Below are 53,826 nucleotides of genomic sequence, written 5' to 3'. Positions count from 1 at the left end.
AGGCGGTTTTTCTTGACGGTGCTCACCCGGCGCACCAGCCCACTGAGCACATCCTTGACCACCGGATTTTCCGGCAGGGCGCACACCGTGACCAGGCAGTGGTCGGTGTGCAGAATGCCCAGCGGCACCGTGTCGTAGGGGATATCGCTGTCTTCGGGCAGGCGGTAACTCGTCTGCATGATGATCAGCAGTTGCCCGTCTTCGCGCTCAAAGCGGGAGCGTTCGTCCGGGTCCAGGGGGTAACTCAGGTAATCCAGCTCCAGCCCCGTTTCGCGGCTGACGCGCGCCAGTTCCTCGGGCGTGGGGTCGGCGGCGTTGATCCAGCAGCCGTCCACGTACTGGTCCAGCGTGGTGAGCTTCCCGCCGATGCTGCGGTAGTACGTCAGCATGCGGGCCTCCGGGGGCCTTCACAGCGGCCCTGAAGGGTGAGAGGGCGCCGGGAACTCCGGAGCCAATGGAAACGCTTTAAGGTGCAGCACAACGGGGAACGGCGCATGACGCGACCTCCGGGAACAGAAGAAAGACTCGCAGGGGCCGGGCCAAACTGGGCGGTTCGCCGTCCAGGGTAAAGGGGTCTGGGGTCACGTCATCACCTCCCTTGTGCTTCACAGGCTTCAGCGCGTCGACTTCCGGCGCAGCGCTGCCATGCTAGCCCCGCCGGGCGCAGGGCGGCAAGGGCCAAGGCGAAGGCCCTCCCCAGCGGGTGGAGAGGGCCAGCAGGTGGCAGGGGGGGGCCGGCACGAACCGGCAGCGGGGCTTAGAGCCCGAAGTGGGCGCGGTTCTTGACGATGAACTCTTCCTCGCCGCCGGGCACGTCCTCTTCGGGGAAGATGGCGCTCACCGGGCAGGCGGGCACGCACGCGCCGCAGTCAATGCATTCGTCGGGGTGAATGACAAACTGGTCACCACCGTCGTAAATGCATTCCACCGGGCAGACCTCGGTGCAAGCCTGGTCCTTGACACCGATGCAGGGGCTGACGATCACGTGAGGCATGGGGGACAGTATGCACACGGCAAGGGGCCGCTGCAAGGGCGAAACCCCAGAGGATGCCTGGACGTTTTTCACGTTCAGGCGCGCAAAACCGACTCCCTGGGTCAGGATTGGCGCGCGGTTCAGGCCGGCGGCTGGGCGGGGTCGCTGGCCGCCCCGGTGAGGTGCCGGGCCACCAGTTCAAGGTCGCTGTCCTTGTCCACATCGGTGCCCACTGCCGCGTGCGGCGTGACCAGGGCGCGCGCCGTGACCCCCAGCAGCGCCGAGACTTTCGCTTCCAGCGCCGCCACGCTCAGGCGCCCGGTGATCAGCCGCAGCAGAATGCCGGGGCCGATCAGGGCGGCCAGCCGCAGCGGGGCCTTGCGGGCGGCCAGTACCTCGCGCAACCGGGGCAGGAACTGCCCGATCAGGGCCGGGTCCAGCAGAAAGAGGTTGCCCCCCGTGAACACGCCGTCTTTCAGGCGGGCGTAGGTGCGTTTCACGCCGGGAAACGCCGCCTCACAGGCCTCGCGGCGCACCACCGGGTACACCAGCGCGGCGTCCGGGGCCGCGCGCAGCACGTCGCGCACCTGTTCGGCGCTCAGCAGCGGAATGTCGGCGGTGACCACCAGCACCCGCTCGCCGGGCTGCAGTCCAGCGGCGCGCAGGGCCTCCACACCGGCTTCGAGGTTGCTCAGCAGGGTGCCGTGGTCGGTGACCCGCTCGTCAATCCAGGGGTCCAGGGCGGGGGTGGTGGGGCCCACATAGGCCACGCGCGCCACCTGCCCGCTGCCGCGCAGGGCCCGCAGCACCCGCTCGGCCATGGTCAGGCCCGCCACCGGAATCAGGGGCTTGACCTTCACGCCGTGCGCCGCCGCGAAGGGGTCGCCGGGATCGCCGCCGCCCAGCACCACCGCGCTCCAGTGCGCTTCGCCTTGGATATTCATTGCGGCTCAGGGTACCAGACGCGCCGGCCCGGCCGCCGGCAGGTGCAGCTGCGCGCAAAAGCCCTGCCCCGGCGCGCTGCGCAGGCTCAGCGTACCGCCGTGCAGCGCCGCCACCTGCCGCGCCAGCGCCAGCCCCAGGCCGTGCCCGCCGGTATCCAGGCTGCGGCTGGCGTCGGGCCGGAAGAACGCCTCGCCCAGCCGGGCCAGGGTGGCCGCGTCCACGCCGGGGCCGTCGTCGGTGACGGTCACCATGGCGCCCCCTTCCCTGGCTTCTACCGCCACCGTGACTGCGGCGCCCGGGGCGTGGCGCACCGCGTTCGTGGTGAGGTTCCAGATGGCCTGCCCCAGCAGCACCCGGTCGCCGGGCACGGTCACGGCCTGCGGGGCATGCAGGTCCACATCGGCCAGGGGGTCCAGTTCGCGGGCGCGGTCCACGGCGTCGGCGGCCAGCTCGCGCAGCGGGACAGGCGCGCGCTGCACGGCTGCCGGGTCGCGCGCCAGCAGCAGCAGGTGGTTGGCCAGGGTGGAGAGCCGCGCGATGTCCGTGCCAATTTCCTGCAGCTCGCTGCGGTAGCGCTCGGCGTCGCGCTCGCGGGCGAGGCTGCCTTCCACCCGGGCGGTCAGGGCGGCCAGCGGACTTCTGAGGTCGTGGGCGGCGGCGCGCAGGAAGCCCTGTTCGCGCTCGCGGGCGTCGGCCAGCCGGGCGAAGGCGCCCTGCAGGGTCAGGGCCAGCCGCGCCAGTTCGTCGCCCTCGCCCGCCCCGGGCAGGGGGCGGCGCAGGTCGCCGCCCGCCCCCACCGCTCGGGCCGCTGTTTCCAGGGCGCGCACCGGGCGCAGCAGCCGCCCTGCGACCAGCCACCCCACCAGCAGCGACAGGGCCACGGCCAGGGGCAGCAGCAGGGTCAGTGCGCGCCCAAACGCCCGCCGCGCCTCGTTCAGGGCGCGGGTGTCCAGGGCAATCTGCAGCAGGGCGTTGCCCCGCAGCGGCCTCACCAGCAGCAGCGCCGCGCCGTCCGGGGTGCCGTGCAGGCCCGGCGCCAGGGTCTGCAGGAAGAGCGCCGGAAAGCCCGCTGTGCCCACCGCCTGCAGTTCGCCCCCCTGCAGCGCCACCACCCGCAGGGCCAGACCTTCGCCGTCCACCGCACGGGCAATGCGTTCCAGGTCCGCCTGCGAAACCGTGGCCACCCCCAGCAGCGAGGGCAGCAGGTCGTCCGGCCCGCCCTCGCCGGGGCGGCGGGGGCGCAGCAGGTCCTCCACCCGGCCCTGCACCACTTCCACGGCGCTGTTCAGACGCTGCGCCTGCGCCTGCCGCAGAAAGCCGCTGACCGCCACGTACAGCCCGCCCGCCACCAGGGCCACGGCGAGGCCGGTGGCCAGCGCCGCCCACAGGGCCAGCTGGGCGCGCAGGGTCAGCCGTAAGTGGAGGCGGCGCATGGTGGCTTCAGCGCTCCACCCGGTAACCCCGCCCCCGCTCGGAGCTGATGGCCTCGGGGGCGAGCTTGCGCCGCACGTAGCGCACGTACACGTCCACAATCCGGGCCTCGCCCTCAAAGGCAGGGCCCCACACGCGGTCAATCAGGTCCTCGCGGGTGAACCAGCGTTCGGGGGCCAGCGCCAGGGTTTCCAGCAGGGCGTACTCGCGCCCGGTCACGGCCACCTCCTGCCCGTCCCAGACCACCGTGCGGGCCACCGTGTCCAGCAGGCCGCGCCCCCCGGCAAAGGCCACGCGCGGCGCCCCCTGCCCCCGCTCCCGGCGCGACAGCGCGCGCAGGGTGGCCAGCAGTTCGGGCATGGCAAACGGCTTGACCAGATAAGCGTCGCCTCCCAGGTCCAGGCCCTCCACCCGGTCGGTCAGCTCGCCGCGCGCGGTCAGGAACAGAATGGCGGCGGCGCTGCCCTGGGCACGCAGTTCGCGGGCCACCGCAAAGCCGTCCATCCCGGGCAGCATCACGTCCAGCACCACCAGTGGAAAGTCGCCCAGGGCCGCCTGCTCCAGGCCCTCCGGCCCCGTCTGCGCCCAGGTGACGGCGTACCCGGCCTCACGCAGCGCGCTGGCGGTGGGCTGCGCAATGCGGGCGTCGTCCTCCACGAGCAGCAGTCTCATCTGAGCCCCGAGTGTAGTCGCTTCGGTTAATGGGGGGTTACAGCGGGCCGGCCCCGCTTAGCCCGCCAGGGCCTGCCACAGCGCCCAGCCCAGCAGCCCCGCCGTCCCCAGGGCCCCCAGGACCACGGCAGGCACCAGCCACGGCAGGCGGCGCTGCAGGGCCAGACTGCGCCCCTGGGCGGCGTGGTATACGGGGGCCGGCAGGGTGCGCGCCGCCAGCGCCAGCAACCCCGGCACCACCAGGGCGTCGTCGGCCAGGCCCAGCACCGGGGTGAGGTCGGGCAACAGGTCCAGGGGCAGCAGGGCGTAGGCCAGCGCCCCCAGGGCCAGCAGCCGGGCACTGGTGGGGGTCTGCCGGTCCCCCAGGGCGAACAGCAGGGCCAGGGCGTCGCGCCACACCGCACGAATCCGCTTGATCACGCCCTTCAGTACGCGCTGCACCGGCCGGGCGTTCCCGCTGGGGCCCCCAGGCGTGGTATGCTGCCCGGGACCGCTGCGCCGCTCTTCAAAGGCAGCCAGCGCCGGAGGTCAGACGCACACCGACTCGCGCCCCCGCGAGCCTACGTGTACCGCGAGGACACGTTCCAGACACGGGAACCTGCACGCAATCTACGCCCCCCTGGCCGCGCCCCTTCGCGCCAGACGCCGCGTTTGCCTGCTGCCCCCGTGCCCTGGTGCCTGACCGCCCCGGCCACGGGTGGCGTTCCCGTTGCGCTTCCCGCTGTGGTACACTCCGCTCTTGGTGACCCGCCAAGGCGCGGGGGCAACGAACGCAGCCAGAGCCGCCCGACAAGCAGCGTCTTGTCCGGGCGCGCGGCAGGAGGAACAAAGATGTTTGCAATCATTCAGACCGGCGGGAAGCAGTACCGCGTGCAGGAAGGCGACGTGATCCGCGTCGAGAGCCTGAAGGGCGAGGCCGGCGACAAGCTGGACCTGACCCCCATCTTTGTGGGCGGCGAGCAGGCGACCTTCGGTGAAGCGGCCGGCAAGTTCACGGTCAGCGCCGAAGTGGTCGAGCACGGCCGTGGCCCCAAGATCTACGTGCGCAAGTATAAGAGCGGCATCCAGTACCGCCGCCGCACCGGCCACCGTCAGGACTACACCGCCATCAAGATTCTGGGCATCAAAGGCTGAGGTGAACTGAAATGGCACACAAGAAAGGCGTCGGCTCGTCCAAGAACGGCCGTGACAGCAATCCCAAGTACCTGGGCGTGAAGAAGTTCGGCGGCGAGCAGGTGCTGGCCGGCAACATCCTGGTGCGTCAGCGCGGCACCAAGTTCAAGGCTGGCCCCAACGTGGGCATGGGCCGCGACCACACCCTGTTCGCTCTGGAAAGCGGCAAGGTCGTGTTTACCAACCGTGGCACCAAGGGCCGCTTCATCAGCATTGAAGTGCCCACCGAAACCGCCGCTGACTGAGTCTGCTCAGCGCATCTGGGCCGGTGACCCCCTGTGGTCGCCGGCTCTTTTCATGGCCCAGGCGCGGTACAACAAAAGGCGTGTCCTCCCGCCTCCTGAGCGTGGCCCTGCTGCTTGGCACCGGGGCCGCCCTCGCCGCGTCCCCCGTCCCCGCCCCCGACGCAGCCCGGCGTGAGGCGCTGGAGGTGGGCGCCCAGAACACCCTGCGCCGCTGCGTGGTTGCCCTGGCCCAGAGGCAGCTGGACTCGCCGACCCCTCAACTGCCCGCCGCCTGGGAAGGGCGGTCCTGCGCCCAGGCCGTGCCAGAACTGGCCCGTTTGCCCTTTGCCAGCGACAGTGTCATCCGCCTGCGCCCGGCCACCGAGGAGGGGTTTGAAGTCACCCTCACCTCTGCATCGGGGCGGCTGTACCGCTGGCCACTGTCCCCGACGCCGTTGCCTCCACCGCCACGGGCGAGGTCGCCGCTGCTGACGAGGGTTATGTGGGTGGCGGGGCTGGGCCTCTTTGCCGCCGCACTGGCCCTCCTGGCGGCGGCGCCCGGGTCCCGCATGCTGGCGGGCCTGGGGTTGGTCCTGGGGGGCCTGAACGCCGTGGTGTTGCGCACCCTTGACCTGGGCCCACTGGAGTCGGCCGGCGCCGTGGTGGCCCTGAGCCTGGTGGGTTGGCTGACGCTGGAGGTGCTGGGGACGCTGCCCAGGGCCGTGCTGCGCGCCGGCCAGGAGGCGTGGTGGGTGTCGCTGGGCAGCAGCCTGTTCTGGGCGATGCTGCTGGCCCCCTTTCTGGCCATGCTGGCGCTGAGTGTTGGGGACGCCCTATGGGCCGCCCCTGGCTGGACCCTGGGCGCCGCCGCGCTGACCGTGCTGGGCCTCAGTCTGGCGGCGCGGCGCCGGCGGCACAGGGCTGAGCGCCGGAGCGCGGGGGCACTTCCCTGATAGACTGGCAGGCGTTGCGGCCTGACCGCCGCGCCCGCCCGCCTGGGTGTGGCCCTGCGTGTGGTCAGGCTGCGTTCGCGTTGCCGGCGCGTGCCGGACGCGCGTAAAGGAGTGATTGTGGCGTTCCGAGATGTTCTGAAAATTGAGGTGGCCGCCGGCAACGGCGGGGACGGCAGCATGTCCTTCCACCGCGCCAAGTACATGGAAAAGGGTGGCCCCGACGGCGGCCACGGCGGCCGGGGGGGCAGCGTCATCCTGCGCGCCATTGAAGGCGTCGAGAGCCTGGAGCGGCTGGTGGGCAAGCGCAAGTTCAAGGCGCCCAACGGCGCCTACGGCGAAGGCCGCCTGCGCCAGGGGGCCGACGGCGAGGACATTTACATTGACGTGCCGGTGGGCACCACCGCCTTTGACGAGGACACCGGGCGCGTGATTGCCGACCTCGTGCGGGTGGGGCAGGAAAAGGTGATTGCGCGCGGCGGCTCTGGCGGGCGCGGCAACAGCACCTTCGCCAGCAGCACCCGGCAGGCCCCTCGCTTTGCCGAACTGGGCACCCCGGGCCAGAAACGCCGCGTGCGCCTGGAACTGCGCCTGATTGCCGATGTGGGGCTGGTGGGCTACCCCAACGCGGGCAAGAGCAGCCTGCTGGCGGCCCTCTCGCGGGCGAACCCGGCGATTGCCGATTATCCCTTTACCACCCTCTCCCCCATCCTGGGCGTGGTGGACCGCCTGGACGGGCACGGCCAGCCGCTGGACGAGCGCTTCACCCTGGCCGATATCCCCGGCATCATCGAGGGTGCCAGCGAGGGCAAGGGGCTGGGCCTGGAATTCCTGCGCCATATCAGCCGCACGCGCGTGCTGGTGTATGTGCTGGACGTGACCCGCGATCCGGTGGGCGAACTGCGCCAGTTGCAGGCCGAGCTGCAGGCCTACGACCCCACGCTGCTGGAACAGGTGGCCCTGGTGGCCCTGAACAAGGTGGAACTGACCGACGAGGACCTCGCCGTGATGGTGGAAGACGAACTGGCCCAGTTTGGGCTGCCCGTGATCCGGGTGAGCGCCAAGGGCGGCCAGGGCCTGCCGGAGCTGCGCGAGGCCCTGTTCCAGATGCTGCCTGACCGCGAGCTCTGGGCCCAGACGCACGCCCTGGACATTGAGCCGGACACGGTGGCCGAGGAGCCGCTGCGGGTGGTCTTCCGCGAGGATCCGCCTGCGCGTGGGGCGGGCATCGTGACCACCGGGCAGCCTGAACGGGTTTGGGAGATTCATGGGGGCGGCTTCGAGGAACGCATCGTGCGTTTCTCGCGCTACATGGAAGAGGCCGCCGAGTACCTGGGCGCTGTCTTCAAGCGCCAGGGCCTGTACAACGCCCTCAAGCGCGCTGGCGCCCGCGAAGGGGACACGGTGGAAATCGGCACCTTCCGCTTTGAGTATTTTGATGATGAGGAAGGGCGGCAGGGCTAAGGTGCAGCACAAGGCGGAGGCATAGAGCCTCCGCCTTTTTGATGCGCCGCCTACTGCTCGAAATCGCGGGTAAAGTTTTCCTGCTTGATGTACACGAAGCGGGGCGTGAGGGGGGGCAACTTGGCAACTTGACGGAAGTTTTCCTCAAAGCTCCATTGACGCAGCGGCGGGTTGTATGTGGGCTGGCCCACCTGGAAAGACCCGACGGCGTGCAGCGGCTTATCCAGGCTGACGAGGGAGCCACGGTAGTTGTAGGGCTGAATGCCATTGGGGTGCCCACCGTTGGCGCCCCACTCTTCATGGAAACGCATCATGTTGTGGACGCCACCGCTCTGCAGGTTGGACGCAAGGTTGTCGTAGATCTGCCGTTCAGCCACTGTTGTCGCGGTTCCGGCCAGGATGGCGGCGTTGATGGTGGTGTCGTCGGCCAGGCGCGCATTCAGGTCCAGTCTTGATTTCTCATCCCCCACGAAGTTGCTGGTGGGAGGGGCCGAAAGCTGAGCAGACGTTACCTTGGGATTGCCTGTATACACTGCGTTTGGTCTGTCTGTAGTAGCGAATCGAGCATTCATATCAGCGTCGCGGTACAGGCAGTATGTACGCGTTCCAATCTGCTCTGTGCCGTAATACAACGGGGTTGCTCCAGAGGGTAATGAATTAGCGCAACCATTCGCAGCGCTTTGCCAGCCCGCACTGGTTTTCCAGTAAGCATCTGGACTAACGTACGCCGAAACCGATGGGTTCTTCGCGAGCTCAGTGGCAGACAGAAACCGTCCATTGGCAGGGGTTGTTAGCCAGTTCTTCGACAGCACATTGAAACTGTCCGCCAGAATAGCCGTGGGGACCCAGTTGCTGCTGGTTGGCGACGAACTGTTAAAGTCGCCCATCACGTAGACCGCCTGATCCGTCACGAAGGTGACGCCTTTGGGCTTGTTTCCAGAGGTGGCCTGGATAAGGTCGCCGTTGCGCAGGCGCACGCCGTAGTTGTTGGCCACGGGCTGGTTGGCCTGGGCAATCGCCCCGTTGCTGCCGTTCGTCAGCGGCACGCTCAGCAGACTGGTGGCGACCGTGCTTCCCCCACGGTCATCGAAGGTCATATAGATGACCAGACCGCCTTCGGTGCTGTTCTGTAGCCCGCCCGAGATGTTGAGGATGGAAGCGTTCGTCGGCGACTCGATACAGTCCATCAACCGCTTCACGTCAATTTCCAGCAGCGTCTTGGTTGAGCGGGTCGGTCCAGGAGCGGGTTGAGCATCCCAATAGCGGGCCTCACGGGTGTCACGGAAGCTCTGGGTGTAGCTGACAGCGCTTCCCAAAGCTGGGTTGGTAGGCAGCGTGATTGGGGCCGTGCCCAGTTGCGTACACCCAACCGGATTAAGCCTCTGACCAGTGCTGTTGACAAACTGAGGCTCCCAACTGGTGCCATTGTTGGTGTTGACGCCGTCCAGGCGCTTAAGCACAATGCGCACGTCAGCCTTCTGCCAGTACTCCGCCGAGGCGGTGGGCTGCAGGGCAGAGATGGACGGCACGTCCAGCTCACCAATATTCGGCTCCACTGTCCCGCCATAGCGGGTGCGGTAGTACGCCTTGTCATACGGCGTATTCACATCGGCGTTGCAGGGCAGATCAACCAAGTTGGTGTTCTGCGCAGCAATACGGACCACACCCTGACAGACATTGTCACGCTTCTGGCGGCGGTAGATCTCGTAAGCCGAGGTGACCTGGCCCCTCAGCGTCAGCGACGTGTCGCTTCCGGCGCCCGAGTCCAGAAAAATGTTGCCGTTCGAGTGAATTGGCCCGGTGAATTCCAGCTTGGCGGTGTTGTCGAACTCCATGTCCTTGTCAAAGAACACCGCGAACTGGAACAGGGGAATCACGCGGCTGCGGAAGGTCATGTTGGCAATGGCTTCAGGGTTACCCGCCGCATTCAGGGCCTGGCTGCGCACCGTGTAGGGGGTTTCCTCCCCGGCCAACCCGGCAAAGCGCTCACCTGCGGCCACCACAATGGGATAAGGGTCCTTGCTGCGCCACAGGTAGCTGACCACTTTCCGCCCGGCAATGGTGGACTCTTCGCAGGCCATGTCATCACTGCCCATGTTGCCCGGTTTGCAGGCGTTGGTCGGATTGGGCGGGGTGCCCTGGGGGGTCCGGAAACTCTTGAATAGGGTGCGGACCCGGTCAGCACGGGCGTTCAGGGCGGCCTCAGCGGCGTAGAAGCCTGCGCTGCCACGTGAAGTGGCGCTGGACGTGCGCGCGTTGTTCACGGTCAGCATGGAGTACGTGATGAGCATGACGCTCAACAGGGCCACCAGGCTTAGGGCCAGCACCAGGGAGAAACCCTGCTGCCCCTGCGCGCGTGGCAGGTGTGACGAAGGGGTGGGCTTCACAAATGCAGTCTCCTTTGTGGGCGGCAAGCTCATGGCGCGGCCTCACTGGCAACATTTCGGGGATAGACGGTGGCCTGGAAAGTGCGGGCGGCATTTCGGCCCTGGCCACTGCGCGCTTTGAGCGTGGCCACCACCGTCTGCAGGCGGTTCCAGGGGCCATTAATGGCCAAGCTGGTCACCGTGGCTGTGGGGTTGGTCAGGGTCGCGCTCAGGACCAAGCTGTCTACATCAAAGGCAACGGTCTGGGCCTGGGCATTGGTCTGGCCAGCCACCGCCAGCTTCAGTTCGCTGTCTTGTACCCAGTACCGCCGCTGATCAATCAGAATCAACTGACTTCCGTTGGAACTGGAAAATCCAGCGGGGACACTGTCACGCAGGTCCAACCACAATTCACGTTTGGTGGCGTCCGCGTTGCTCGATATGGTGCCAATGGTCGTGACGACCACGGGGGCGAAGGCGGCAGGTGTGGTGCCGCTGGCTGGTCGGTACAGAAGCGCCGCTTGCGGTGCATTGCTCTGAGAAGCGAAGAATACCCGCCATGGGCGCACCCGGTTGTCGTCACCGGAGGGATGGGCCTGATAAAGACACTGGCTTGGCGTCGTGTTATCCGGCAAGGGCCCCACAACCTCAATACGGTTGGCCGTCACCTTACACACCACAAGGGGGGCGGGTCGCTGACTGATCATGTCGGTTGCTGCGCCCACCTGTGCCGCAGTAAGAGGCGGAATACCGCGGCGCACGGTCAAGCTCTGGGCCGCGTTGTCAAACTCGATCCCTGACACCGGCAAGCGCAAGCTGGCCAGGTTCTCGCCGGCCTGACGCATGTCGTTGCTCATGATGTCCAGGGCTGTCTGGGCATTCTGGGTGGCCATGATCCGGCCTGTGTCGGATTCGACGAGATCGTTACTGCTGTCAAACAGCGAGAACGCCACCATCATGACCACTGCCAGCAGGCTCATGCCCACCAGTAATTCTGTGAGGGTAAAACCAGCCTGCGCGCGCTCAGGATTCATTGCCAAACTGGGTAAAGTACGTTTCGGCTCGGTGCAGCACAGTGTTTCCATATTTCACCTCCACCCGGATATACACAGAAGTGCTGTTGCACGGCAGATTGGCCTTGGTCACAGCGGGAAGGTCATCTGGGCAGAAGTCGGTATAAGCGGTGTAGGTCTGACCATTCATCACAACAGTCTGGGTCAGGTCATTTTTTTGCAACGCGGCGTAGTCCGTCCGCTGCCGGTAACTTTCCATGACCTGTTCGCCCACCCTCACCGCATTGGCCTGCCGCTCGACACGTGTGTTTAGGCTGGTATTGGCCAGCATGGCACTGATCACTGTGGACAGGGCGACCCCCAGAATCACCAGGGCAATCAGCAATTCAATAACGGTGAACCCAGCTTGAGCCTCATGGTTACTGCGCACGTGTCTTGATCCCCCCACTCAGTGCGACCTGCACGCTGTAGCGCGCCTTTGTGTCGTCGATGTTCAGCTGGCCATTGACCGTGGCCAACCCACGCGGGCTGTAGCACACAATGACGTTGGGGCTCAGCGCCCCACCTTCACGACTCAAGGTCACCGGACGCCGGTTCAGCCGCTCAGGCAGATCCACCTTGCTATACAGGGTCCAGGCGTTCTGATTTGTTTCATCGCACTTCAAGGCACTCTGCAGTTCCAATTCGCCCGCACTGTTCAGCACCATCCGGCGTGCCTGGGTGTTGGCCGCTGCATCGGCGCGCAGCTGAAAAAGGGCCGAGTGCACGGCGCGCGCCGTATCCCGTGCAGGATTACGCAGGTTCTGGAAACTCACCATGCCAAGGCCGAACAGAATGCCCACAATGGACATCACCAGCAAGGCCTCCAGCAGCGTGAAGCCCTGCTGCTGGGGGCGGGGGGGAGAACAGGGGGGTGTCGTCATAGATGACCTCGCTGTCATCCAAAGTGCCATCCCGGGTCTGACAGTTGCCGCACAAATTTCCACACCGGGGCGCCTTTTCTGCCCATTCGGGGGCCCCCGAACGGGGGGCTTTCCCCCATTCGGGGAGGGGCCGCAGCGGCCAACAGGCAACAGTTCATCAAGGCCGCTGCCTGGCCCAGGCAGGTAGGCTGGGCGGCATGCTGGTGTCCGGTTCTGTGCACACCCTGCTGGCGCGCGAAAGGCAGCTGCTGGCGGACCTTCAGGCCTTTGTGGAGAGCCAGGGGGCTCCTGAAGACGTGGTCGCGCACGCGCGGCAGGCCCTGCGCGCGCTGGATGAAACCTTCCTACTGGTGGTGGTTGGCGAATTCAACGCGGGCAAGAGTTCCTTCGTCAACGCCCTGCTGGGCGCGGCGGTCTTGCCAGAAGGGGTCACCCCCACCACTGACCGCATTTACGTGCTGGTCCACGGCGAGAAACCCGGGCAGATGGAACCCACCGCCGACCCCTTCGTGAGCCGCCTGACCCATCCGCTGCCCAGCCTAGAAGGCGTGGCCCTGGTGGACACGCCGGGCACGAACGCCATCATTCGCCAGCACCAGACGCTAACAGAGGGCTTCTTGCCCCGGGCGGATCTGCTGCTGTTTCTCACCAGTGCCGACCGCCCCTTCACCGAGTCCGAACGGCAGTTTTTAAGCCTCGCGGCGCGCTGGGGGCGGCAGGTGATCATGGTGGTCAACAAGGCCGACCTGCTTGAAACCCCGGAGCAGAAGGCGCAGGTGCGCGAGTTCGTGGAAACCGGCGCGCGGGGCGTGCTGGGCCTGACCCCGCCCGTGCTGCTGGTGAGCGCCCGAGCCGAGCAGCGCGGCGGCGACGTGGGCTTCCACGCCCTGCGCGAGGTGCTGCGCGTACGCCTCTCCGACACCGAGCGCACCCGCCTGAAGCTGCAAAGCCCCCTGGGCACCGCCGCCGCGCTGCTGTCTGGCGAAGAGACGCGCGCCGAGGCGGCCCGGCGCACCCTGGAGGGGGACCTCGCGGTGCTGCGCGACCTGGAAGCCCAGCAGGTCACCCACCGCGAGGGCATGCTGGGCGAACTGGACGGGCAACTGAACCGGGTCGCGCGCCTGCTCAGCGAGTTCGAGGTGCGCGCCGACCGCTTTATTGACGACCGCCTGCGCTTTTCCAACCTGCGCGGGCTGCTGAACAGCCGCGAACTGGAAGACGCCTTCCGGCGCGAGGCGGTGGCCGATCTGCCCGAAGCCATTGACCGGCAGTTCGGCACCATGATTGACCGCTTCGTGGAGGCCAACCTGCATTTCTGGGAGGACGTGCAGGCCTTTCTGATTCGCCGCCAGCCCAGCGCCGAGGTGGCCCGCACCCGCTTTTCCTATGACCGGGGCGCGCTGCTTGAAGGCATTGCGGGCAGCGCGCGCGAGCACCTGGAAACCACCACCGAGCAACACCTCGCCCGCGAACTGGCGCGCGACGCCGAGGACGCGATGAAGGGGGTGATTGGCGGCTTGGCCGGCGGGGTGGGCCTGGGCGCGGGCGTGGGGGCCCTGATCGGGGCCTCGGCGCTGGACTTTACGGGGGGCATTCTGGCGGGGCTGACCCTGGGCAGCCTGGGGCTGTTCGTGCTGCCCAACAAACGCATTCAGGCCCACCGGCAACTGCGTGCCCGGGTGGCCGACCTGCGCGAGGCCCTGGAGCGGATTGTGCGCCGGGAATACGAACGCGAACAGGAGCGGGCCGACACCCGGCTGCGCGACGCGGTCAGCCCCTACACCCGCTTTACCGCGCAGGAGCAGACACGCCTGCAGGCCGCCCGCGACCGTGCAGCGGCGCTGCGCACAGAGCTCGAAGCCCTGCAGAACGAGGTCAAGGCCCTGGGCTGAGCCGGTGAGCGAGCAAGTAGGTCTGCTTCCCTCTTGCCCGCTCATCCACAGAAAGGCTTCAGACCCTCTTTAAGCGCGGCAAGATGAGAACATCGTCGTCTGGGACGATAGGAGCGCTCACCCGCTTCGGCTGCGCAGCACTGCGAAGCGCCCGCAAGGAGGCTCATCCAGCGCGTTCCTCGGGCCACCTACACGGACGGTTACAACTCTCCGAACCTTGAGCAGATGAGGCAGATCCTCTTCTGCCGCCTCTGCCCGCCCAGCTTACGGCAGCGCTTCGGCTTCGCGGACGATACTCAGCACGCGTTCACGGATGTGGCGCTCCTCGCGCAGGTAGCGCTGGGCACTCATCTGCACGCCGATGGCGGCCACCACACTCTCGCCGTGGGGATCGCCGGGATGCGAGAGGGCGTGGTACGGCACCCCCAGCGTGCACTGGCCGGGCACCCATTCTTCAATGGAATAGGCGTAGCCCAAGCGGCGCACCTTGGCGACCTCGGTGCGCCACTCATCCAGCGAGGTAATCGAACTGGGCGTGCAGGCGGCAAACGTGCGCGGCGTAATGTCGGCGTGGGCGTACAGAATCTTGCCGCTGGCGGTGGCCGTGGCGGGCAGATAGACGTCCAGGGGCAGGTCAATGTCGGCGTCGGGGTGGCGCTCGCGGATGGCGGCCACGATCTCCTCGCCTTCCAGAATGCACAGGAAGGCCACCGAGCGCACCTCCAGCGCCAGCCGGGTGATCAGGGCGCGGGCTTCTGGGAACCAGGGCAGGGCGGCGGTCAGCTGGGCGCCCATCTCGGCCAGATGCCACGACAGGCGGTATTTGCCCGCCGGGGTGCGGCGCAGGAAACCCGCTTCGGTCAGGCCCGCCAGATAGGCGTGGGCGGTGGCGCGGGGCACGCTCAGGTGCGCGGCCAGCGCCCGCACGCCCCATTCCGGTTGCTCGGCGCTGAAGGCCCCCAGGATGTTCGCCGCTTTCTGTAACGACAGCACTCGTCCAGCTTACAGGGACGAGGGGGGAAAGTATATGGGCAGTGGGCAGTGGGCAGTGAAACTGCCTAACGCGGGGCCGGGGGCCTGTCAAGTGCCGGTTGCGCAGGTTGGTTCTGGTTTTGCCGCGCTAGAGTCAGCGCTGTGCGCCGACGTGCCCTTCTTGTTCTGCCGCTGCTGACGGGGCTGTGTGCGGCGCTGGCTGCTGCGCCTGCTGCGGCGCCCGCCCCAGACGCCCGCGCGGCGCAGCACCTTCGGGGGGAGACGCTGTATCTGCTGGCCTGCGCGATGTGCCACGGAGACCGCCTGGAAGGAACGCCCGGCGGCCCGGCCCTGAGCGGTGAGGGCTTTGAGGCGGGTTTTGGCACCTTGCCGCCCCGGGCGCTGCACGACCTGATCCGCGACCTGATGCCCGAGGGGGCACGCGGCACCCTAACCCCGCAGGAGGTGCTGGACGTGACCGCGTACCTGCTGGCCGAAAACAGCTTCGTCCTGCCCCAGGAGGCGCTGGGGGCGGCGGAGCTGGACCAGCTTTTACGCCGGACGCCCTGAGCGCAGATAGGACAGCATCAGTTCCCCCGTGGCGCGCAGGGCGTCGGTGTGGGTGCGTTCGTAGGCGTGGCTGGCGTCCACGCCGGGGCCAATCAGGGCCACCGGGTAGTCGCCCCCCGCGCGCCACGCGGCCGTGCCGTCGGAGGCGTAGTAAGGGTAGATGTCCACCCGCAGGTCCAGCCCGGCGCGTGCCGCTGCGGCCCGCAGGCGCCCGCCCAGCGCGTGATCATAGGGCCCCCCGGCATCGGCCACGCACAGGGTCACATGGTGTTCGCTGCTCGTCTGGCCCTCGCCCACGGCCGCCATGTCCACGGCGATCAGTTCGTCGGTGTGGGGCGGAATGCCGGTGGCGGCGCCGTGGCCCACCTCTTCATAGGTGGTGATGTGAAAGGCCGCCGTCACCGGCGCCGGGTGGGCCAGCAGGTCCCGGGTCACGCCCACGAACACCGCCACCGCCGCCTTGTTGTCCAGATGGCGGGCCTTGATATACCCGGCCGGGGTCACGCGGGGCCGGGCATCGAAGCTCACGAAATCGCCCACGGCGGCGCCCAGGGCCCGGACATCGGCGGCACTGAACACCCGCTCGTCCAGGCGCACCTCCATCACGGCGGCCTCGCGCTTTAACTCGCGCAGGGCGGCGCCGTGGACGTGGGTGCTCTGGCGCACGTTGACCACGGTGCCGGTCAGCTCGCGGCCGTCCTGGGTGTGCACCCGCACGTCCTCGCCTTCCACGGTGGCCCAGTCGTAACCGCCCAGGGCCCACAGCCGCAGGCGCCCGGACGGCTTGATCTCCTTGACCATGGCGCCCAGCGTGTCCACATGGCCGCTGAAGGTGACGTGGCCCTCGCCCGTCCCCGGCACCTCCCAGGTCAGCGCGCCCTTGCGGGTGCGGGCGGGGGTCACGCCCAGGGCGCGCAGTTCGGTGTCCAGCAGGGCCACGGCCTGCTCGGTAAAGCCCGTGGGGCTGGGGGTGGCAAGCAGCCGCACCAGCAGGTCCAGCGTGTGGTTCAGGTTCATGGGGTCTCCCAATTCATAGTGGCTTCAGGGGCGCCACCACAAAGCCCTGGGTCTGGGCACCGGCCACGGTGGCGGTCCATTCGGGGGTGTCCGGCAGGCCCAGGGGATGCAGGGTCTGCACCGCGCGGGTGTGCAGGGCGGCGCCCAGGTCCGAAGCCGCAAAGGCGTTGGGCGTTCCGGCGCGCACCAGCAGGTCGCCGTGTTCCACCCGGAAATCCGGGTGCAGGGTCCAGGGTTTGGAGAGCGTGGTCCAGTCGGCCCCGGGGGGCGCGTCCCACTGCACCACGGCCACCAGCCAGCCCTGGGCCCGCGCGGCCAGGGTCTGGTGGGCCCAGGCGCGGGCCAGGGCGCGCTCGTCGGCCCGGCCGTCCAGAAAGGCGCGCTGGGCGTGCAGCAGCAGCAGGGCGTGTGGGGTCAGCGGCATGGGCCGCAGCATAGCGGGGCCGGGGGGGCGCCCCCCGTCAGTTCTGCTCCAGTTTCATGCTCATGATGCTGGCGCCCGCGTCCACGTACACCGTCTGGCCGGTCACGCCGCTGCCCAGGTCCGACAGCAGGAACAGGGCCAGCTTGCCCACCTCTTCGGGGGTGGCGTTGCGGCCCAGAGGCGCGCTGGCGGCGGCTTTTTCGTACATGGTGCCAAAGCCCGGAATAGAGCGCGCCGCAATGGTGCGCATGGGCCCGGCGCTGATGGTGTTCACGCGCACGCCGCCGCCGCCCATCTCGGCGGCGAGGTAACGGGTGGCGGCTTCCAGGGCGGCCTTGGCCACGCCCATGACGTTGTACTTGGGCACCACCTGCTGCGAGGCGTGGTAGGTAAGGCTGATGATGCTCGCGCCGGGGCGCAGCAGCCCTTCGGCGTGGCGGGCGGTAGAAACCAGCGTGTAGGCGCTGACGTTCAGGGCCGTGTTCCAGTCTTCGGGGGTGGTGTCCAGAAAGCGGCCGTCCATCGCCGTGCGCGGCGCAAAGGCGATGGAATGTACGAGGTAATCCAGGTGCCCGAATTCCTCTTTGACCCGGGCGAACAGGACGCCCAGATCCTCGTCTACCGTGGCGTCGGCCTGCTGGCTCCACACGCCCTCCCGGCCGGCCAGCAGCTTGTCGAGTTCGCCCTTCAGGCGCTCGCCCTGGTAGGAGAAGCCCACCCGGCAGCCCGCAGCGAGCAGCTGCTCGGCAATGGCCCAACCCAGGCTGCGCGCGTTGGCCACGCCCATCACCAGGGCCGTTTTGTCGGAGAGATCAATCTGGACCGTCATGCGGGGGACTGTAGCAGCCCCCGGGGGCGGCGCGCTGAAGCGGGTGCAAAAGGGCACCTGGGCGGGGCGTGCCCTTCGCCGTCCCTCCTCCCGCTGGCCCCCGCATTCGCCTTCACCCACCCCCCCACCCCCCCCGTCAGAATCTGGTGAGACATGACGCGGGATACTGAACGCCTGATGCTTCTTCACGCGCCGCACCTCACTGCGCCGCATGCGTTCAGTACGCGTGCTGGGGGCGTGTCGCGCCCGCCCTACGCCGGCCTGAACCTGGATGACCGCGAGGACGACCCTGCCCATGTGGCCGAAAATCGCTCGCGCCTGTGTGCGGCGCTGGGCTTTGAACCGGCGCAGGTGGCCCGCCTGACGCAGGTCCACGGCGTGGAGGTGGTCCACGCCCGCAGCGGCGGCCACTGGACCGGCGACGCGCTGGTGACCGACCGCCCCGGGGTCCTGCTGGCCATCGGCACCGCCGACTGCTACCCGCTGCTGCTGGAAGACCCGGAGGCCGGGGTGCTGGGCGCGGCCCACGCGGGCTGGAAGGGCACCCTGGGCGGCATTGCGGCGCGCACGGTGGCCGCCATGACCGCGCTGGGCGCCCGCCCGGAGCGCCTGCGCGCCGCCGTAGGCCCCGGCATCGGCGCCGCCGCCTACCCGGTGGGCGAGGGCGTGGCCGCTGACTTTGAGGCGGCGGGCCTGGGCGGAGCCGTGACGCGCCGGGCCGGCACCCCCCACCTGGACCTCGCCTGGGCGAACGGCGAGGTGCTGCGTCAAGCTGGCGTGCCGGAGGCCAACCTCTGGGTCAGTGGCCGCTGCTCCACCGAGGCCGACTTTTACTCCTACCGCCGCGACGCGGGGCGCACTGGCCGCATGTGGGCTGTGATCGGCCAGCCGGAGCCGCAGCCGGCCCTGGGAGGCCAGGCATGAGCATGCTGCGCCCCCAGGACGTGATTGATCACGTCACCGAGATCACCCCCGAGTTCCTGGCCCGGCGGGGCCTGCGCGGGCTGCTGCTGGACCTGGACAACACCCTGGTGCCGTACGGCAGCTACGAGAAAGACGGGGCCGACAGGGTTATGCGCTGGGCGCGCGACCTGAAACTGGCCGGCATCCGGCTGTACCTGCTGAGCAACGCCACGGGCAGCCGCGCTGGCTACTGGCTGGAGCACCTGGGCTTTCAGGGGGTGGGGCTGGCCGGCAAACCCAATCCCCGCGCCTTTCGCCGCGCCATCGGCGCCCTAAACCTGCGGCCCGAGCAGGTGGGCATGGTGGGCGATCAGGTGTTTACCGACGTGCTGGGCGGCAACCTCAGCGGCATGCACACCATTCTGGTGCGGCCCCTGGTCAGCAATTCCCTACCGCATACCCGCGTGGCCAGACGGCTGGAACGCGCGGTGCTCAAACGCTACGGCCACGACTGGCGGCCCTGACGGCGCCATAAGGAGAGATGAACAATGGCACTTTCTATCGGTGACCGGCGCCTGGGCGCCATCCTGCTGGAGCAGGGGTATGTCAACGACTCGGACCTGCAAAAGGCCCTGGTGCGCCACGCCGAGGTGGGTGGGCGCCTGGCCGACATCCTGATTGACTCGGGGCTGGTGGGCGAAAAGCGCATTGCCCGCGCCATTGAAGAAGCGCTGGGGATTCCGCTGGTGAACCTGCTGGTGGTCACGCCGGACCCGGCGGCCCTGAGCGCCGTGCGCGCCCAGACGGCGCTGAACGTCCAGGCCTTTCCCTTTGCCCTGGACAACGGCACCCTGCGCGTGGCGATTGTGGACCCGCTGTCCAGCTACGCCATTGAGGCGCTGGAGGACGACAGCGGCCTGAACATTGAGCCGTATCAGGCCCTGCGCGACCAGATCATGTGGGCCATTGCCACCAACTACCCCGAACTGAACCTGTCGGCCGATCTGCCCGCCGACGCCGAGGGCGGCAGTGGCGGCGGCATGATGGGCCAGCGCCTGATTGCGCGCGGCCTGATCACCGACGCCCAGCTGCAGATGGCCCTGGACGCCCAGCAGCAGACCGGCGAGCCGCTGGGGGCCACCCTGATTGCCCAGAAGGCCATCACCGAAGACCAGCTGTACGAGGTGCTGGCCGAGCAGGCCGGCACCGTGTTCCTGCGCAACCCCCGCGACTTCCAGCCCAGCGAGGACGTGCTGGGGGCCATGCTGCGCGCCGACGCCCTGCGCCTGACCGCCGTGCCGGTAGACGAGACCGACACCGGCGTGACCGTGGTGACGAGTGACCCGCGCAAGCGCGACGACCTCGAAGCCCTGATTGGCCGGCCCGTGAACCTGATTCTGGCCAAGCCGGCAGACGTGGAACTGCTGATTGAGCGCTTTTACCCGCAGCGCGGGCGCCTGGGCGAGCAGATGGTGCAGCAGGGCACGCTGTCACGCGCGCAGCTGCGCGAGGCCCTGCAGGTGCAGGCCAGAGAGGGCCGCGTCAAGGCGCTGGGCGAGGTGATCGTGGAGCTGGGCTTTGCGGGCGCCGACGAGATTGACAACGCCCTGCAAAAGCAGAACGCCGGAGGCGGGCGCCTGGAAGACACCCTGGTGCAGTCCGGCAAGCTGAGCCCGGAAATGCTGGCGCGCTCACTGGCCGCGCAGCTGGGCTACGAGTTCCTGGACCCGGTCCAGAACCCACCCGACGCCAAGGTGGCCCTGATGATCCCCGAAGCCACCGCGCGGCGCTACGGCGTGGTGCCCATCCGGCTGCAGGGCGAGTCGCTGGTGATCGCCATGAAAGACCCGCGCAACGTGTTTGCGCTGGACGACCTGAAGCTGATCACGGGGCGCGAGATCGTGCCGGCCGTGATGGCGGAAAAGGACATCATCCGCCTGATCGAGCGCTACTTCGGCAACAAGGACATGGCCGACCTGAACCAGAAACTGGTGCAGGAGAGCAACAAGCGCGAGAAAGAGAGCAAGCGCGCCGACGACGTGGACATCTCGGCGGGCCTGGACGACAACGCGGTGGTGCGCGTGGTGGACAACATCATCCGCGAGGCGGCGCTGCAGGAAGCCAGTGACATTCACATCGAGCCCACCGAATCGGCCCTGCGCGTGCGCTACCGCGTGGACGGCGTGCTGCGCGAGCAGAACGCGCTGCCCAAGGGCAGTGCCCAGAGCATCCTGGCGCGCATCAAGATTCTGGGCAGCCTGGACATCAGTGAGCGCCGCGTGCCCCAGGACGGCCGCATCCGATTCAAGAAGGGCTCTATTGACCTGGACCTGCGCCTCAGCACCCTGCCCACCGTGTACGGGGAAAAGGCCGTGATGCGTCTGCTACAAAAGGCCAGCAACATTCCCGAGGTCGAGCAGCTGGGCTTTTCCGAGCACAATTACCAGCGCTACCTGGACACCATTCACAAGCCCAACGGCATCTTCCTGGTCACGGGGCCCACGGGGTCGGGGAAATCCTTTACCTCGTTTTCCACCCTCAAGCGCATCGCGGTGCCCGAGAAGAACACCACCACCATTGAAGACCCGGTGGAATACGAGATTCCCGGCATCATCCAGTCGCAGGTGAACCCGGTGGCGGGCATGACCTTTGCCCGCGCGCTGCGCGCCTTCTTGCGCCAGGACCCCGACATCATCTTCGTGGGGGAAATCCGTGACGCCGAAACGGCCAAGATCGCCGTGGAAGCCGCCCTGACCGGCCACCTCGTGCTGGCCACGCTGCACACCAACGACGCCCCGGGCGCCATCGTGCGCCTGGAAGAAATGGGCGTGGAGCATTTCAACATCGGCGCGGCGGTGGTGGGCGTGGTGGCCCAGCGCCTCGTGCGCAAGGTCTGCAACGACTGCAAGGCCCCCACCAACGCCGACCCCGACGTGCTGCGCCGCCTCGGGATCACCGAGCGCGACCTCAAAGGCGCCCAGCTGATGCGCGGCGCCGGCTGCAACCGCTGCGGCGGCACCGGCTACAAGGGCCGCATGGGCATCCACGAACTGATGGTGATTGACGAGCCCCTGCGCGTGGCCATTGGCGCGGGCAAGAACGCCACCGAAATCACCGAGGTCGCCATCAACCAAAGCGGCATGAAAACGCTGCGCCAGGACGGCATCGAAAAGGCCCTGGCCGGCATTACCACCCTCGAAGAAGTGCTGGCGGTGACCAGCAAGTAAGCCCGAGCCCCCCTGCGCCCGCCCCCTCTCCCTGCCCCGAGGTAGCCTCCCATGACCCAGCCCGCCGACATCACCGATATTCTGCGTTTCGCCGCCGACAAGGGCGCGTCCGACGTGATCATCACCGTTGGGCTCTCGCCGCAGTTCAAGCTGCAGGGGGTGTACGACGCCCAGGGCTTTTCCGAACTGGGCCCCACCGACACCCGCAAGCTGATGTACTCCATGATGAACGAAAAGCAGCAGCGCACCTTTGAAGAGCGGCGCGAACTGGACTTCTCGTTTGCCCTGGGGGAAAAGGCGCGCTTCCGCGTGAACGCCTTTATGCAGCGCGGCAACGTGGGCGGCGTGCTGCGCCTGATTCCCACCAAGATCAAGAGCGCCCAGGAAATGGGGCTGCCGCAAAGCGTGGTGGACATCTCGAACGCCCCGCGCGGGCTGGTGCTGGTGACCGGGCCCACGGGTTCGGGCAAGTCCACGACCCTGGCGGCCATGATTGACCACATCAACACCACCAAGCGGCTGCACATCATGACCATCGAAGACCCCATCGAGTTCATGCACACGCACAAGCAGTCCATCATCAACCAACGCGAGGTGGGCGCCGACACCATGAGCTTCAACGACGCCCTGCGCGCCGTGCTGCGTCAGGCCCCCGACGTGATTCTGGTGGGCGAAATGCGTGACTACGAGACGATCAAGGCCGCCGTGACCGCCGCCGAAACCGGGCACCTCGTGATGGGCACGCTGCACACGAACAGCGCGCCGGAATCCATTGACCGTATCGTGGACGTGTTCCCCGAAGAGCAGCAGGAGCAGATTCGCGTGCAGCTGGCAAACAACCTCGTGGCGGTCATGACCCAGCAGCTGCTGCCGCGTCTGGACGGCCAGGGCCGCATCCTGGCCTATGAACTCCTGATCGCCAACCCCGCCGTGCGCGCGCTGATCCGCGAGGGCAAGACCTTCCAGATCACCAGCGTCATGCAGACCGGGGCGCGCGAGGGCATGGTCACCATGGACGCCTTTCTGGCCAACCTGTACCGCCGCCGCGTGATTTCGTTTGACACTGGCGTGGAGCGCGCAGTGGACGCCAAGGAGTTTGCCCGGCTGGCGAATGACCCCACGATTGGGCAGGCGGGCGGCGCGGCCAGCATGCCCGCCGGCTACGGCAGCGCGCCCGTGCAGGGCTTTGGCGCCACCGCCCCCACCCAGAGCACCGGGCGCGGCGACGCGGGCCGGGGCGACGCCCGCAGCACCAGCACGCCAGAAATGGGCGGCGGCGGCTACGGCCGGCGGTAAGCCCCCACAGCAGCGGGCGCGGCCTTCCCTTCATAGGTGAGGGCCGCGCCCTGCGTTGTGCCCCCGGGCCCCCCTGACCGTCAGACGGGACTTCTCTGATAGCGGCAACCACATAACCTGAAGGTGAACCCTTGAGGTCATGTGGAACGAGCGGCGCGAGTCACCGCGACAACCAGTTGTTGGCGTGGCGTTGAGGGGGGTGCTGTCCTCCCCTGGGCGGAACGGGAGACCACTGTGATGCCAAAACAGAGTGGGCATGCTTTCCCATCGCCGTCGTTCCGTGTGTTCTCGCCTCCGCGCCTGCGCTGCCGCTCTGCGAGTCCGCTCGCTCCTCGCCTTCGGCTCCCCTGAGCGCCGCACCACTCGTCTGGACTTCCCCCGGCACGCCACCACTTTGTTTTTCACTGCAGGGAGTAGAGTGGGCAGGTGACGTGGCTCAAGCCAGTGGAAATCGGACCGGACGCGCAGGCGACGTTCGGTGAATTCGTGCGCGACCTGGACGCGCGTCTCTCGGACCCGGCCACCGACCGGTATGACCTGACCCGCGACATTCTGGCGCAAACGATGTATGGCCGCTCTTACGCGCAGCTGTGCGCCGACGCCCCGCTGGCCGCCCTGAACCTGGACGCGCGCAACATCACCTTCGAGGCCGAATACTACATGGCCACCGACGCCGAGCAGTTTGCCCGGGTCAAGCCCCTGCTGTGGCTGTGGAAATCGCTGGACCAGACCCCGGTGGGCCAGAACCCCGTGCTGGGCATTCCGATTCGCCGGGCGCTGGCGGGCCACATCTTCAAGCGGGTGGGGCGCAACTTCAAATGCTGGCAGAACGTGGAATTCAGCGTGGGCTACAACATGGAGGTGGGCCACGATGTGGTCGTTCACCGCCATGTGCTGCTGGACGACATTGGCGGCATTGAGCTGCACGATGGCGCCTCGGTCAGCGACTACGTGAACATTTACAGCCACACCCACAGCGTGCTGGACGGCCCCGACGTGACCCTGCGCAAGACGGTGATCGGCCGGGGCGCACGCATCACCTACCACTCCACGGTGCTGGCGGGCAGCGTGGTCAGCGACGACGCCATGCTGGCCACGCACGCCCTGCTGCGCGGCGACATTCCGCCGCACGGCATTGCGATGGGCCTGCCCGCACGCACCACCCGCCTCAAGCTGCGCCCCCCCACCGAAGTCCATGTGGACGCCCGGGTGTGGCCGCACGACGCGGGCCGCAAGGCCAACCCCGAATTCCCCGATCCCACCCCCAACCAGACCCGGGTGCCCGGAGAAGCCGATGTGGACGTCCGGCAGCCGGTGGGCCGCGAGGGGTAGGCAGGAAGAACGGGGGAGGCAACTTGGCTGCCTCCCCCAACCTCTTCGTGCCCTTATTGGTGCCCTTACAACTCGGTGTCTTCGCCCGGTGCCAACACCCGCACCTCGGCGCCGCGTGCCTGCCCCTCGCGGGCGAACACGGCCGGGTCGCCCCTCAGCACCGGAAAGGTGCCGTAGTGCATGGGAACGGCCACCCGGGGGCGCAGCAGTTCCAGGGCGCGCGCCGCTTCTTCCGGTCCCATCGTGAAATGGTCGCCAATGGGCAGCAGCGCGGCGTCCAGTTCGCGGTCGCCAATCAGGCGCATGTCGGAAAAGAGGCTGGTGTCACCGGCAAAGTAGACGCGCTGCCCGCCCAGTTCGATCACCAGCCCGGTGGGCATCCCGCCGTAGGTGCCGTCTGGAAAGGAGGAACTGTGCCACGCCGGGGTCAGGTACACGCTGCCCCAGTCGGCGCGGTAGGTGCCGCCAATGTTCATGGCGACCGCGTTGGCAGCGCCGTGTTTCATGGCGTACCCCCCAATTTCAGCGGTGGCGATCAGCGGCACCCCTCCCTTGGCAAAGGCCAGGGCGTCGCCCCAGTGGTCGCCGTGCGCGTGGCTGATCAGCACGGCGCTGGGCTTCAGGGCCAGGGCCTCTTCCACACTCAGGCTGGCCTGGGGGTTGCCGCTCAGGAAGGGGTCCAGCAGCAGACGGTGCTCGGGGGTTTCCAGCAAAAAGGCGCTGTGGCCAAGAAAGCGAATCTTCATGGGTGACCTCCTGTGGCCGTCATTTCAGCATGAAGCCGGGGGCGGGAGACCTTGAGCAAGTCTCCATGAGGGCGCGCATACGGCCCGCAGCCCTCCGGTGCCCCCGGCCCGGCCCCGCTTCAGGCCGTATAGTGGGCGCGCAAACGCCCGGCCTTTTTCCGCCCCCCTTTGTCCTGAAAGGAGCGCCCCCTTCCGTTGCTGTCCACCCCGCTTGGTCAGGTAAGTGTCCGGGACATCCTGGACATCGCCCTGGTTGCGTTTCTGATCTACCAGGGGTATCTGCTGGTGGCGGGCACGCGGGCGGTGAACGTGGTGCGCGGCATTCTGGTGTTCGCCGGGGTGTGGGTGGCGGCGCAACTGCTGAACCTCACCACCCTGGGCTACCTGCTGGGGCGGGCGGGCACGGTGGGCATCTTCGCCCTGATCGTGCTGTTTCAGCCCGAACTGCGCGCGGCCCTGGAACGGGTGGGCCGCCCCCGGGGCGCCGGGGCCGGGGCCGGCGGCGCGGCGCTGCAGGACCTCGCGCGCGCCATGGAGCGCCTTGCCGAGCGCAAAACCGGCGCCCTGATCGCCATTGAGCGCCGCACCCCGCTGGGCGAGTACGCCGCCACCGGGGTGCCGCTGGACGCCCTGGTGAGCGTGCCGTTTCTGGAAGCCCTGTTCGCCCGCAACGCCCCGCTGCACGACGGCGGTGTGATCGTGCAGGGTTCGCGCGTCATTGCGGCTGGCTGCCTGTTTCCGCTGCAGAGCAGCGACGGCACCTACCGCCGCTACGGCACCCGCCACCGCGCCGCCATTGGCCTGTCGGAACTCACCGACGCCGTGGTGCTGGTGGTCAGCGAGGAACGCGGCAGCATGCGACTTGCGCTGGGCGGGCGCCTGGGCCCGGACCTGAACGGCACCGAACTGCGCGAGCAGCTGCGCGCACTGGTCTACGACCGCTTGCCCGACCTGGAGGGCGCTGCCCCCACAGCCCCGGAGGCCCGGTGAGCGCGCCCCGGCTGGCCCGGCTGCGGCGCTGGCTCAGCCCGCGCTACGCCTGGGCGCGCTTTACCCACAACCTGGGGCCCAAGCTGCTGGCGCTGGGCGTGTCGCTGACCCTGTGGTTCGTGGCCACCGCCGACCGCCGCGCCAACGTGACCCAGGGCTTTGACGTGCCGGTCACCGTGCGCGACACCACCGGCAGCGGCGAGGAAAAGCGCGCCACCAGCAACCTCAGCCCAGCCTCGGTGCGGGTGATTCTCTCCGGGCGCCCGGAGCGCCTGCGCGAACTGGACCCGGGCAGTGTGGAGGCCGTGGTGGACGTGACCGGGATTCCCGAGGGCAGCTTCACCCAGCCCGTAACCGTGACCCCACCCACCGGCACAGCCGTGCAGCGCCTGACCCCCACCCGGGTGCAGGGCTTCGTGGACACCCAGGTGCAGCGCACCCTGCCGGTGACCCTCAGCGTGACCTCGCCCCCCGAATCCAGCGTGCCGCGCTACGTGGTCTCCCCCACCGAGGCCAGCGTGACCGGCGCCGGGCGCGTGCTGGGCGCGGTAGCCCGGCTGGTCACCAGTCCGGCAGCGCTGGCGGCGGGCGGCGAGCAGGAGGTGGCCCTGATCGCCCTGGACCGCAGCGGACGGCCCGTGTCTGGGGTCACGGTGCGGCCCTCCACCGTCACGGTGCGCCGCCTGGACACCGGCGAGTTGCCGGTTAAGACCGTGCCGGTGGTGCTGAACACCCCGCCGCGCACCCTGCGCGTGGTGGCGGTCAGCCTGCAGCCCAGCACCGTGCGCGTGGTGGCGGCCCCCGAACTGCTCGCGCGCCTGCGCGAGGTTTCGGGCACCGTGACCTACCGCGCCGGCACCTACACCGTGCCCGTGCGGCTCTCGGTGCCGGCCGGCGCCCAGGCCCTGGAAACGGTGAGCGTGCGCCTGACGGTCGAAGCCCGCCCCGCCCCCACCCCCCCCGCACCGTGAAGCGCGGCGCACCTGCCGCCAGGGGGCTTCAAGCCCCGCCGCTGAAGGCCGAGTTGGGCGGAAAAAACGCTGTTTCTGCTGCCTCTGTACAGCCCAACCCATCCATCCTCTGTTCCCACTTCCTGACGGTGTTCATCAGAAAGTGACCCGGTGGTCAACCCGGCAGGGCCCGCGCGGTGTACAGTCTTGCCCATGATGTGGGGAAGCGGCCACAGACCTTCGTGATCGCCCAGCTTCTCGTACCCCGCCCCGGTGTGGCGGCGTGGACCGGCTGGGAAGAGCGCGTGCGCCTGATGGTCAGGCCACGGCGCTACGAACATGTGCTGCGCGTGGCCGAACTGGCCGCGCAGATTGCCCGTGCCAACGGCCTGGACGACATGCGCGCCTACGCGGCGGGCATCCTGCACGACATCGCCCGTGACCTGCCCGACGGCGAACTGCTGCGCCTCGCCCCCCCCGAGTGCGAGATTGACGCCGCCCACCCGCTGGCGCTGCATGGCCGCGCGGCCCGCACCCTGCTGGAGCGCTGGGGTTACCAGGACCGGGTGGTGCTGGAAGCCGTGGAAGACCACACCACCGGCCCGCGCGGCGGCAACCCGGTGTCGGCCTGCGTGTACATCGCGGACGTTTCTGAACCCGGGCGCGGCGTGAACCATGACATCCGCGAACTGGCGCTGCGGGACCTGGGCGCGGCCCTGGAACGGGCCATCGTCTCGAAGGTGACCTACCTGCAGGGGCGCGGCATTCAGGTGCACCCGCGCACCCTGCAGGCCTACCACGCGCTGCCCTGCGTGGCCCAGGCCGGCGCGGCCCCCGATTCGCCCCCACCCGCCCTGCGCCTGGATTCGTGACGCCGCCCCTCACCCCACCGCGCCTGGCCGGGCTGCGCGCGCTGCAGGCCTTTGGCCTGACCCTCTCTACCCTGTCGCTGGCGGCCTTTGCGCTGCTCAGTGGGGCCGGGCCGGTGTCAGCGGCGCCGGTGGCCGGCGGGCAGGCCCCGCACTTCACGGTGCTGATCGCCGGGCGCGACATCGTGTACTGCTACTACCAGCAGCCCTGCAAGAACCAGGACCAGCGCACCGGGCTGGTGCAGCCCCCCAACACCGACACCGTGATGCTGGTGAAGGTGGACGGCGCCCAAGTGCGGGTGCTGAACATTCCGCGCGACACCAACGTGGGCCCCTTTGACCGCTTTAAGTCCGTGGCCCAGCAGAAGGTGAACAGCCAGTATTTCGCGGGTGGCCCCGAGGCCCTCACGCGCGCGGTGGAAACCATTACCGGCGAGCGGGTGGACTCGTACGTGATCGTGCGCACCGACTACGTGGCGCGGGTGATTGACGCCCTGGGCGGCCTGGACGTGACGGTGCCCGAAGGCGGCATTGAGTGGGTGGACAAGGCAGCGGGCGTGAACCTGAAGCTGGCCCCCGGCCCCCACCACCTGCAGGGCGAGGAGGCCGTGCTGTTTCTGCGCGTGCGCAAGGGCTTTGGGGACGACTACGGCCGCATTGACCACCAGAAGCAGGCCCTGACCCAGCTGGCCGCGCGCCTGAAATCCCCGCAGGGCCTCGCGGCGCTGCCCACCATTCTGGGCGGCATTGGCAACGGGGTGGAAACCAACGCCGACCCCAATCTGCTGGCCGCGCTGCGCCCCTACCTGGGCCGCCTGAAGCTGAGCTTTGCCACCCTGCCCACCGATGAAATTCGCGGCACCTTCAACCTCGCGGTCAACCGCGAGCGGCTCGCGGCGCTGTGGAACGACGCCCCGCCGGCCCAGGACCAGCCGGGCGCCCGCGTGCAGGTGGTGGACGCCAGCGGGGCCGCGCTGGGCGAGCCGCTGGCCCGCGCCCTGCGCGCGCTGGGGTTTCCCAACGTGACCGTTACCCCCGCCCCCGAAAGCAACGAGGCCAGCCAGGTCTTTACCGGCGAGGCGGTGCAGGACGCCAACCTGCTGGCCGAGGCCCTGAACCTGCCCCGCTTGCAGGGCGAGCGCTTTCCGGTGTCGGCGGGCGAGGTGGGGGTGTTCCTGGGCCAGGACGCCCGCACCGCCCTGGCCGCCCTCGCGGGCCTGCAGGCTGCGCCCTAGGGCCCGCCCGCCCTGGCCACCCGGGAGCCGCTCAGCGAAGCCTCAAGGCGGGGCCCGCCCCCCGGCCTGTACACTGACCCGTTAAGCACGCCCTATCCTCTTTCTTTCCCTGGAGACCCCATGACCCAAGACCCCACCATTCAGCACCAACTGCGCGCCATTGTGGACGCCGCCCGCGAACGCCGCGCCGAAGACGTCGTGGTGCTGGACCTGACCGATGTCAGCAGCACCCTGGAATACTTCGTGATCTGCACCGCCACGGCGGGACTGCAGCTCAACGCCGTGCAGGAGAACATCCGCGAAAAGGCCCAGGCCGCCGGCCTGCCCCGCCCCAGCGTGGAAGGCCCCAGCGAGCGCTGGCTGCTGCTGGCCTTTGGCGGCAGCGTGGTCGTGCACATCATGACCAAGGACGCCCGCGAGTACTACGACCTTGAAGGCCTGTGGAGCGACGCCCGCGTGCTGGACTTCCCCGAAATTCACGCCTGAACCCGGAGTGAAGGCTGTCCGCCGCCCCAGTCTGGAGGCGGCGGTTTTTTCATACCCTCAGTCGACTTCCGGCGTACTCTGGCCCACGCGACGGACAACCGCGTCTTTTGGAACAGGAAGGCGTGCAAAGCTGCGGGAGAAGGCTCCGGTCCGGGAAGTGGCGCTGACGTGCCAGTTGGGCTGGTTTAGCAGCGAATGGCACGCCGTCTCAACCGGCGCCCACCGGCAGGCGCTCCAGATGGGCGGCGCAGGCCAGCGGTTCGCACTGCACGGCCCCGGCTGCCCAGCGCAGGCTGCTGAGGGCCGTGTTGTGGTGCATTCCACGGCGCTCCGCCCAGGCGTCCCCGAAATCCCAGCCCAGCCACTCGCACAGCAACGCGGTGATCACCACGCCATGCGTGACCACCACGGCGTGGTCGGTGGGCTGCAGCCCCAGCCCGGCCAGGGCCGCGCCCACCCGGCGCGTCAGGTCCGCCACCGATTCGCCCTGGGGCGCGGCCACCTGCGGCCACTGCCGGAAGCGGGCCGCGTCCTGCGCTTCAATCTCTGCGAAGGTCAGCCCCTCCCAGGCACCGATATGAATTTCGCGCAGTTCGGCGCGCGGTTGCAGGGGCAGGCCCAGCGCCCCGGCGAGCGGCGCGGCCGTCTGCAGCGCCCGGCCCAGGTCGCTGCTCAGCAGGTGGGTGGGGCGCACGGGGTGGGCCGCCAGCCGCCGTGCCAGTGCCGCCGCCTGGGCCCGCCCCAGGTCGTTCAGGGGGATATCCGCCCAGCCCTGAAAGCGGCCAGCGGCGTTGTGGGCCGTCTGGCCGTGCCTTACCAGGGTGATCAGCATGGGCGGGGGCTCCAGGGGCGCGCTGGGGGGGCGAAGGTCATGCCCCGAAGATAGGGTCAGGGCCGCGCTGGGGGCGCCGCACCTGCGGCCAAATCATCGGCGGCGGCCTGGGCCAGTGCGGCGGGCAATTCGCGCGCCACCCGTTCCAGAGTGCGCCCCGCCGCCGCCCGCACCATCTTTTCAAAGGCGGCGCCGCCCCAGCCCTGGGCGTCCGGGGTCTGCAGGTGGGCGCGGAACTGAAAGGCAAACTGCACCTCGGCGCCCTGCACCTGCGCCTGCCCGGCCACCTCCACCCAGGCCCGCTCGTGCGCCACAGGCTGCGGGCACAGGTCGGCCCCGGCCGGGGTGAGCTGAAGGGCGCTGGAAAACGGCAGGTCCACGTTGCCCAGGCCCGGCAGCGGCACCACCAGTTCGCCGCGCACCTCGCCGGCCCCGGCCTGCAGCCCCCGCAGAAAGCGCACATGGGCCAGGGTCCGCGCCGGGTCACGCACAAAGGCCAGCGCCGCCTCGTGGGGACCTGGCCAGGGCACGGCAAAGGCCTGCGCCGCTTCGACGATCAAGCGGCCCGCCTCACTCCACCCACTCGATCACCACGCGGTTTTCCGCCAGGGCGGCCTGCAGTTCGGCGTCGGCGGCGCTGCGCAGCCGGGGCAGGTGGGCAAAGCGCGGCGTGGCTGAAGCGAAGCCCAGGCGCACCACCACGTCGTCGCTGGCCTCGTCCTTGCCCATGCGCCACACCAGCTGCCCGCCCAGCGCTTCCAGCGCCCGCGCCAGTTCGGGCGGGATGGGGGCCGGGGTGCCCGGTGGGTCGGCGGTCATGCGGCCATTGTACGCGCCCTGCCGCGCGGCGGGCCCCGCTGTGGGGGCTTCTCATGACGGGACCCCCCGCTGTGTGCGAAGCAGGGAGACATGACCCCTGCCCCGCTGCGCTGGCGCCACCTGGAAACCCAGGTGGGCCTGGACCATCTGCCCGCCTTTCACCGCGCGTTTCTGACATGGCGCGGCGTGGAGGGTGCGGCTGCCATGCCGCTGCGCCGCGTGCAGCAGCGTGTGGAAGCCGAACTGAACCGCATGGTGCAGGCCGGGCAGGCCGGGCGCGACGGCGACGACTGGACCCTGGCCCCGGATGCCCTGGCCGGCTTCGACGCCGCCCGCCCCTTTCTGGGCTGAGCACCGGTTCCAGGCGGGCTGGCAGCGGCCCCGGGACCCCCGTATCCTGGGGGCTGTGAGGACGTTTTCTTGAGTCTGCGCATTCTGGGCGGCACTGCCAAGGGCCGCGCGCTGCAGGTGCCGGACAGCGCCCGGCCCAGCGGCGCGCGGGTGCGCAAGAGCCTGTTTGACCTGCTCGCCGCGCGCGCGCCGGGCGGCACCTTTCTGGACCTGCACGGCGGCAGCGGCGCCATTGGCCTGGAGGCCGCCAGCCGGGGCTACGCGGTGACGCTGGTGGAAAAGGACGCCCGCGCAGTGAAGGCCCTGGAAGCCAACGCCCGCGCCCTGGCCCTGCGCGCCCGGATTCTCCGGGGCGACGCCCTGGGCCTGCTGCCCCGCCTGGGCCGCTTTGACATCGTGTTCAGTGACCCGCCCTACGAGGCCGACATTCCGGCCCTGACCCTGAAACTGCTGACGAGCGACGTGGTGGCCAGCGGCGGCCTGCTGGTGTGCCAGCACCCGGACCGCCTGGGCCTGCCCGCGCACCCGGGCTACGTGCAGGAGGTGCGCGAGTACGGCAGCAACACCCTGACCCTGTACGAGCGCCGGCCGGAAGAACCGGAGGAGGCACCTGAGGAGGCCTAAGCGGGGCTGAAGGCTTTCCTGCGGGTCAAGGGGGGCAGCGGCTCACAGCGGGTTCGTCGTTGCCCGGGAGAGCGGCCGGCGGCGCGGGCCCCGTCCCCACAACGAAAAGGGCGGGAAGCCTCAAGCCTCCCGCCCTGTTCTTGATGGGCCTTACAGCGTGGGCGCGCTGTAGGTGCGCTCGGCTTCCATGTGGTAGTAGACGTAGTAGTTCCAGGTGCTCCAGCCCCAGGTGCTGGTCTTGTAGATGCGCTTGGAGCGGTAGATGGCGCCCGGCGAGTCGTAGCGGAAGGTGGTGCCTTCAAAGCCGAACAGACCCAGCACGTCGTCCTTGTCGGCGGACATCGCCGCGTCCAGCACCTTCATGCCGGCATTCAGGGCGCCCGCCGCAATGGCGGCCTTGGCGTTGCCGGTCTGAATCAGCACGTCGCCCGTGGCCTTGGCGGCGTCCATGAACTTGGGGCCCACCGTGGCCCAGTCCTTGCCGGCGTCCTCGTCGTAGGCCACCAGCTGGCCCACGATGTCGGATTCGGGGGGCACCACTTCGTCCAGCACCGTCCAGCTGATGTCGTGGCTCTCGCCGCCCTTGGGGTCGTTGATGTCAAAGGGCGGGGCGACCAGGAAGGGCACGTTCTTCTTGCTGCCGTCGGGCTTGCTCACCACGAGGTCGCCGCCCATGTAGAACTCGTCGGCGCCGGTGATGTCTTCGGTGTCAAAGCCCACCACGCGGTCAATAACCACCCGGACGCGGATGTTCGGGCCGTCGCCGGCCAGTGCGGCGGCCTGCAGCCGGCCAGCGGCGGGGGCCGCCCCGGCTTCGGCAGCGCCGGCTGTCTGGCCCTGGGCCTCGCTGGCCTGGGGCTGGGCGTCAGGGGTTTTCACGGTGGCGGCGCCGCAGGAGGCCAGGGCGAGGGTCAGGGTGGCGGCGGCGAGGGCGGACTTGATGAGGTGTTGCATCTTCTTTCTCCTTGTGCCTTGCGGCGGGGGGTGCGGCTGTGGCCCTGGGGGGCCGCTGCTTGAGAAGGAGTGTGCCGGCCGGGCGGGGAAGCGCCGGGGAAGGGGCCCCAGGGGCAGGCGGGGAAGACCGGGGAAGGCCCCCGGGTGCCTGCCCAGATGAGAAGCGGCTTATACTGACCTGAAGCCGCTTCCTGCTCTTTCTTTCTGCCCTGCACCCCGGAGGCCCCGACCGTGTTTGCCCCGCAGCACGCCATTCCCCGCCCCCTGAAACACGAGCTGCCGCGCGCCGGGCTGCTGGCGCACCTGCACGCCGAGACCGATGTGGCCCTGCTGGCACTGGTGGCCCCCAGCGGCTACGGCAAGACCACCCTGCTGGCCCAGCACGCCCGCCGCGCCGCGCGCCCCCTGGCGTGGCTGACGCTGCGCGAGGCCGACGCCGAACCCCTGGCCCTGGGCGAGGCGCTGGCGGCGGCGCTACAGCAGGCCCTGCCGGGGCTGGCACTGGCGCACTGGACCCAGGCGCGCACCCAGGGCGCCTCGCCCGAAGGCGCGGCCCGCGCCCTGGCCCACGATCTGGCCGGGGCCAGCGCCAACGTGGACGTGGTGCTGGACGGCGCCGATGTGCTGGGTGCCGACAGCGGGCAGTGGCTGGACGCGTGGCTGGACGCCCTGCCCGAAGGCCACCGCCTGCTGCTCTCGGCGCGTGCCGAGCCGCCCCTGGGCCTGGCCCGGCGGGCCGCGCAGGGCCAGGCCCAGCTGCTGGGCGCCGCCGAACTGGCCTTCAGCCCCAACGAAACCCGGGCCTACCTGAGCGCGCGCGGCCACCCCGAGCCCGCCGCCGAGTTGCACGCCCGCCTGGAAGGCTGGCCGGTGGGCGTGGCACTGGTGGCCTCGGGGGCCGCGCCGCACCTCACGCCCGCCGACCTGCTGCGTGACGTGCTGCGCACCCTGCCCCCCACGGTGCGCGCGGCCCTGCCCGAAGCGGCCGTGCTGCCCGTGTGGTCCGAAGGCGCGGCCCAGGCGCTGGGGCTGGCCCTGCCCCCCGGCTGGCTGCGCGAGGTGCGGCGCGTGGGCGTGCCCCTCACCCCGCTGGGCGCCGGCAGCTGGCGGCCCCTGGCGCTGGTGCAGGCCGCCCTGGACGCCGAACTGGCCGCGCAGCCCGAGCGGGCCCAGCCGGTGCACGCCCGCGCCGCCCAGGACGCCCAGGCCTCGGGCGATGGCCTGCGGGCGCTGCGCCACTGGCGGGCCGCCGGGAACCACGCCCAGGCCGCGCGGCTGGCCGAGGAGCTGGTGGCGGTCTACGAGGCCCGCTGGGAATTCCGGCTGGTGCGCGAGGTGCTGGACGGCGGTCCCGCTGGCGGCGGCGGGCCAGCGGAGGCCAGCCGAACGCTGCGCCGCGCGCTGGGGCAGGCCCTGTTCGAAACCGGCGAGGCGGCGCGCGGCGAGGCCCTGCTGCGCGCCCTGTACGCCGAGCATGACACCCCGGAACCCGCCCTGCTGTTCTCGCTGGGCGTGCTGGCGGCGCGCGCCGGGCAGCCGGGGCAGCAACTGGCCTGGGCTGAAGCTGGGCTGCGCGCGGGCCCCAGTGAGTACGACCACACGCGGCTGCTGCGCCTGAAGGCTTCGGCGCAGCTGGCGCTGGGGCAGTTGCAGGCGGGACTGGACACCGCCCTGGAGGCCACCCGCCGCGCCGAGCAGGGGCGCGCGCTGGGCGAACTGGGTGCGGCGCTGACCGTGGCGCAGGCCGCCTACCGCTACCTGGGCCAGCCGGTGGCCTGCGAGCACGCCCTGCGCCGGGCGCTGGACGTGTACGCGGCGCTGGACATGCCTGGGCGCTCGCTGGTGCTGCACAACGATCTGGCCGACCTGCTGCGCACCCAGGGCCGCCTGGGCGAGGCGCTGGGCCTGCTGCGCGCCGCCCTGCCGGTGGCGGCGCGCGAACGCAGCGTGATGGCGGCCTTTCTGCACGAAACGCTGGGCGAGGTGCTGTTCGAGCAGGGCGACTGGGCAGGCTCGGCCGCGCAGGTGCAGGCGGCGCTGGAAGGCTGCGCGGCCTTTGGGCTGGGGGCCCTGCCGCCCCGGCTGTGGCCCAAACTGGCCGAGGTGCGCCTGCGCGCGGGCGACCCCGGCGGCGCCGCCGAGGCCCTGGCCTGGGGCGAACTGTGCCTGGGGGCTGGCGGCCCCGAAGCCGAGTCGGCCTGGGCGCAGAGTGCGGCCCTGCTGGCCCTGGAGGAAGGCGACCTGCCCCGCGCCGAGGCGCAGCTGGCGCGCGTGCTGGCCCTGGCCGCGTCCGACGAAGCGGTGCGCCGCGCCGGGCTGTACGGGCTGGCGGTGCGCCAGCGCCAGGGCACGCTGCTCCCGGGCGACCTGCACACCCTGCCGGCCCTGCTGCGCGGCCTGCCCGGGGTGGACGCCGCCCTGGGGGCCGAACTGGCCCAGCAGCCGGCCACGCCGCTGCCCGCCGCCGCTCCAGCCGGGCCGATCCTGAGCGTGCGCACCTGCGGGGCGCTGGCGGTCAGCGTGGACGGCGAGGCGGTGCCCATGCCGCTCAGCAAGTCTGGCGAACTGCTGGTTTACCTCGCGCTGCATGGCCCCAGCACCCGTGACCAGCTGGTGGACGCCCTGTGGGACGGCTCGGCCGAGCGGCGGCATGTGGAGTACTTCAAGGTGGCCGCCCGGCAGCTGCGCGCCGCCCTTAGCCGCCCCGCCGGGGTCACCTTCAACCCCCTGCCCTTCGAGGGGGGCCGCTACGGCCTGGCCCCAGAATTCGCTCTGGCGGTGGACGTGAGCACCCTGCGCCGCGCCCTGGACGGCGGTGACCCCGAAGCGCTGCAGGCCGCCTTTGCCCCGTTGCAGGGCCCTTTTCTACCCGAGGTGGACACCGAATGGGCCGAACTGCGCCGCGCCGAGTACAGCGGCGACGCCCTGACGGCCGCCCTCACCCTGGGCGAGTGGCTGCGGGCCCGTGAGCCCCGCGCCGCGCTGCCCCTGTACCGGCAGGCCACGGTGCTGGACCCGCTGGCCACCGCCGCGTGGCAGGGGCTGGCCCGCACCCTGCTGGGCCTGGGCGAGCGCACGGCCGCCCAGCAGACTTACGCCCAGTACTGCCGCACGCTGGCCCAGGAACTGGCCGCCGAGCCCGAACTGCCCTTTGACGCCTTCGTGCAGGCCGGGGTCTAGCCATGCCTTCCCCGGTTCTTCCCCGGGCCTGCTGCACCCTAAGGGCAGAACCGGAACGGTGAAGGGGGACCCCTCCACCGTTCCGGGGCGAACAAAGTGAGTATCTGTCAGAGACAGCGGCGGAAGTGGAAGTGAGGGGCCGCCTTTTGGCCCCTGAATGGAACTGGCCGCCGCTGTGATGCAGGTGCCCCGCACCCCAAGGAGACCCCCATGAACCACACGATCCAGACCCAGTTTGAAGCCGCCCTGAACGACCTGCAGCGCCTGCTGGCCCAGATTCCGGACCATACCGGCGTGGCGGGTGTGATCGTGGTCACCCGCACCCCCGAACCCGGCGAGCCGGCCCCCACCCAGCCCGGCTTTGTGGCCCAGACGGGCGCGCTCCCCGGGCGCACCCTGCAGACCCTGGCCGACTGCCTGGGCAGCCGCGAGTGGCACGGCCCCGCCGAGGAGCGCCTCGCCGCGCTGGCGGCCCTGGCCCGCTTTGGCCTGGACCTGAGCCCGCAGCTGATAGGAGGCCGCCCCGAATTGACCTGCGCCAAAGAACAGCTGGGCACCCTGGTGCGCGCACTGCAGACCGTGGGAAAGGCCAGCCGGGCCTGATCCGGCTTCCGAACACTTCCGGCATGCGTGACGGAAGTGTTCCGACCGGAGAGACTCGCAGAGCTGCGGAGCAGAGAGGGAACGGTGACGGCTTGCCGGGAAATGGAGAAACAGCCTGTTCTTCCCTGGCTGTTTCGGAAATGGACAGCATCCGTCTGAATGACGCGGGGCCCCTGCTGGGCCCGGCCGCGCGTCCGCTGCTGCTCACCGTCATCCGGGACCTGCGCCCGGACCTGTCGCCGCTGCGCGTGGCCCAGGCGGTGGACGGGCTGCTGGCCCGCGCCGAACAGACCCGGGACCCCACCGCCCTGTGGCGGGCCGTGCGGGCTGTGCTGCTGGACCTGACCCTCTAGACCCGGCCCGCTGCGCCCTGCTGCCCCCAAATTCCGTTAAGGTGGCAGGGCAATGAACGCCGTCTTTCCCGGCTCCTTCGATCCCATCACGAGCGGACACATGGACGTGCTCACGCGCGCCGCGAAGATCTTCGAGCATGTGACCGTCACGGTGATGCACAACGCGCGCAAGCAGGGCCGTCACCTGTTCACCCTGGAGGAGCGCCTGGCCATTCTGCGGGAGGCCACCGCGCACCTGCCCAACGTCAGCGTGGACACCTTCGGCGGGTTGCTGGTGGACTACATGGCGCAGCAGAAAAAGGGCATCATCATCCGTGGCCTACGGGCGGTGAGCGACTACGAGTACGAACTGCAGATCGCGCACTTAAACCGGCAGATTGGCGAGGTGGAAACGGTGTTCATCATGGCCGCGACCCGCTGGAGCTTTGTCAGTTCCTCGATGGTGCGCGAAATCGCCAGCTACGGCGGCGACATCAGCGAGATGGTGCCGCGCGCCAGCGCCGCCGCCCTGCGCCGCAAGCACGCCGACGTGTACGCCGAACGGGAAGCGGAGCAGGCGGGGCGCAGCTGAACGCCGCAGAAGAACTGTCGGCGTTGGCGCAACAGGCCAAGGCAGTCAATGACCTTAAACCGCTCTACAGGGCGGTCGAACACCTTATTGAGCGCGGTATGACGACCGATGTTGCCTTCCTGCTCAAGGAATACAGCGGTCTCAGCTGGCCTGATCCGCGCGCCTGGATTTACGGGCATCTCTGTAACTATTTGCCCGCAGCGCCCCGCATAGAGATGGCCGAGGTACTGCTGCGCCATACGATCTTCGATGCACCGCCCCTGATCATTCAAAGGCGCGCTGCAGACATGCTCGTCTGGGGACAGCCAGCCGCAGTCGTGGAGCGTTGGATCGAGAAGTACCTTTCTCCTGAGGCACTGTATATGGCAGCCCTTCTGGCACAGACGCTGACGCTCCGAGGAAGGGACACCTCTGCGGCCTCCTGGGCCACCCGTTTACGACAGGCCCTCCAGCAGGCTGGGCATCCTCTGGGGACGTTACCGCTGTTCCTCCATGACATTGAGCGCTCTCTGCCCCAGCGCCACTACAGGTACACCTTTGGCACACTGGGAGGAGAGAGCCTCGCCCGCCCCGGAGTGGGCATCCATAAGCCAGCAACCTTCATAGAAACATGCGCAGAGCCAGTGCGCTTCACACCGCTGGCTCCGCTGGACGGTCTGACCGCCCCATTCGACCTTTGGACCACTGCCTCTAACGGTCAACTGGAGGCCGTGGCGGTCGCCCTTGACGCCCCCATTCCCCAGCTCACGCCACGCCTCCTGGCCGGACTTGGCCTGAGCTCTGTACAGTCCGCCAAAACTGTGCAGCTTTACCCAGCCTCTGTGGAAGAGGTGTTTCTCAATCTGTACCTGGGTGGTTTGGCAGGAGGTGCTTACGGGGGCGAACTGTACAGTGCTGAAGCCCGGTTGGCGGCGTGGCGTTCATTGGGGGCACTGGTGGGTCTCGCTTTCAACGGTGACCTTGAAAGTGTGGCTGAGCCGGGTCGCTGTTGCCAGCTTGCGCTATACGCTGACCCTGGCAGTAATTTTTTCTCTGAGATTTTCGATTTCGCCGTGGCCTGCCTGCGGTCCGACGGCCAAAGTTTGGCGGTCCTCGCCGTCACGGATACCGATTGAAGACGGTTCAAGAAAAGCAGCCGGAGGATTCTACCACCGGCTGCCTTCTCTTTCTCCCCCTCCTTAGCCCTGCGCGGCGACCTTCAGGGCCTCGGCCTTGTGGGTGCTCTCCCAGGGGAATTCCGGGCGGCCAAAGTGCCCATACGCGGCGGTCTGGGCGTAGATGGGGCGGCGCAGGCCCAGTTCGGCAATGATCGCCTGGGGGCGGGCGTCAAAGTGGGCGCGCACCAGGGCCGCGAGCCTCTCATCGCTGACGGTGCCGGTGCCGTAGGTGTCCACGCGCAGGCTCACGGGCGCGGCGCGGCCGATGGCGTAGGCCACCTCCACCAGCGCGCGGCGGGCCAGCCCGGCGGCCACGATGTTCTTGGCGATAAAGCGCGCGTAGTAGGCCCCCGAACGGTCCACCTTCGTGGGGTCCTTGCCGGAAAAGGCCCCGCCGCCGTGCGGCACCGCGCCGCCGTAGGTGTCCACGATGATCTTGCGCCCGGTCAGGCCGGTGTCGCCGTGGGGCCCGCCAATCACAAAGCGACCGGACGGGTTGATGAAATACTTGGTTTCATCGGTCAGCAGCTCGGCCGGAATCACGGCGCGGATCACATGCTCGATCAGGTCGGCGCGGATCTGCGCCTGGGTGACGTCCTCGTGGTGCTGGGTGCTGATCACCACGGTGTCCACCAGGGTCTGGGTGGCCTCGTGCGGCTCGCCGTCGCGCACCACGGTCACCTGGGCCTTGGCGTCGGGGCGCAGATAGCCAAAGTGCAGGGCCTGGGTCTGCGCCTCCGACAGCGCCTCGCCGCGCAGCTGGGCCTCGCGGGCGGCCTGGGCGGCCTTGCGCAGCTCGGCGAGGCGCCGCGTCAGGCGGTGCGAGAGCGAGATCGGCAGCGGCATCAGCTCGGGCGTTTCATCGGTGGCGTAGCCGAACATCAGGCCCTGGTCGCCGGCCCCCACCTCGGAGGCGGCATTCTCGGGGCGGGCGCGCTCCTCTTCAGACATGCCGCGCCACTCTTCACTGTGGTTCACGCCGCCGGCAATTTCCGGGCTCTGCTCGTGCAGGCTGACCAGCACCGCGCTGTACTCGGCGTCAAAGCCGTAGTTCGCGCGGGTGTAGCCCACCTTCATCACGGCGTCACGCACGGTTTTCTGCACGTCCACCCGCGCCGTCTTGGCGGTCACTTCGCCCGCCACCACGGCCATGCCGGTGGTCAGCAGCGTCTCGACCGCCACGCGGCTTTCGGGCTCCTGGCGCAGGAACTCGTCGAGAATGCTGTCCGAGATAAAGTCGGCCAGCTTGTCGGGGTGCCCTTCGGACACCGATTCCGAGGTGTAGTACTTCCGCATATGGCTCCTTGCGTGCCGGGGGGCGTCTCACAGAACCACCTGGAGAGGGATGTCGCTGCGGTCCCGGCCACGGCCGCGCGGCCCGTGGAGGCTGCGCTTGGCCAGAGCAGCGTAACGCACCGGGGGGCAGGCCGGGAAGGACAAGAGGCCGGAGGAGGGGGACAGCGGGGGTGGGGGCAAGCCGGGTGGAGATGGGGCCGTCTTGTGACCGAGACGTCGGGAAAAGGAGGGATTCCACCTTGGCACCCTGCTGCCCCTTGTTCTCAACCTGGCCCCCGCCACATCAGATCACCTCCATCCGTCTTCCCCTCTCAACGCCTCCGCCTTCCCCCTTAGCCTCTTTGACTCTTAGACCCTCTGCCCCCCCTGACATCCGCCTGACGTTGCCCGTCAGAATGGAAACCAATGAGCCACGTCGTTGTCATCGAGGACGAGGGAACGGTGCGCGATGTCCTGCGCTTCCACCTGGAGCGGGCTGGGCTGCGGGTCACGGCCCTGGATTCGGTGGCAGGGGCCGAGGGCGCCCTGGTGGGTGCCGACGCCCTGGTGCTGGACTGGATGCTGCCGGGCGAGAGCGGCCTGAGCTTTCTGCGCCGGGTGCGCGGCAACACCGAACTGCGCAAGCTCCCGGTGCTGATGCTCACCGCCCGGGCCGCCGAGGCCGAGCGGGTTGAGGGCCTGGAATCCGGCGCCGACGACTACCTGACCAAGCCCTTCTCGGCGGCTGAACTGGTGGCCCGGGTGCGCGCCCTGCTGCGCCGCACCCAGCCCGAGGTGCCGCCCCTGATGACCAACGGCCCCCTCAGCGTGGATGTGGGCGCCGCCGAGGCCCGCGTGGGGGGCAAACGCCTGAACCTCACGCGGCGCGAATTTGACCTGCTGGCCTTTCTCACGCAGCACGTGGGCCGGGTCTATTCGCGCACGGAGCTGCTTGACCGCGTGTGGGGCGCCGACTTTCTGGGCGGCGAGCGCACGGTAGACCAGCACATCACGCAGCTGCGCGCCCACCTGGGGGACGACCCCAGCAAGCCCGGCTTTCTGGAAACTGTGCGCGGCAAGGGCTACCGCATGCGCCCCTGGACGGAGGCCCCATGACCGGCACTGACTCTGGCCCGGCCCCCGGTCCAGGCAGCGCCCCAGCCGCCCCGCCCAGTGACCGCTGGATGGACGCGCTGCCCCAGGCGGTGCTGCTGACCCGGGCAGGGCTGGTGACCCGGGTGAACGCCGCGGCTTCGCGCCTGTGGGGGGTGCCCCAGGAACGTGCCCAGGGCCGCCCGGTGCTGGAGGTGGTGCGGCGCCACACCCTGGAAACCCTGCTGGAACGCGGCGGCGAACTGGAACTGGAGGTCTCGGGCCGCACCCTGCGCTGCCAGGCCAGCCGCGACGGCGAGTGCGGCGCCCTGATCGTGGAGGACGTGACCGACCACCGCCGCCGTGAGGCCGAGCTGCGCGAGGCCACCGCCGTGCTGTCCCACGAGTTCCGCACGCCTGTGGCCGCCCTGCGCGGGGTGCTTGAAGCCCTGGAATACGACATGCCGCGCGACCTGTCGCAGAATTTCGTGCGCCAGGGCCTACAGGAGACCGAGCGGCTGGCCCGGCTGGTCGAAGACCTCGCAGTGGGCTTCCGGCCCACCCGGGCGCGCACCCTGCCGCTGACCGAGGCCTTTGCCCGCGCCGAACGCCTGCTCTCGGCCGAACTGGGCGCCCGGCGCGCCAGCCTGCGCTTTGGGCAGGACTTCCTGGTGCGCGCCGACCCCGACAAGCTGCTGCAGGTGCTGCTGAACCTGATTGAAAACGCCCTGAAGTACGGCCCGCCGGGCCAGCCTATTGAGGTGCTGACCTTTGAGCGCGGCACCTGGGTGGAGGTCAGCGTGCTGGACCGGGGCGAGCCAATCCTGGACGCCGAGAGCCTGTTTGGGGCCCACACGCGCGGGCCCAGCGCCACCGGGCAGGGCAGCGGCATGGGGCTGTACATCGTGCGCTCGATTGTGCACGGCTGGGGCGGTCAGGCCTGGGCCGAGCGCCGCGCCGAGGCCAACGCCTTTTGCTTTACGCTGCCTGGGGTGGGCGGGTTGTAATGGGGGGGGCGGCTGACACCGCCCTGACACCCTGCCCGGCGCCCGGGTGCTAACTTCGCTCTCATCAAGGGGCTCCGGGCCTCTGTGTCCCGCTGCCCCGCCCCCTCCCGAGGAGTTCCCATGCGTGAAGCCCTGGAAAACGACCTGCGCGCCGTCCTGAACGGCGCCCTGAACATGCTCGGCACCGTCGAGCGCATGTTGCCCGTGGCGGGCGACGTGCTGCTGCGCGAGAACGTGGAGCGCCTGGGCGAAGTCAAGGCCCTGGACCGCGAGGTGGACGCCCAGGAGGCCCAGATTGAGGCCGAATGCCTGCGGATTATCGCCCTGCACCAGCCGGTGGCGCGCGACCTGCGCATGGTGGCCCTGATCCTGAAAAGCCTCAGTGACATTGAGCGCATGGGCGACTACGTGGTGCACGTGGCCGAAGACGGCGCCGAGCTGGCCCAGGCCCCGGCCCTGAAGCGCTACGTGAACCTGGCCCGGATGCTGGACCGCCTGGGCGAGATGAGCCAGAACCTGCGCACCGCCATTGCCGACCGCGACGTGACCCGCGCCGAGGCCACCGTGCAGATGGACGACGAGGTGGACGACCTGTACGAGCAGATTCAGCGCGAACTGGTCACGTACATGCTCGAAGACCCCCGCAACATCTCCAAGGCCCTGATGCTGATGCGGGTGGGCCGCAGCCTGGAGCGCGTGGGCGACCACATGGAAAACATTGCCGAGCGCGTGCGCTACTGGGTGACCGGCCAGCGCGAAGGGTAAAAGGGCTTTTGGGCCATGGGCTATGGGCCATGAGCTCTGGGGAAAAGGCAAAGGCAGGGGGAATACGTCACGCCCTTGCTGTTGCTGATGGGCTTTTTCCCCATGGCCCAAAGCCCATGGCTCATGGCCTTTCCCCCCTTCCCGCTACACTCTCCCCTGTGAGCAAAGACGCCAAGCCAACCGTGCTGGTCATCGTGGGGGGCTCTATGGCCGCTGTCAAGGCGCCCTCGGTGCTGCGGCGGCTGCGGGAACAGGGCGCGCAGGTGCGGGTGATCGCCACGCGCGCCGCGCTGCACTTCATCACGGAACTGTCGCTGAGCACCGCCGCCGACGGCCCGGTGGGCACCGATGAGCACTGGTGGGGGCCCCGGCCCGACGCCCTGCACCTGGGGTACGCCAAGGTGGACGCGGCGGTGGTGGTGGGCGCCTCGGCCGAACTGCTGGCGGGGGCCGCGCACGGCCACGCGAACGACCTCGCCCTGGCAACGCTGCTCAGCGTGCGCGCGCCGATCCTCTGGGTGCCCGCCATGAACGAGGCGATGTGGACCCACCCGGCGGTGCAGGCCAATGCCGGGCAGCTGCGCGCCTGGGGCCACAGCTTCCTGGGCCCCGAGGTGGGCGCCTTTGGCACGCGCGGCGAGGGGGCCGGCGTGGGACGGATGAGCGAGCCGGAAGATATTGTGGCGGCGGTGATGGGGCTGGTGGGGCAGGCGCAGCCGTCAAGAAGTCAAGAGGTCGAGGGGTCGAGAAGGCCTGACTCGACTCCTCGACCCCTCGACCCCTCGACCCAGGACCTCGCGGGCCGCCGCGTGGTCGTCTCCGCTGGCCCCACCCGCGAATACCTCGACCCCGTGCGCTATATCAGCAACCCCAGCAGCGGCAAGATGGGCTTTGCGGTGGCCGAGGCCGCCCGGGACCGGGGCGCCCAGGTGACGCTGGTGACCGGCCCGGTGAACCTCCTCGACCCCCAGGGCCTGACGGTGGTGCACATTGAATCGGCGCTGGAACTGCGGGGGGCGGTGCTGCAGGCCGCCCAGGACGCCGACCTTGTGGTGATGACGGCTGCCGTGGCCGACTACCGCGCCGCCGCCCCCAGCGGAGAAAAGCAGGCCAAGGTGGCGGGCGACGTCACCCTTCACCTCACGCCCAACCCGGACATTCTGGCGGAACTGGGGCAGAACAAGGGCGGGCGGGTGCTGGTGGGCTTTGCGATGGAAACGCACGCGGGCGTGGAGCGCGCGGCCCAGAAAGCGGCGCGCAAGAACGCCGACTTTATTCTGCTGAATTACCCCACCCAGGCAGGCACGGCCTTTGGCGGCGACGACAACGAGGTGACCCTGGTGCGCCCCGACGGCACCCATGAGGCGTGGCCCCGCATGAGCAAGCGTGAAGTGGCCCAGCGGCTGCTGACGGAAGCCGCCCGCCTCCTGCCGCCCCCCACACCCCAGGCCCCGATTGCATAAAGACGTGAATATTCATAGCATGTGAGGAATGGCAGGGGCGCTCAGCAAGGACCAGCGGCAGAAACGCATTCAGGACATCATCGCGCGCGAAAGCGTGAGCACGCAGGGCGAACTGGTGGAGCGCCTGCGCGCCGAGGGCATCCGGGTCACCCAAGCCACCGTCAGCCGCGACATCAACGAACTGCGGCTGGTGCGCCTGCCCGTGGGCAAGGGCCGCCACCGCTACGCCCTGGCCCAGACCGCAGGCCACACCGGCGCCGAGGAAGAACTCGCCCGCCTCTTTCAGAACTTCGTGCACGATGTGGACCGGGGCGAGAACATGCTGGTGATCCGCACCGCCGAAGGGCACGCCAGCGGCGTGGCCCTGCTGCTCGACCGCGTGCGCCGCGACGACATCGTGGGCACCATCGCCGGCGAGGACACCATCTTCGTCGTGGCCCGCACCACTGCCGACGCCGAGAGCATCATGGAAGAGTTCCACGCGTTGATGCTGGGGTAGTGGGGTGATGGTTGAAAGTTGATGGTTGATAGAGAACTGCTTTTTCCATCAACGATCAACCATCGACCATCTGCCCCCTACGGCACGTCCTCTTCCCCCAGCTCCGGCACGTTGCCGATGGGCAGCTGCACGTGGGCGGTGGTGCCTGCGCCGGGCTCGCTTTCCAGCCAGATGCGCCCGCCGTGGGCGTCCACGATGCCCCGGGCGATGCTCAGGCCCAGGCCGGCGCCGCCCTGGTCGCGGCTACGGCTGTCTTCGAGGCGGTAAAAGCGGTCAAAGAGACGCTCCAGCTGGTCAGCCGGAATGCCGGGGCCGTCATCCTGCACGCTGAGGCGCACCTCGTCGGCCAGGCGGGCGCTGCGCAGGGTAATCGTCTGGGCACCGGCCTTCAGCGCGTTGCTCACCAGATTGATCAGCACCTGTTTCAGGCGGTCGGGGTCGCCTTCAAAGGTCACGTCCTCGCCTTCGGTGCGCAGGGCGGTGCCCTGGGCCTGGGCCAGCGGCGCGAGTTCCTGGGTGATTTCAAACAGGAACAGCGCGGCCAGAATGGGCTCGCGGGTAATCACCAGCGCCCCGCTGTCCGAGCGGGCCAGTTGCAGCAGGCTGGCAATCAGATTGGTCAGCCGCTCGGATTCGCGCTGGATGATGCGCAGGCTCTCGGCCTGTTGCCCGCTGGGGTTGGTGCGGCGCAGCAGGTAGCTGGCGTGCCCGCTGATGGCGGTCACCGGCGTGCGCAGTTCGTGGCTGGCGTCGCTGGTAAAGCGGCGCTGGGCCTCAAAGCTGCCCTCCAGGCGCCCCAGCATGGCGTTCAGGGCCATCGCCAGCGACTCCACCTCGTCGCCCGTGCGCGGGACCGGCACGCGCTCGGTGAGGTTCTGCCCGCCGATGCGCTCGGCGGCGCGCTGCACCCGGCGTAGGGGTTGCAGCGCCTGCCCGGCCAGCGCGTAGGCCCCGGTGCCGGCGGTCAGCAGCCCCGCCAGGAACAGCACCAGCACCACGTTCTGCAGCTGTTCGAGCAACTTCTGCACCGTGCTCAGGTCACGCGCCACGTACACCAAGCTCACGCTCTCGTCGTCGGGGGCGTCCAGGCTGAAGGGGCCCGCCGGGCTGGCGCCGCCCTGTTCCGCTTCCGCCTCACCCTCCTGCGGGGCGGGTGGGCGCAGGGGCCCCAGCACCACCAGCAGCCGCATGAGCACCGGCTGGCTGTTGGCCGGCACAGAGACCATGCGGTTTAGGGTCAGGCGGCCATCGGGCGAGTTGATCAGCCGCTCCAGTTCACTGTCTGACAACCCAATGGGCTGATCGACATTCACGGCCAGCGAGCGGCGGCTGCTGTCGCGCAGCGCCGCCAGATTGCGGAACAACTGCGCCCTGTCCTCCGGGGTCTGGGCACTGGCCAGGGCGTCAATCAGCGACTGGCGCGTGTACACATACAGGTCTTCGACCGCCAGACTGGAATCCGAAAAGTAATACCGGGCCAGCAGCTTGGCCTGCCCAATGTCGGAAGTGCCGTACTGCCCCCCCCCGGCACGCTGCTCGCGGTCCAGCGGCAGGCGGGGTTCGCCCGGCGCCAGCGGCTTGGCAATGTACGAGACAAACTGCTTGTACGTCACGTCCAGTTCGCGGTCCAGACCACCCATCAGGTTGGCGCGCATCAGGTACAAGGTGATGAACCCCACGCCCGTCAGCAGACAGGCCAGCAACGCTGTGTAAAACAGGGTCAGGCGCCAGCGCAGGGTCATGCGCGGCTCCGGGGGGGGGCGGCACTCATGGGCTGCAGTGTAGCGGCGCCCGCCATGAGATCCGGTACGGTTGAGACGACTTCCGAACCATTGCGTGCCGTGTTCCGGGGTTTTTCCGACCGAAGGGACGCGCAGCGCTGCGCCGCAGAGAAGGAAAAAGAACGAACTTCCGGGCATGGGGCTGGCACAGCGCAGAGGGCATGGACCATCCACGAAAGAACTGGCTGGTCCGGAAAGGGCCGGAATTCGTTTGAGGCACTGCAGGGACAGGACATGGCGCGGGCTCCCTCCCGTTCAGCCCGGGAAGCCCGCCGCCCCATCGTCAAGAGGTCGGGGCAACAAGGACACCCACCTCGACCCCTCGACCTTCCCTCCTGCCCCACGGCGACTCGCGCGCCTGTGCGCCCACGCCGCCAGTGCGCTTACTCCTCGCGCAGCACGTAGCCCACGCCGCGCACGGTGTGAATCAGGCGCCGCTCGCCGCCCTCTTCCAGCTTGCGCCGCAGGTAGCCAATGTAGACGTCCACCACGTTGCTGCCGCCGGTGTACTCGGGCCAGACCTTTTCCTCAATTTCAAAGCGGGAAAAGACCTTGCCGGGGTTGCGGGCCAGCAGTTCCAGCAGCTCAAATTCCTTGGCCGAGAGTTCCACGCGGCGCCCACCCCGGAAAATCTCGCGGCCGTCCAGGTTCATCACCAGATCGGCCACGCGCACCTCGCCGGTCACGGCCGGGTTCACGCGCCGCAGGTGGGCCCGCACCCGCGCCAGCAACTCTTCAATGGAAAACGGCTTGATTAGGTAGTCGTCGGCGCCGGAATCCAGGCCCTCCACCTTGTCCTGAATGCCGTCCTTGGCCGTCAGGATGATGATGGGGGTGTTGCTCGTTTTGCGAATGCGCCGGGCCACTTCCAGGCCGTCAAGCACCGGCAGCATGAGATCCAGAATGACAAGGTCGGGGTTGACTTCACGGAATTTCGAAAGGCCGGTCACACCATCAAAAGCCACTTCGGTGGCGTAGCCTTCGGCTGCCAGTTCGAGTTCGATAAACCGCGCAATATCCTTTTCGTCCTCGATGACCAGCACCAGTGGCTTGCGTTCCATGCGGCCAGTCTAGGGAGCGTTCTCATGAGAAGCCCCGCCGCGTGCTTAATCAACTTTCATGCGCGCCTCGGCAGGCGTTTCGGGGAGCAGGTGGTGCGCCATGCAGTCACTGCCAAAGCCTTGCAGCGCCAGCGGCGCACAGGGCCACGTGAGGTGTTCAGGCAGGCGGCGGCGCACCTCGTCGCAGATGAGGGTTTCGCCGGCCCGCGCGGCGTCGCACAGGCGCTTGGCGTAATTCACAGGCAGGCCGTAAGCGCTGAGCTGCCCGCCCACCATGCCCATCAGCACCGGGCCCACCGAAACGCCGGCGCGCAGCTGCAGTGTCTGGCCCAGCTGCGCGGCCAGCTGCAGGCGGGCCGCGCGGCCGTGGGCGTCATGGGCCGCCGCACAGGCCTGGGCCGCGTGCTGCGCGGGCCACCACGCCAGCACCGCGTCCCCCTGGTGCTGCAGCACCTGGCCGCCGCGCGCCTCAAAACTCAGGACCATCAGCTGCACAAAGTCCTGCATGAGGGCCATGTAATTGGGCAATGACAGGGTCTGGGCCATGGCCGTGCTCCCCACCAGGTCCACCAGCACGAAGCAGGCAGAAACGGTGTCGTCCTGGGGACCGGGGAGGGGCAGCAGAAGGTCAGCCATAAGCAAGCGGCCCTCATCATGCCTGAAGATGAGCAGAAAAGAAAGATCAAATTAAATCAACATCAAAGTGTCCAGGATATACAAAACCTCACATCTTGTTCTGGGACAGGGCGCTTCACAGGGCTCCTCCATGCCGCCTTCAGGGTGTGGCGGCCACTCCTAGGCGGGCCCCACCAGAAAGCCGTGCAACGGCGGCTGGGTGCGAAAGGCCAGCAGGTCGCCCGGGTGCGCCGTCAGCGGGGCGCCCAGCGTGGCCAGCACCAGCGGCAGGCGCGCCTGCACCACCAGCACGCCGCGCTCGGCGGCCAGCACCCGGCCACGCCCTTCCACGGCCGACACCCCCACCACCTGCAGGGTTTCGGCCGAATCCTCAGCGGCGGCCAGCACCCGGGTGGCCTCTGGATCCAGCACGCCATGCACCACCACCTGGGCAGGGCCAGGGCGCGTGGCGTAGGGCCCGCTGCGGTCAAAGAGGTACAACACCCGCCCGCCCGCCGCAAATTCCAGCAGTGGGCTGCCCTCGCGCTGGGGGTACAGCACGCCGCTGGCCGCGTGGGGCGCAAACCGCGCCGTGAATTCCCGCTCTGACGTCTCCAGGGTCACGCGCGCGCTCCCTGGCGTGGGCTCCACCATCTCCAAGCAAATGCTGCTGGCCGCTTTACCATTCCCGCGATTCTAGCGAAGTCGCCTGCACCAGCCAGCCCAGATCCGGCCGCGCGGCGCCCGCTGCGTCCAGCACGGCGTCGGCCCGTTCCAGGGCAAAGGTGCCTTCCACCTCGCGCTGCACATGAATGAGTACCAGACCGTACAGCCGCTCCAGTTGCGCCCACGCCACCGAACCCGGCGGCTGGGCGTCGCGGGCGCGGGCCAGCAGGGTGGCCGCGCGGCGCTCGTCGCCCCCCGCAAAAGCGGCAGCGGCCCCTGGAGGCAGGCTCACCTTCAGGTCAGGGTGCGCCACGTCACGTCCACCACCACGCCCGCCAGCATGGTCAGGGCCAGCCACATGTTCGCGTCGAAGAACGCCACGTTCACCCGCGCCAGATCGTTGGGGTTCACAATCCGGTGCTCGAACAGCAGAATGCCGCCCATCACACACGCCGCAAGGTAGTACCAGCCACTGGCGTCCGTGACCCAGCCCACCAGCAGCAGCAGGGCAAAGGTGAGCGCGTGGCTGAGGGCGGCAATCCGTAGGGCGCGCGGAATTCCGAAGCGCGCCGGAATGCTGCGGATACCGTTGGCGACGTCAAAGTCGCGGTCCATGGTGGCGTAAATCACGTCCAGGCCGATCATCCAGAAGATCACCACCGCCCACAGCACCCAGGCGGGCGGCGCAAACTCACCCGTGACCGCAATCCAGCCGCCCGCCGCCGCCGCGCCGTCGGTGATGCCCAGCCACGCGTGGCACAGCCATGTAAAGCGCTTGGTGTAGGGGTAGCCGATCAGGAACACCACGGCCAGCGGCATGAGGGCCAGACACAGCGGATTCAGTTGCGCAGCGGCAAAGGCCATGATCACAAGGCTGACCAACACCAGCGCCCAGGCCTGGGCTGGCCTGACCTTGCCACTGGGCACCTCGCGGCCGGCGGTGCGGGGGTTGCGGGCGTCAATGTAGCGGTCAATCACCCGGTTGGCGCCCATCGCCGCCGTGCGCGCCGAGGCCATGGCCACCGTGACCCACAGCAGCACCTCCCAGCCCGGCCAGCCGGTGCCGCGCGTCTGCATGCTGGCCAGCAACATGCCCGCGTAGGCGAAGGGCAGGGCGAACACGGTGTGCTCGAACTTCACCAGGTCCAGGTAGGTTTTCACGCGGGCCACGCCTTCACTCACGACCACGCAGCATAGCGCCTGCACGGGGGGCACAGACTTTGCTATAGTGCGCGGGCGCGCGTACGTGGGCTCTATCGAGGCGTAGCGCAGGCCGGTAGCGCACTTGGTTTGGGACCAAGGGGTCGCAGGTTCGAATCCTGTCGCCTCGACCATAGAGTTCGCCCCCTGACGCGCGCACCCCCCAGCGGGATTGGTGTAGTGGTAGCACAGCAGCCTTCCAAGCTTCTGGCCTCGGTTCGAATCCGTGATCCCGCTCCAGAACAGAGGGCTCCCCGCGCGGGAGCCTTCACCGTCTGCGCCCTTAGCTCAGTTGGATAGAGCAACCGCCTTCTAAGCGGTCGGTCGGAGGTTCGAGTCCTCCAGGGCGCGCCAGAAGAACCCCCCAGCTCCGGCCGGGGGGTTCCGCGCTTGGAGAAACGAGTTCCAGTGCCAGCATCCGCCCACCTCAGTCCAGCACGCGCGGCACCTTGGGCCAGGCGAACCAGAAGGTCGCGCCCTGGTCCACCTTGCCCTCGGCCCAGGCACGCGCCCCAAAGCGCTGGCAGCAGCGGCTGACGGTCATCAGGCCCACGCCGGTGCCCTCAAAGGTCTGCGAGGAGTGCAAGCGGCCAAAGAGCTGAAACAGCTTGTCCTTCTGGCGCATGTTGAACCCGGCGCCGTTGTCCTGCACGCCGATGAAGTATTCGCCATCCTGTTCCTGCACCACCACGTGAATGCGCGCCTGCTCGCGCTGCTTGGTGAACTTCACCGCGTTGGCAAGATACTCGTCCAGAATCAGGAACAGCGCCCGGGCGTCGGCCTGCACGGTGGGCAGGGGATCGGCCGTGATCCGCACGTCCCGGTCCAGCAGCGAGGGCTGCAGCTTCTTGAGGACCTCCTGCAGCACGGTGTTCAGATTGACCGTGTGCAGGCGAATCCGCATATCGCGCATGCGCAGATAGCGCTCAATGGAGGCGGCAAGGGCCAGCAACTGCTGCACCGCCTGCTCGGCGGCGGCCAGGGGGGTGCTGCCCACGGGCGGCTCCTGCGCCGTGCGCCGCGCCAGCGCCAGAAAGTTCAGCGCGCGCGCCAGGGGCAGGTGCAGTTCCTTCAAAAAGACCTTCATCACCTGCCCCAGTTCTTGGTTCAGCAGCCGCATCCGGGTGGCGTGGGCCTCTATGCGCTCCTGCTGATCAGCCACCTCGTCCAGCAGCTGGGCGTGCGCCCGCTTGTAGGCGGTGATCTCGGTCAGGACCACCCGGAACTGCCAGGCCGCATCGGCCGGCGACGGATTGGCAGGCGTCTGGGCATTCACCTCCAGCAGCACGTCCAGGGGGGTGTCGTCGGGCTGCAGCACCTGCACCTCGCCCCAGTGCCGCAGGCCGCTGCGGGCCGCCTGGGCCAGCAGGGCCTCCAGCGACCCCTGCGAGGCCGGCACCAGGAACTGGGCCAGTGGCCGCTCCAGCAGCGCCCCGGGGGCCCGGTTCAGCAGGCCACACGCCACCGCGTTGACATACTGAATCCGGCCCTGCGCGCCCAGCAGCAGGTAGGGCGTGGGGGCTTCGGCAAACAGGGCCCGGGCCGCCTGCTGGGCGGTCTGGACCTCGGCCTCCAGGGCCTGGACGCGCTGTTGCAGGGCCAGCACCTCGGTGTGGTCCGTCATGGTTGCCACCCCAGTGTGTGCCCCAGCCTGATCTCGTGCTTTTCCATGCGCCCTTCCACGCTACCGGAGTGCGGCCACCGCTGCCGACTTCCCTAAGAAGAGATAACGCCGCTGAGGCCCCAGGGCGGCGCCTGCGCTTTATCCAGGGGCGAGCGGTCCTGACGCTGTCCCAGGGGAAGCCAGGCCCCTTGCCCTGCCCCTCAGGGACATTTTCGGCCCCCGTGGCGGGCAGCATGGTCAGGATGCCTGCGCCCCGCCTGCCCGATGCCGCCCCCCCGCATGAGCTGCAGGAGGCACTGGCCTTTCTGGAGGCGTATCACGCGGAAACTGGGGCCCCTGGCCTGGCCCAGCGCCGCCAGGAGGTACTGCGCGGCGGCCACCTGACCCTCAGCAGCGCCGAGCTGACCCACGGCGCGCGCATGGCGTGGCGCCACAGCACCCGCTGCGTGGGGCGGCTGCCCTGGGCCAGCCTGCAGGTGCGGGACCTGCGGCAGGTGACGGCGGCCCCAGAGGTGTTTGCCCACCTGTGTGACCATCTGCGCGCGGCGCTGAATGGCGGGCGGATTCTGCCGATCCTCAGCGTGTTTGGGCCCGGCGTGCGCCTCCACAACGACCAGCTCATCCGCTACGCCGGCTACCGCCAGCCCGACGGGACGGTGCGGGGCGATCCGCAGAACGTGGCCCTGACCGGGCACCTGCAGCGCCTGGGGTGGGCCGGGGGGCCGGGTACGCCCTTTGACGTGCTGCCCCTGGCGATAGAGACGCAGGGGCAGGTGACGCTGTTCGAGTTGCCCGCAGACGCGGTGTATGAGGTGCCCATCACCCACCCCGATTGCCCAGGCCTTGGCGCCCTGGGGCTGCGCTGGCACGCCCTGCCAGTGATCAGCAATATGACGCTGGAAGTGGCGGGCCAGGCCTTCGCCTGCGCCCCCTTTAACGGCTGGTATCTGCAGACCGAAATCGCCGCGCGCAATCTGGCCGATGAAGGGCGCTACAACCTGCTGCCCGCTGTGGCACAGGCACTGGGGCTCGACACCAGCCGGCGCCGCTCGCTGTGGCTGGACCGCGCCCTGGTGGAACTGAATGTGGCCGTGCTGCACTCCTTCGACGCGGCAGGCGTGCGCATCGCTGACCACCACAGCGTCACGCGGCAGTTCCAGCACTTTGTGGAGCTGGAAGCGCAGGCGGGGCGTACCGCCACTGGCCGCTGGTCGTGGCTCATTCCGCCGCTCTCGCCTGCCACCACCCCGGTCTGGCATGAACAGTACGACGATACAGAGCTAAAACCGAACTTCGTGGTGCAGCGGCCCGCGTGGCGGGAACAGCGAAGTGCCTGCCCCTTTCTTGGCAAATGAGGAAGGGAAAACAGTCACGCCGCCAGCAGGCAGCAACAAGAAAGCGCCCCGGAGTCATAAGCTCCGGGGCGCTGTTGAACGCATCTGGTTTGATAGACGTGACCTGT

The 53,826-nt window shown here is 69.0% G+C and carries 56 protein-coding genes and 3 tRNA genes (1 of these 59 only partly in view); 32 read left to right on the top strand and 27 right to left on the bottom strand.

Going from position 1 to position 53,826, the window contains the following annotated elements:
• The 6 genes from K7W41_RS11375 to K7W41_RS11350 form a co-directional block, all read right to left on the bottom strand.
• Positions 1–389, bottom strand: the 5' end (the start) of a protein-coding gene (locus K7W41_RS11375; RefSeq protein ID WP_224608273.1) for a magnesium transporter CorA family protein. The gene continues 547 nt to the left of window position 1, outside the view; the window shows 389 of its 936 coding nt (coding positions 1–389); it begins with the start codon at positions 387–389; its stop codon lies off the left edge, out of view.
• 368 nt (positions 390–757) lie between these two features.
• Complete coding sequence (locus K7W41_RS11370; RefSeq protein WP_084050657.1) at positions 758–994, bottom strand: ferredoxin; 237 nt, start codon at positions 992–994, stop codon at positions 758–760.
• Between the two features lie 119 nt (positions 995–1,113).
• Positions 1,114–1,917, bottom strand: coding sequence for a nucleotidyltransferase family protein (locus tag K7W41_RS11365; protein ID WP_224608270.1), 804 nt, complete (start codon positions 1,915–1,917; stop codon positions 1,114–1,116).
• Between the two features lie 6 nt (positions 1,918–1,923).
• Entirely contained in the window at positions 1,924–3,351 is a 1,428-nt protein-coding gene (locus K7W41_RS11360; protein WP_224608267.1) for a sensor histidine kinase, read from the bottom strand.
• A gap of 7 nt (positions 3,352–3,358) precedes the next feature.
• On the bottom strand, positions 3,359–4,021 hold the full coding sequence (locus K7W41_RS11355) for a response regulator transcription factor (RefSeq protein WP_224608264.1): 663 nt from the start codon (positions 4,019–4,021) through the stop codon (positions 3,359–3,361).
• A gap of 57 nt (positions 4,022–4,078) precedes the next feature.
• The gene (locus K7W41_RS11350; protein WP_224608261.1) at positions 4,079–4,441 is read right to left on the bottom strand and encodes a DUF1232 domain-containing protein; all 363 of its coding nucleotides are present in this window, start codon (positions 4,439–4,441) and stop codon (positions 4,079–4,081) included.
• Between the two features lie 411 nt (positions 4,442–4,852).
• Here K7W41_RS11350 and rplU point away from each other — a divergent pair, with 411 nt between their 5' ends.
• The 4 genes from rplU to obgE all read left to right on the top strand — a co-directional run bounded on the left by rplU (position 4,853) and on the right by obgE (position 7,832).
• A complete protein-coding gene (rplU, locus tag K7W41_RS11345; RefSeq protein ID WP_221090499.1) occupies positions 4,853–5,155 on the top strand; it encodes a 50S ribosomal protein L21 in 303 nt (100 codons plus the stop codon).
• A gap of 11 nt (positions 5,156–5,166) precedes the next feature.
• Positions 5,167–5,439, top strand: a complete 273-nt coding sequence (gene rpmA / locus K7W41_RS11340; protein ID WP_221090498.1) for a 50S ribosomal protein L27 — start codon at positions 5,167–5,169, stop codon at positions 5,437–5,439.
• Between the two features lie 80 nt (positions 5,440–5,519).
• The gene (locus tag K7W41_RS11335; protein WP_224608258.1) at positions 5,520–6,371 is read left to right on the top strand and encodes a hypothetical protein; all 852 of its coding nucleotides are present in this window, start codon (positions 5,520–5,522) and stop codon (positions 6,369–6,371) included.
• A gap of 117 nt (positions 6,372–6,488) precedes the next feature.
• A complete protein-coding gene (gene obgE, locus K7W41_RS11330) occupies positions 6,489–7,832 on the top strand; it encodes a GTPase ObgE (RefSeq protein WP_224608255.1) in 1,344 nt (447 codons plus the stop codon).
• A gap of 50 nt (positions 7,833–7,882) precedes the next feature.
• Here the strand turns inward: obgE and K7W41_RS11325 are convergent, their stop codons facing one another.
• Genes K7W41_RS11325 through K7W41_RS11310 form a run of 4 tightly spaced genes read right to left on the bottom strand, consistent with a single transcriptional unit; the run spans position 7,883 to position 12,134 of the window.
• Positions 7,883–10,219, bottom strand: a complete 2,337-nt coding sequence (locus K7W41_RS11325; RefSeq protein WP_224608253.1) for a hypothetical protein — start codon at positions 10,217–10,219, stop codon at positions 7,883–7,885.
• Between the two features lie 29 nt (positions 10,220–10,248).
• Positions 10,249–11,283 carry a PulJ/GspJ family protein gene (locus tag K7W41_RS11320; protein WP_224608249.1) on the bottom strand — a complete coding sequence of 345 codons (1,035 nt, stop codon included), beginning with the start codon at positions 11,281–11,283 and terminating at the stop codon, positions 10,249–10,251.
• Entirely contained in the window at positions 11,222–11,641 is a 420-nt protein-coding gene (locus K7W41_RS11315) for a type II secretion system protein (protein WP_224608246.1), read from the bottom strand. The genes K7W41_RS11320 and K7W41_RS11315 overlap by 62 nt, the downstream gene beginning before the upstream one ends.
• Positions 11,631–12,134, bottom strand: a complete 504-nt coding sequence (locus K7W41_RS11310) for a type II secretion system protein (RefSeq protein WP_224608243.1) — start codon at positions 12,132–12,134, stop codon at positions 11,631–11,633. The genes K7W41_RS11315 and K7W41_RS11310 overlap by 11 nt, the downstream gene beginning before the upstream one ends.
• A 197-nt stretch (positions 12,135–12,331) precedes the next feature.
• Here K7W41_RS11310 and K7W41_RS11305 point away from each other — a divergent pair, with 197 nt between their 5' ends.
• Complete coding sequence (locus tag K7W41_RS11305) at positions 12,332–14,026, top strand: dynamin family protein (protein ID WP_224608239.1); 1,695 nt, start codon at positions 12,332–12,334, stop codon at positions 14,024–14,026.
• A gap of 264 nt (positions 14,027–14,290) precedes the next feature.
• Here K7W41_RS11305 and K7W41_RS11300 read toward each other — a convergent pair whose 3' ends face one another.
• Positions 14,291–15,019: an IclR family transcriptional regulator gene (locus K7W41_RS11300; protein WP_224608237.1), complete on the bottom strand. Its 729-nt coding sequence runs from the start codon at positions 15,017–15,019 to the stop codon at positions 14,291–14,293.
• A 141-nt stretch (positions 15,020–15,160) separates the two neighbouring features.
• On the opposite strand from K7W41_RS11300, the gene K7W41_RS11295 reads away from it, so the two are divergent.
• Positions 15,161–15,568 carry a c-type cytochrome gene (locus K7W41_RS11295; RefSeq protein WP_224608234.1) on the top strand — a complete coding sequence of 136 codons (408 nt, stop codon included), beginning with the start codon at positions 15,161–15,163 and terminating at the stop codon, positions 15,566–15,568.
• Here K7W41_RS11295 and K7W41_RS11290 read toward each other — a convergent pair.
• From K7W41_RS11290 to K7W41_RS11280, 3 genes are read right to left on the bottom strand one after another with little or no spacing between them, the layout of a single operon-like run.
• A complete protein-coding gene (locus K7W41_RS11290; RefSeq protein ID WP_224608231.1) occupies positions 15,551–16,585 on the bottom strand; it encodes a M42 family metallopeptidase in 1,035 nt (344 codons plus the stop codon). The genes K7W41_RS11295 and K7W41_RS11290 overlap by 18 nt on opposite strands.
• A 13-nt stretch (positions 16,586–16,598) precedes the next feature.
• A complete protein-coding gene (locus K7W41_RS11285) occupies positions 16,599–17,009 on the bottom strand; it encodes a cysteine hydrolase family protein (protein WP_224608228.1) in 411 nt (136 codons plus the stop codon).
• 37 nt (positions 17,010–17,046) lie between these two features.
• Positions 17,047–17,838, bottom strand: coding sequence for an enoyl-ACP reductase FabI (locus K7W41_RS11280; protein WP_224608225.1), 792 nt, complete (start codon positions 17,836–17,838; stop codon positions 17,047–17,049).
• A 153-nt stretch (positions 17,839–17,991) separates the two neighbouring features.
• On the opposite strand from K7W41_RS11280, the gene pgeF reads away from it, so the two are divergent.
• From pgeF to K7W41_RS11255, 5 genes are all read left to right on the top strand, one after another.
• Positions 17,992–18,762: a peptidoglycan editing factor PgeF gene (gene pgeF / locus K7W41_RS11275; RefSeq protein WP_224608222.1), complete on the top strand. Its 771-nt coding sequence runs from the start codon at positions 17,992–17,994 to the stop codon at positions 18,760–18,762.
• A complete protein-coding gene (locus K7W41_RS11270; protein ID WP_224608219.1) occupies positions 18,759–19,265 on the top strand; it encodes a YqeG family HAD IIIA-type phosphatase in 507 nt (168 codons plus the stop codon). Before pgeF ends, K7W41_RS11270 begins: the two co-directional genes overlap by 4 nt.
• Positions 19,266–19,289: 24 nt before the next feature.
• Complete coding sequence (locus tag K7W41_RS11265) at positions 19,290–21,968, top strand: ATPase, T2SS/T4P/T4SS family (RefSeq protein ID WP_224608217.1); 2,679 nt, start codon at positions 19,290–19,292, stop codon at positions 21,966–21,968.
• 51 nt (positions 21,969–22,019) lie between these two features.
• On the top strand, positions 22,020–23,264 hold the full coding sequence (locus K7W41_RS11260) for a type IV pilus twitching motility protein PilT (RefSeq protein ID WP_224608215.1): 1,245 nt from the start codon (positions 22,020–22,022) through the stop codon (positions 23,262–23,264).
• A 426-nt stretch (positions 23,265–23,690) separates the two neighbouring features.
• On the top strand, positions 23,691–24,596 hold the full coding sequence (locus K7W41_RS11255) for an acyltransferase (RefSeq protein ID WP_224608213.1): 906 nt from the start codon (positions 23,691–23,693) through the stop codon (positions 24,594–24,596).
• A gap of 65 nt (positions 24,597–24,661) precedes the next feature.
• Here K7W41_RS11255 and K7W41_RS11250 read toward each other — a convergent pair whose 3' ends face one another.
• Positions 24,662–25,342 carry a metal-dependent hydrolase gene (locus K7W41_RS11250; protein ID WP_224608210.1) on the bottom strand — a complete coding sequence of 227 codons (681 nt, stop codon included), beginning with the start codon at positions 25,340–25,342 and terminating at the stop codon, positions 24,662–24,664.
• A gap of 198 nt (positions 25,343–25,540) precedes the next feature.
• On the opposite strand from K7W41_RS11250, the gene cdaA reads away from it, so the two are divergent.
• From cdaA to rsfS, 5 genes are all read left to right on the top strand, one after another.
• Positions 25,541–26,332: a diadenylate cyclase CdaA gene (gene cdaA, locus K7W41_RS11245; RefSeq protein WP_224608589.1), complete on the top strand. Its 792-nt coding sequence runs from the start codon at positions 25,541–25,543 to the stop codon at positions 26,330–26,332.
• Entirely contained in the window at positions 26,329–27,303 is a 975-nt protein-coding gene (locus K7W41_RS11240) for a CdaR family protein (RefSeq protein WP_224608207.1), read from the top strand. Before cdaA ends, K7W41_RS11240 begins: the two co-directional genes overlap by 4 nt.
• A gap of 293 nt (positions 27,304–27,596) precedes the next feature.
• Positions 27,597–28,154: a bis(5'-nucleosyl)-tetraphosphatase (symmetrical) YqeK gene (gene yqeK / locus K7W41_RS11235; protein WP_221090567.1), complete on the top strand. Its 558-nt coding sequence runs from the start codon at positions 27,597–27,599 to the stop codon at positions 28,152–28,154.
• Entirely contained in the window at positions 28,151–29,386 is a 1,236-nt protein-coding gene (locus K7W41_RS11230) for an LCP family protein (protein WP_224608204.1), read from the top strand. Before yqeK ends, K7W41_RS11230 begins: the two co-directional genes overlap by 4 nt.
• 120 nt (positions 29,387–29,506) lie before the next feature.
• The gene (gene rsfS / locus K7W41_RS11225; RefSeq protein ID WP_221090478.1) at positions 29,507–29,872 is read left to right on the top strand and encodes a ribosome silencing factor; all 366 of its coding nucleotides are present in this window, start codon (positions 29,507–29,509) and stop codon (positions 29,870–29,872) included.
• Positions 29,873–30,080: 208 nt separating this feature from the next.
• On the opposite strand, the gene K7W41_RS11220 is transcribed toward rsfS, so the two are convergent.
• From K7W41_RS11220 to K7W41_RS11210, 3 genes are read right to left on the bottom strand one after another with little or no spacing between them, the layout of a single operon-like run.
• Positions 30,081–30,704, bottom strand: a complete 624-nt coding sequence (locus K7W41_RS11220; RefSeq protein ID WP_224608201.1) for a histidine phosphatase family protein — start codon at positions 30,702–30,704, stop codon at positions 30,081–30,083.
• A gap of 56 nt (positions 30,705–30,760) precedes the next feature.
• Positions 30,761–31,264 carry a DUF3809 domain-containing protein gene (locus K7W41_RS11215; RefSeq protein ID WP_224608198.1) on the bottom strand — a complete coding sequence of 168 codons (504 nt, stop codon included), beginning with the start codon at positions 31,262–31,264 and terminating at the stop codon, positions 30,761–30,763.
• A gap of 10 nt (positions 31,265–31,274) precedes the next feature.
• On the bottom strand, positions 31,275–31,523 hold the full coding sequence (locus K7W41_RS11210) for a DUF3248 domain-containing protein (protein WP_221090475.1): 249 nt from the start codon (positions 31,521–31,523) through the stop codon (positions 31,275–31,277).
• A 90-nt stretch (positions 31,524–31,613) separates the two neighbouring features.
• On the opposite strand from K7W41_RS11210, the gene K7W41_RS11205 reads away from it, so the two are divergent.
• Both K7W41_RS11205 and K7W41_RS11200 read left to right on the top strand, forming a co-directional pair.
• Complete coding sequence (locus K7W41_RS11205) at positions 31,614–31,874, top strand: hypothetical protein (RefSeq protein WP_224608195.1); 261 nt, start codon at positions 31,614–31,616, stop codon at positions 31,872–31,874.
• A gap of 69 nt (positions 31,875–31,943) precedes the next feature.
• On the top strand, positions 31,944–32,498 hold the full coding sequence (locus K7W41_RS11200; RefSeq protein ID WP_224608192.1) for an RsmD family RNA methyltransferase: 555 nt from the start codon (positions 31,944–31,946) through the stop codon (positions 32,496–32,498).
• 150 nt (positions 32,499–32,648) lie between these two features.
• Here the strand turns inward: K7W41_RS11200 and K7W41_RS11195 are convergent, their stop codons facing one another.
• Positions 32,649–33,452: a hypothetical protein gene (locus tag K7W41_RS11195; protein WP_224608189.1), complete on the bottom strand. Its 804-nt coding sequence runs from the start codon at positions 33,450–33,452 to the stop codon at positions 32,649–32,651.
• Positions 33,453–33,683: 231 nt separating this feature from the next.
• Between K7W41_RS11195 and K7W41_RS23700 the strand changes: the two genes are divergently transcribed.
• The 5 genes from K7W41_RS23700 to K7W41_RS11170 all read left to right on the top strand — a co-directional run bounded on the left by K7W41_RS23700 (position 33,684) and on the right by K7W41_RS11170 (position 39,274).
• The gene (locus K7W41_RS23700; RefSeq protein ID WP_224608186.1) at positions 33,684–36,632 is read left to right on the top strand and encodes a BTAD domain-containing putative transcriptional regulator; all 2,949 of its coding nucleotides are present in this window, start codon (positions 33,684–33,686) and stop codon (positions 36,630–36,632) included.
• 210 nt (positions 36,633–36,842) lie between these two features.
• On the top strand, positions 36,843–37,235 hold the full coding sequence (locus tag K7W41_RS11185; protein WP_224608183.1) for a hypothetical protein: 393 nt from the start codon (positions 36,843–36,845) through the stop codon (positions 37,233–37,235).
• A 140-nt stretch (positions 37,236–37,375) separates the two neighbouring features.
• The gene (locus K7W41_RS11180; RefSeq protein ID WP_224608180.1) at positions 37,376–37,588 is read left to right on the top strand and encodes a hypothetical protein; all 213 of its coding nucleotides are present in this window, start codon (positions 37,376–37,378) and stop codon (positions 37,586–37,588) included.
• Positions 37,589–37,640: 52 nt separating this feature from the next.
• A complete protein-coding gene (gene coaD / locus K7W41_RS11175) occupies positions 37,641–38,159 on the top strand; it encodes a pantetheine-phosphate adenylyltransferase (protein WP_224608178.1) in 519 nt (172 codons plus the stop codon).
• 98 nt (positions 38,160–38,257) lie between these two features.
• Entirely contained in the window at positions 38,258–39,274 is a 1,017-nt protein-coding gene (locus tag K7W41_RS11170) for a DUF6183 family protein (RefSeq protein WP_224608175.1), read from the top strand.
• Positions 39,275–39,337: 63 nt separating this feature from the next.
• Here K7W41_RS11170 and metK read toward each other — a convergent pair whose 3' ends face one another.
• Positions 39,338–40,612, bottom strand: coding sequence for a methionine adenosyltransferase (gene metK / locus K7W41_RS11165; RefSeq protein ID WP_224608172.1), 1,275 nt, complete (start codon positions 40,610–40,612; stop codon positions 39,338–39,340).
• Positions 40,613–41,017: 405 nt separating this feature from the next.
• Between metK and K7W41_RS11160 the strand changes: the two genes are divergently transcribed.
• From K7W41_RS11160 to argR, 5 genes are all read left to right on the top strand, one after another.
• On the top strand, positions 41,018–41,707 hold the full coding sequence (locus K7W41_RS11160; protein ID WP_221090466.1) for a winged helix-turn-helix domain-containing protein: 690 nt from the start codon (positions 41,018–41,020) through the stop codon (positions 41,705–41,707).
• Complete coding sequence (locus K7W41_RS11155; protein WP_380057020.1) at positions 41,704–42,690, top strand: sensor histidine kinase; 987 nt, start codon at positions 41,704–41,706, stop codon at positions 42,688–42,690. The genes K7W41_RS11160 and K7W41_RS11155 overlap by 4 nt, the downstream gene beginning before the upstream one ends.
• Positions 42,691–42,810: 120 nt before the next feature.
• Complete coding sequence (gene phoU / locus K7W41_RS11150) at positions 42,811–43,455, top strand: phosphate signaling complex protein PhoU (RefSeq protein WP_224608169.1); 645 nt, start codon at positions 42,811–42,813, stop codon at positions 43,453–43,455.
• Positions 43,456–43,661: 206 nt separating this feature from the next.
• Positions 43,662–44,918, top strand: a complete 1,257-nt coding sequence (locus K7W41_RS11145) for a bifunctional phosphopantothenoylcysteine decarboxylase/phosphopantothenate synthase (protein ID WP_396115576.1) — start codon at positions 43,662–43,664, stop codon at positions 44,916–44,918.
• 28 nt (positions 44,919–44,946) lie between these two features.
• Positions 44,947–45,417, top strand: a complete 471-nt coding sequence (gene argR / locus K7W41_RS11140; RefSeq protein ID WP_221090462.1) for an arginine repressor — start codon at positions 44,947–44,949, stop codon at positions 45,415–45,417.
• A 77-nt stretch (positions 45,418–45,494) separates the two neighbouring features.
• On the opposite strand, the gene K7W41_RS11135 is transcribed toward argR, so the two are convergent.
• The 6 genes from K7W41_RS11135 to mqnP form a co-directional block, all read right to left on the bottom strand.
• Positions 45,495–47,159: a sensor histidine kinase gene (locus K7W41_RS11135; RefSeq protein WP_224608163.1), complete on the bottom strand. Its 1,665-nt coding sequence runs from the start codon at positions 47,157–47,159 to the stop codon at positions 45,495–45,497.
• 422 nt (positions 47,160–47,581) lie between these two features.
• Positions 47,582–48,259: a response regulator transcription factor gene (locus K7W41_RS11130; RefSeq protein ID WP_010887388.1), complete on the bottom strand. Its 678-nt coding sequence runs from the start codon at positions 48,257–48,259 to the stop codon at positions 47,582–47,584.
• A gap of 45 nt (positions 48,260–48,304) precedes the next feature.
• Complete coding sequence (locus K7W41_RS11125; RefSeq protein WP_224608159.1) at positions 48,305–48,895, bottom strand: adenylate/guanylate cyclase domain-containing protein; 591 nt, start codon at positions 48,893–48,895, stop codon at positions 48,305–48,307.
• Positions 48,896–49,054: 159 nt separating this feature from the next.
• A complete protein-coding gene (locus K7W41_RS11120) occupies positions 49,055–49,498 on the bottom strand; it encodes a hypothetical protein (protein ID WP_224608157.1) in 444 nt (147 codons plus the stop codon).
• 55 nt (positions 49,499–49,553) lie between these two features.
• On the bottom strand, positions 49,554–49,853 hold the full coding sequence (locus tag K7W41_RS11115; RefSeq protein WP_224608154.1) for a hypothetical protein: 300 nt from the start codon (positions 49,851–49,853) through the stop codon (positions 49,554–49,556).
• A complete protein-coding gene (gene mqnP / locus K7W41_RS11110; RefSeq protein ID WP_224608151.1) occupies positions 49,835–50,722 on the bottom strand; it encodes a menaquinone biosynthesis prenyltransferase MqnP in 888 nt (295 codons plus the stop codon). Before mqnP ends, K7W41_RS11115 begins: the two co-directional genes overlap by 19 nt.
• A 75-nt stretch (positions 50,723–50,797) precedes the next feature.
• Between mqnP and K7W41_RS11105 the strand changes: the two genes are divergently transcribed.
• The 3 genes from K7W41_RS11105 to K7W41_RS11095 all read left to right on the top strand — a co-directional run bounded on the left by K7W41_RS11105 (position 50,798) and on the right by K7W41_RS11095 (position 51,094).
• Positions 50,798–50,874, top strand: a tRNA-Pro gene (locus tag K7W41_RS11105).
• Positions 50,875–50,906: 32 nt separating this feature from the next.
• A tRNA-Gly gene (locus tag K7W41_RS11100) sits at positions 50,907–50,980 on the top strand.
• A gap of 37 nt (positions 50,981–51,017) precedes the next feature.
• Positions 51,018–51,094: transfer RNA gene (locus K7W41_RS11095), tRNA-Arg, on the top strand.
• Between the two features lie 73 nt (positions 51,095–51,167).
• Here K7W41_RS11095 and K7W41_RS11090 read toward each other — a convergent pair.
• Positions 51,168–52,364, bottom strand: coding sequence for a sensor histidine kinase (locus tag K7W41_RS11090; protein ID WP_224608148.1), 1,197 nt, complete (start codon positions 52,362–52,364; stop codon positions 51,168–51,170).
• A gap of 242 nt (positions 52,365–52,606) precedes the next feature.
• Between K7W41_RS11090 and K7W41_RS11085 the strand changes: the two genes are divergently transcribed.
• Positions 52,607–53,719 carry a nitric oxide synthase oxygenase gene (locus K7W41_RS11085; protein WP_224608145.1) on the top strand — a complete coding sequence of 371 codons (1,113 nt, stop codon included), beginning with the start codon at positions 52,607–52,609 and terminating at the stop codon, positions 53,717–53,719.
• The last annotated feature ends 107 nt before the right edge of the window (positions 53,720–53,826 follow it).

The organism is Deinococcus multiflagellatus (assembly GCF_020166415.1).
Lineage (GTDB): Bacteria > Deinococcota > Deinococci > Deinococcales > Deinococcaceae > Deinococcus > Deinococcus multiflagellatus.
The sequence above is the reverse complement of the archived record's forward strand: the minus strand, read 5'-3'. Positions and strand labels throughout refer to the sequence as shown.

What these genes read in the sequence shown, in the direction of transcription:
- K7W41_RS11305 (WP_224608239.1), top strand. Translation starts at nt 12,332, where the DNA reads ATGCTGGTGTCCGGTTCTGTGCACACCCTGCTGGCGCGCGAAAGGCAG.
- phoU (WP_224608169.1), top strand. Translation starts at nt 42,811, where the DNA reads ATGCGTGAAGCCCTGGAAAACGACCTGCGCGCCGTCCTGAACGGCGCC.
- K7W41_RS11185 (WP_224608183.1), top strand. Translation starts at nt 36,843, where the DNA reads ATGAACCACACGATCCAGACCCAGTTTGAAGCCGCCCTGAACGACCTG.
- K7W41_RS11260 (WP_224608215.1), top strand. Translation starts at nt 22,020, where the DNA reads ATGACCCAGCCCGCCGACATCACCGATATTCTGCGTTTCGCCGCCGAC.
- yqeK (WP_221090567.1), top strand. Translation starts at nt 27,597, where the DNA reads ATGGTCAGGCCACGGCGCTACGAACATGTGCTGCGCGTGGCCGAACTG.
- K7W41_RS11365 (WP_224608270.1), bottom strand. Translation starts at nt 1,917, where the DNA reads ATGAATATCCAAGGCGAAGCGCACTGGAGCGCGGTGGTGCTGGGCGGC.
- K7W41_RS11290 (WP_224608231.1), bottom strand. Translation starts at nt 16,585, where the DNA reads ATGAACCTGAACCACACGCTGGACCTGCTGGTGCGGCTGCTTGCCACC.
- K7W41_RS11090 (WP_224608148.1), bottom strand. Translation starts at nt 52,364, where the DNA reads ATGACGGACCACACCGAGGTGCTGGCCCTGCAACAGCGCGTCCAGGCC.
- metK (WP_224608172.1), bottom strand. Translation starts at nt 40,612, where the DNA reads ATGCGGAAGTACTACACCTCGGAATCGGTGTCCGAAGGGCACCCCGAC.
- K7W41_RS11320 (WP_224608249.1), bottom strand. Translation starts at nt 11,283, where the DNA reads ATGGAAACACTGTGCTGCACCGAGCCGAAACGTACTTTACCCAGTTTG.
- K7W41_RS11310 (WP_224608243.1), bottom strand. Translation starts at nt 12,134, where the DNA reads ATGACGACACCCCCCTGTTCTCCCCCCCGCCCCCAGCAGCAGGGCTTC.
- K7W41_RS11265 (WP_224608217.1), top strand. Translation starts at nt 19,290, where the DNA reads ATGGCACTTTCTATCGGTGACCGGCGCCTGGGCGCCATCCTGCTGGAG.
- K7W41_RS11270 (WP_224608219.1), top strand. Translation starts at nt 18,759, where the DNA reads ATGAGCATGCTGCGCCCCCAGGACGTGATTGATCACGTCACCGAGATC.
- K7W41_RS11210 (WP_221090475.1), bottom strand. Translation starts at nt 31,523, where the DNA reads ATGACCGCCGACCCACCGGGCACCCCGGCCCCCATCCCGCCCGAACTG.
- K7W41_RS11280 (WP_224608225.1), bottom strand. Translation starts at nt 17,838, where the DNA reads ATGACGGTCCAGATTGATCTCTCCGACAAAACGGCCCTGGTGATGGGC.
- K7W41_RS11180 (WP_224608180.1), top strand. Translation starts at nt 37,376, where the DNA reads ATGGACAGCATCCGTCTGAATGACGCGGGGCCCCTGCTGGGCCCGGCC.
- K7W41_RS11085 (WP_224608145.1), top strand. Translation starts at nt 52,607, where the DNA reads ATGCCTGCGCCCCGCCTGCCCGATGCCGCCCCCCCGCATGAGCTGCAG.
- K7W41_RS11130 (WP_010887388.1), bottom strand. Translation starts at nt 48,259, where the DNA reads ATGGAACGCAAGCCACTGGTGCTGGTCATCGAGGACGAAAAGGATATT.
- K7W41_RS11370 (WP_084050657.1), bottom strand. Translation starts at nt 994, where the DNA reads ATGCCTCACGTGATCGTCAGCCCCTGCATCGGTGTCAAGGACCAGGCT.
- K7W41_RS11195 (WP_224608189.1), bottom strand. Translation starts at nt 33,452, where the DNA reads ATGCAACACCTCATCAAGTCCGCCCTCGCCGCCGCCACCCTGACCCTC.
- K7W41_RS11220 (WP_224608201.1), bottom strand. Translation starts at nt 30,704, where the DNA reads ATGCTGATCACCCTGGTAAGGCACGGCCAGACGGCCCACAACGCCGCT.
- K7W41_RS11145 (WP_396115576.1), top strand. Translation starts at nt 43,662, where the DNA reads ATGGCCGCTGTCAAGGCGCCCTCGGTGCTGCGGCGGCTGCGGGAACAG.
- K7W41_RS11360 (WP_224608267.1), bottom strand. Translation starts at nt 3,351, where the DNA reads ATGCGCCGCCTCCACTTACGGCTGACCCTGCGCGCCCAGCTGGCCCTG.
- argR (WP_221090462.1), top strand. Translation starts at nt 44,947, where the DNA reads ATGGCAGGGGCGCTCAGCAAGGACCAGCGGCAGAAACGCATTCAGGAC.
- coaD (WP_224608178.1), top strand. Translation starts at nt 37,641, where the DNA reads ATGAACGCCGTCTTTCCCGGCTCCTTCGATCCCATCACGAGCGGACAC.
- K7W41_RS11170 (WP_224608175.1), top strand. Translation starts at nt 38,258, where the DNA reads ATGACGACCGATGTTGCCTTCCTGCTCAAGGAATACAGCGGTCTCAGC.
- K7W41_RS11125 (WP_224608159.1), bottom strand. Translation starts at nt 48,895, where the DNA reads ATGGCTGACCTTCTGCTGCCCCTCCCCGGTCCCCAGGACGACACCGTT.
- K7W41_RS11205 (WP_224608195.1), top strand. Translation starts at nt 31,614, where the DNA reads ATGACCCCTGCCCCGCTGCGCTGGCGCCACCTGGAAACCCAGGTGGGC.
- K7W41_RS11160 (WP_221090466.1), top strand. Translation starts at nt 41,018, where the DNA reads ATGAGCCACGTCGTTGTCATCGAGGACGAGGGAACGGTGCGCGATGTC.
- K7W41_RS11250 (WP_224608210.1), bottom strand. Translation starts at nt 25,342, where the DNA reads ATGAAGATTCGCTTTCTTGGCCACAGCGCCTTTTTGCTGGAAACCCCC.
- rplU (WP_221090499.1), top strand. Translation starts at nt 4,853, where the DNA reads ATGTTTGCAATCATTCAGACCGGCGGGAAGCAGTACCGCGTGCAGGAA.
- K7W41_RS11355 (WP_224608264.1), bottom strand. Translation starts at nt 4,021, where the DNA reads ATGAGACTGCTGCTCGTGGAGGACGACGCCCGCATTGCGCAGCCCACC.
- rsfS (WP_221090478.1), top strand. Translation starts at nt 29,507, where the DNA reads ATGACCCAAGACCCCACCATTCAGCACCAACTGCGCGCCATTGTGGAC.
- pgeF (WP_224608222.1), top strand. Translation starts at nt 17,992, where the DNA reads ATGACGCGGGATACTGAACGCCTGATGCTTCTTCACGCGCCGCACCTC.
- K7W41_RS11135 (WP_224608163.1), bottom strand. Translation starts at nt 47,159, where the DNA reads ATGACCCTGCGCTGGCGCCTGACCCTGTTTTACACAGCGTTGCTGGCC.
- K7W41_RS11285 (WP_224608228.1), bottom strand. Translation starts at nt 17,009, where the DNA reads ATGCCGCTGACCCCACACGCCCTGCTGCTGCTGCACGCCCAGCGCGCC.
- K7W41_RS11155 (WP_380057020.1), top strand. Translation starts at nt 41,704, where the DNA reads ATGACCGGCACTGACTCTGGCCCGGCCCCCGGTCCAGGCAGCGCCCCA.
- rpmA (WP_221090498.1), top strand. Translation starts at nt 5,167, where the DNA reads ATGGCACACAAGAAAGGCGTCGGCTCGTCCAAGAACGGCCGTGACAGC.